The sequence below is a fragment of the Nocardioides islandensis genome (assembly GCF_015352455.1).
Lineage (GTDB): Bacteria > Actinomycetota > Actinomycetes > Propionibacteriales > Nocardioidaceae > Nocardioides > Nocardioides islandensis.
In genome coordinates this window covers 170,138-217,382 of record NZ_JADKPN010000008.1, presented here as the reverse complement: position 1 = coordinate 217,382, position 47,245 = coordinate 170,138, and the positions used below count along the sequence as shown (strand labels likewise).

The 47,245-nt window shown below is 72.3% G+C and carries 42 protein-coding genes (1 of these 42 only partly in view); 22 read left to right on the top strand and 20 right to left on the bottom strand.

Annotation, left to right across the window (positions count from 1 at the left end; all coding sequences use genetic code 11):
- Nucleotides 1–92: 92 nt before the first annotated feature.
- The 3 genes from ISU07_RS14600 to ISU07_RS14590 all read right to left on the bottom strand — a co-directional run bounded on the left by ISU07_RS14600 (nt 93) and on the right by ISU07_RS14590 (nt 2,545).
- Nucleotides 93–1,076 carry an aldo/keto reductase gene (locus tag ISU07_RS14600; RefSeq protein ID WP_194707525.1) on the bottom strand — a complete coding sequence of 328 codons (984 nt, stop codon included), beginning with the start codon at nt 1,074–1,076 and terminating at the stop codon, nt 93–95.
- A 66-nt stretch (nt 1,077–1,142) separates the two neighbouring features.
- The gene (locus ISU07_RS14595) at nt 1,143–1,955 is read right to left on the bottom strand and encodes a purine-nucleoside phosphorylase (protein ID WP_194707524.1); all 813 of its coding nucleotides are present in this window, start codon (nt 1,953–1,955) and stop codon (nt 1,143–1,145) included.
- Between the two features lie 137 nt (nt 1,956–2,092).
- Entirely contained in the window at nt 2,093–2,545 is a 453-nt protein-coding gene (locus ISU07_RS14590) for a gamma-glutamylcyclotransferase (RefSeq protein ID WP_194707523.1), read from the bottom strand.
- Between the two features lie 59 nt (nt 2,546–2,604).
- Here ISU07_RS14590 and lpdA point away from each other — a divergent pair, with 59 nt between their 5' ends.
- The 7 genes from lpdA (at nt 2,605) to ISU07_RS14555 (ending at nt 10,215) form a co-directional block, all read left to right on the top strand.
- Entirely contained in the window at nt 2,605–4,002 is a 1,398-nt protein-coding gene (gene lpdA / locus ISU07_RS14585) for a dihydrolipoyl dehydrogenase (RefSeq protein ID WP_194707522.1), read from the top strand.
- A 16-nt stretch (nt 4,003–4,018) separates the two neighbouring features.
- Nucleotides 4,019–5,419, top strand: coding sequence for an NAD(P)H-quinone dehydrogenase (locus ISU07_RS14580; protein ID WP_323742625.1), 1,401 nt, complete (start codon nt 4,019–4,021; stop codon nt 5,417–5,419).
- A 21-nt stretch (nt 5,420–5,440) separates the two neighbouring features.
- The gene (locus tag ISU07_RS14575) at nt 5,441–6,757 is read left to right on the top strand and encodes a calcium-binding protein (RefSeq protein WP_194707521.1); all 1,317 of its coding nucleotides are present in this window, start codon (nt 5,441–5,443) and stop codon (nt 6,755–6,757) included.
- 42 nt (nt 6,758–6,799) lie between these two features.
- A complete protein-coding gene (locus ISU07_RS14570) occupies nt 6,800–8,023 on the top strand; it encodes a SpoIID/LytB domain-containing protein (protein ID WP_194707520.1) in 1,224 nt (407 codons plus the stop codon).
- Between the two features lie 129 nt (nt 8,024–8,152).
- Nucleotides 8,153–9,130, top strand: coding sequence for an EamA family transporter (locus tag ISU07_RS14565; RefSeq protein ID WP_323742624.1), 978 nt, complete (start codon nt 8,153–8,155; stop codon nt 9,128–9,130).
- A gap of 9 nt (nt 9,131–9,139) precedes the next feature.
- Nucleotides 9,140–9,910 (top strand): DinB family protein, encoded by a 771-nt coding sequence (locus ISU07_RS14560; RefSeq protein WP_194707519.1) that lies wholly within the window; start codon nt 9,140–9,142, stop codon nt 9,908–9,910.
- A gap of 17 nt (nt 9,911–9,927) precedes the next feature.
- Complete coding sequence (locus tag ISU07_RS14555; protein ID WP_194707518.1) at nt 9,928–10,215, top strand: DUF1905 domain-containing protein; 288 nt, start codon at nt 9,928–9,930, stop codon at nt 10,213–10,215.
- 6 nt (nt 10,216–10,221) lie between these two features.
- On the opposite strand, the gene ISU07_RS14550 is transcribed toward ISU07_RS14555, so the two are convergent.
- Nucleotides 10,222–11,070: an SCO6745 family protein gene (locus tag ISU07_RS14550; protein ID WP_194707517.1), complete on the bottom strand. Its 849-nt coding sequence runs from the start codon at nt 11,068–11,070 to the stop codon at nt 10,222–10,224.
- Nucleotides 11,071–11,317: 247 nt separating this feature from the next.
- Nucleotides 11,318–11,896 (bottom strand): winged helix-turn-helix domain-containing protein, encoded by a 579-nt coding sequence (locus ISU07_RS14545; protein ID WP_194707516.1) that lies wholly within the window; start codon nt 11,894–11,896, stop codon nt 11,318–11,320.
- A gap of 65 nt (nt 11,897–11,961) precedes the next feature.
- Between ISU07_RS14545 and ISU07_RS14540 the strand changes: the two genes are divergently transcribed.
- Together ISU07_RS14540 and ISU07_RS14535 are read left to right on the top strand one after the other, a co-directional pair.
- Complete coding sequence (locus ISU07_RS14540; protein ID WP_194707515.1) at nt 11,962–12,540, top strand: dienelactone hydrolase family protein; 579 nt, start codon at nt 11,962–11,964, stop codon at nt 12,538–12,540.
- 15 nt (nt 12,541–12,555) lie between these two features.
- The gene (locus ISU07_RS14535) at nt 12,556–13,635 is read left to right on the top strand and encodes a PQQ-dependent sugar dehydrogenase (protein ID WP_194707514.1); all 1,080 of its coding nucleotides are present in this window, start codon (nt 12,556–12,558) and stop codon (nt 13,633–13,635) included.
- On the opposite strand, the gene ISU07_RS14530 is transcribed toward ISU07_RS14535, so the two are convergent.
- Nucleotides 13,612–14,229, bottom strand: a complete 618-nt coding sequence (locus tag ISU07_RS14530) for a hypothetical protein (protein WP_228521909.1) — start codon at nt 14,227–14,229, stop codon at nt 13,612–13,614. The genes ISU07_RS14535 and ISU07_RS14530 overlap by 24 nt on opposite strands.
- Before the next feature lie 78 nt (nt 14,230–14,307).
- On the opposite strand from ISU07_RS14530, the gene ISU07_RS24840 reads away from it, so the two are divergent.
- Nucleotides 14,308–17,262 carry a helix-turn-helix transcriptional regulator gene (locus ISU07_RS24840; RefSeq protein WP_194707513.1) on the top strand — a complete coding sequence of 985 codons (2,955 nt, stop codon included), beginning with the start codon at nt 14,308–14,310 and terminating at the stop codon, nt 17,260–17,262.
- A gap of 12 nt (nt 17,263–17,274) precedes the next feature.
- On the opposite strand, the gene ISU07_RS14520 is transcribed toward ISU07_RS24840, so the two are convergent.
- Nucleotides 17,275–20,652 carry a pyruvate carboxylase gene (locus tag ISU07_RS14520; RefSeq protein ID WP_194707512.1) on the bottom strand — a complete coding sequence of 1,126 codons (3,378 nt, stop codon included), beginning with the start codon at nt 20,650–20,652 and terminating at the stop codon, nt 17,275–17,277.
- A 126-nt stretch (nt 20,653–20,778) separates the two neighbouring features.
- Here ISU07_RS14520 and ISU07_RS14515 point away from each other — a divergent pair, with 126 nt between their 5' ends.
- Nucleotides 20,779–21,528: a GNAT family N-acetyltransferase gene (locus ISU07_RS14515; protein ID WP_194707511.1), complete on the top strand. Its 750-nt coding sequence runs from the start codon at nt 20,779–20,781 to the stop codon at nt 21,526–21,528.
- Here ISU07_RS14515 and ISU07_RS14510 read toward each other — a convergent pair.
- Both ISU07_RS14510 and ISU07_RS14505 read right to left on the bottom strand, forming a co-directional pair.
- Nucleotides 21,460–23,046, bottom strand: coding sequence for a PH domain-containing protein (locus ISU07_RS14510; protein WP_194707510.1), 1,587 nt, complete (start codon nt 23,044–23,046; stop codon nt 21,460–21,462). The two genes, ISU07_RS14515 and ISU07_RS14510, sit on opposite strands and share 69 nt — an antisense overlap.
- Nucleotides 23,043–23,534, bottom strand: a complete 492-nt coding sequence (locus ISU07_RS14505; RefSeq protein WP_194707509.1) for a PH domain-containing protein — start codon at nt 23,532–23,534, stop codon at nt 23,043–23,045. Before ISU07_RS14505 ends, ISU07_RS14510 begins: the two co-directional genes overlap by 4 nt.
- A 62-nt stretch (nt 23,535–23,596) precedes the next feature.
- Here ISU07_RS14505 and ISU07_RS14500 point away from each other — a divergent pair, with 62 nt between their 5' ends.
- The gene (locus ISU07_RS14500; protein WP_194707508.1) at nt 23,597–25,948 is read left to right on the top strand and encodes a calcium-binding protein; all 2,352 of its coding nucleotides are present in this window, start codon (nt 23,597–23,599) and stop codon (nt 25,946–25,948) included.
- Between the two features lie 159 nt (nt 25,949–26,107).
- Nucleotides 26,108–28,618 (top strand): calcium-binding protein, encoded by a 2,511-nt coding sequence (locus tag ISU07_RS14495; RefSeq protein ID WP_323742623.1) that lies wholly within the window; start codon nt 26,108–26,110, stop codon nt 28,616–28,618.
- Here the strand turns inward: ISU07_RS14495 and ISU07_RS14490 are convergent.
- The 3 genes from ISU07_RS14490 to ISU07_RS14480 form a co-directional block, all read right to left on the bottom strand.
- Complete coding sequence (locus ISU07_RS14490) at nt 28,615–30,402, bottom strand: acetyl/propionyl/methylcrotonyl-CoA carboxylase subunit alpha (protein WP_194707506.1); 1,788 nt, start codon at nt 30,400–30,402, stop codon at nt 28,615–28,617. The two genes, ISU07_RS14495 and ISU07_RS14490, sit on opposite strands and share 4 nt — an antisense overlap.
- Nucleotides 30,403–30,469: 67 nt before the next feature.
- Nucleotides 30,470–31,504 (bottom strand): S-adenosylmethionine:tRNA ribosyltransferase-isomerase, encoded by a 1,035-nt coding sequence (locus ISU07_RS14485; RefSeq protein WP_194707505.1) that lies wholly within the window; start codon nt 31,502–31,504, stop codon nt 30,470–30,472.
- A complete protein-coding gene (locus tag ISU07_RS14480; protein ID WP_194707504.1) occupies nt 31,501–32,205 on the bottom strand; it encodes an SDR family NAD(P)-dependent oxidoreductase in 705 nt (234 codons plus the stop codon). The genes ISU07_RS14485 and ISU07_RS14480 overlap by 4 nt, the downstream gene beginning before the upstream one ends.
- Before the next feature lie 461 nt (nt 32,206–32,666).
- Between ISU07_RS14480 and ISU07_RS14475 the strand changes: the two genes are divergently transcribed.
- Nucleotides 32,667–33,878: a DUF222 domain-containing protein gene (locus ISU07_RS14475; RefSeq protein WP_194707503.1), complete on the top strand. Its 1,212-nt coding sequence runs from the start codon at nt 32,667–32,669 to the stop codon at nt 33,876–33,878.
- 26 nt (nt 33,879–33,904) lie between these two features.
- Nucleotides 33,905–34,372 (top strand): hypothetical protein, encoded by a 468-nt coding sequence (locus ISU07_RS14470; RefSeq protein ID WP_194707502.1) that lies wholly within the window; start codon nt 33,905–33,907, stop codon nt 34,370–34,372.
- Between the two features lie 6 nt (nt 34,373–34,378).
- Here the strand turns inward: ISU07_RS14470 and ISU07_RS14465 are convergent, their stop codons facing one another.
- On the bottom strand, nt 34,379–35,155 hold the full coding sequence (locus ISU07_RS14465) for an inositol monophosphatase family protein (protein WP_194707501.1): 777 nt from the start codon (nt 35,153–35,155) through the stop codon (nt 34,379–34,381).
- Between the two features lie 21 nt (nt 35,156–35,176).
- Nucleotides 35,177–35,542: a YchJ family protein gene (locus ISU07_RS14460; RefSeq protein ID WP_323742622.1), complete on the bottom strand. Its 366-nt coding sequence runs from the start codon at nt 35,540–35,542 to the stop codon at nt 35,177–35,179.
- 74 nt (nt 35,543–35,616) lie between these two features.
- On the opposite strand from ISU07_RS14460, the gene ISU07_RS14455 reads away from it, so the two are divergent.
- Both ISU07_RS14455 and ISU07_RS14450 read left to right on the top strand, forming a co-directional pair.
- Nucleotides 35,617–37,005, top strand: a complete 1,389-nt coding sequence (locus ISU07_RS14455) for a magnesium chelatase (protein WP_194707500.1) — start codon at nt 35,617–35,619, stop codon at nt 37,003–37,005.
- A complete protein-coding gene (locus ISU07_RS14450) occupies nt 36,983–39,022 on the top strand; it encodes a vWA domain-containing protein (RefSeq protein WP_194707499.1) in 2,040 nt (679 codons plus the stop codon). The genes ISU07_RS14455 and ISU07_RS14450 overlap by 23 nt, the downstream gene beginning before the upstream one ends.
- 4 nt (nt 39,023–39,026) lie before the next feature.
- Here ISU07_RS14450 and ISU07_RS14445 read toward each other — a convergent pair whose 3' ends face one another.
- A complete protein-coding gene (locus ISU07_RS14445) occupies nt 39,027–40,358 on the bottom strand; it encodes an ABC1 kinase family protein (RefSeq protein ID WP_194707498.1) in 1,332 nt (443 codons plus the stop codon).
- Nucleotides 40,359–40,407: 49 nt separating this feature from the next.
- Nucleotides 40,408–41,265, bottom strand: a complete 858-nt coding sequence (locus ISU07_RS14440) for a cobalamin-binding protein (RefSeq protein ID WP_194707497.1) — start codon at nt 41,263–41,265, stop codon at nt 40,408–40,410.
- A gap of 147 nt (nt 41,266–41,412) precedes the next feature.
- On the opposite strand from ISU07_RS14440, the gene ISU07_RS14435 reads away from it, so the two are divergent.
- From ISU07_RS14435 to ISU07_RS14420, 4 genes are read left to right on the top strand one after another with little or no spacing between them, the layout of a single operon-like run.
- Entirely contained in the window at nt 41,413–42,192 is a 780-nt protein-coding gene (locus ISU07_RS14435; RefSeq protein ID WP_323742621.1) for a sulfite exporter TauE/SafE family protein, read from the top strand.
- A 13-nt stretch (nt 42,193–42,205) separates the two neighbouring features.
- On the top strand, nt 42,206–42,739 hold the full coding sequence (locus ISU07_RS14430) for a DinB family protein (RefSeq protein ID WP_194707496.1): 534 nt from the start codon (nt 42,206–42,208) through the stop codon (nt 42,737–42,739).
- Entirely contained in the window at nt 42,736–43,263 is a 528-nt protein-coding gene (locus ISU07_RS14425) for a DinB family protein (protein ID WP_323742620.1), read from the top strand. Before ISU07_RS14430 ends, ISU07_RS14425 begins: the two co-directional genes overlap by 4 nt.
- On the top strand, nt 43,264–44,427 hold the full coding sequence (locus tag ISU07_RS14420; RefSeq protein WP_323742619.1) for an MFS transporter: 1,164 nt from the start codon (nt 43,264–43,266) through the stop codon (nt 44,425–44,427).
- Here the strand turns inward: ISU07_RS14420 and ISU07_RS14415 are convergent.
- From ISU07_RS14415 to msrA, 4 genes are all read right to left on the bottom strand, one after another.
- Nucleotides 44,424–45,074 carry a VOC family protein gene (locus tag ISU07_RS14415; RefSeq protein ID WP_194707495.1) on the bottom strand — a complete coding sequence of 217 codons (651 nt, stop codon included), beginning with the start codon at nt 45,072–45,074 and terminating at the stop codon, nt 44,424–44,426. The two genes, ISU07_RS14420 and ISU07_RS14415, sit on opposite strands and share 4 nt — an antisense overlap.
- Before the next feature lie 25 nt (nt 45,075–45,099).
- A complete protein-coding gene (locus tag ISU07_RS14410) occupies nt 45,100–45,456 on the bottom strand; it encodes a YciI family protein (protein ID WP_194707494.1) in 357 nt (118 codons plus the stop codon).
- Between the two features lie 135 nt (nt 45,457–45,591).
- Nucleotides 45,592–45,942 (bottom strand): cupin domain-containing protein, encoded by a 351-nt coding sequence (locus ISU07_RS14405; RefSeq protein WP_194707493.1) that lies wholly within the window; start codon nt 45,940–45,942, stop codon nt 45,592–45,594.
- 24 nt (nt 45,943–45,966) lie between these two features.
- Complete coding sequence (msrA, locus tag ISU07_RS14400; RefSeq protein WP_194707492.1) at nt 45,967–46,623, bottom strand: peptide-methionine (S)-S-oxide reductase MsrA; 657 nt, start codon at nt 46,621–46,623, stop codon at nt 45,967–45,969.
- A gap of 96 nt (nt 46,624–46,719) precedes the next feature.
- On the opposite strand from msrA, the gene ISU07_RS14395 reads away from it, so the two are divergent.
- A protein-coding gene (locus ISU07_RS14395) for a cystathionine gamma-synthase (protein ID WP_194707491.1) crosses the window boundary here: on the top strand, nt 46,720–47,245 show its 5' portion. Its footprint extends 638 nt past the window's final position; only the first 526 of its 1,164 coding nucleotides appear in the window; it begins with the start codon at nt 46,720–46,722; the stop codon falls past the right edge of the window.

Here is a 47,245-nt window from a genome sequence, read left to right as displayed (position 1 = left end):
AGCCACCACCGCGCGTGACGAAGCACGAGGCGCCCGCCCCGAATATCGGGACGGGCGCCTCACCCTGCCCCTTGACAGGACTGGCCTACATATCAGCGGTCGATCGGCGCCATGTCGGCGTACCGGTCACCCTGCACCGCGCCGGCGGGCACGGCCTTCTCGAGCGCGTCCAGGTCCTCCTGCGTCAGCTCGACGTCGGCCGCGCCGACGTTCTCCTCGAGGTACGCGATGCGCTTGGTGCCGGGGATCGGCGCGACGTCGTCGCCCTGGGCGAGCACCCAGGCGAGCGCCAGCTGGCCGGGCGCGACGCCCTTGGCCTGCGCGAGCTCCTCGACCTTCGCGGCCAGCGCGAGGTTGGCCTCGAACGCGTCGCCCTGGAAGCGCGGGAACCGCTGGAGCCGGCCGTCGCCGTCCTGCGAGCCGAAGTCGGTCTTGCCGGTGAGGATGCCGCGGCCCAGTGGCGAGTAGGGCACCAGGCCGATGCCGAGCTCGCGGATCGTCGGCAGGATCTCGTCCTCGATGTCGCGGGTGAACAGGCTGTACTCGGACTGCAGCGCGGTGATCGGGTGCACGGCGTGCGCCTTGCGGATGTTGGCCGCGCTGGCCTCGGACAGGCCGAGGTGCCGCACCTTGCCGGCCTGGACGAGCTCGGCCATCGCGCCGACGGTCTCCTCGATCGGCACGGTCTTGTCGACGCGGTGCTGGTAGTAGAGGTCCACGTGGTCCACGCCCAGCCGCTGGAGCGAGGCGTCGATGGCCTCGCGGACGTACGCCGGTCGGCCGTCGACGTACGGCTTGCCGTCGGCGTCCCGGACGTTGCCGAACTTGGTGGCCAGCACGACGTCGTCGCGCCGGCCGGCCAGGGCCCGGCCGACCAGCTGCTCGTTGGTGTGCGGACCGTAGATGTCGGCGGTGTCGAAGAACGTGACGCCCAGGTCGATCGCGCGGTGGATGGTGGCGATGCCGTCGGCGTCGTCGGAGACGCCGTACGCGCCGGCCATGCTCATGCAGCCGAGGCCGAGCTCGGAGACGGTGAGCGAGGAGGCGCTCCCGAGAGTTCGTTGCTTCAAGGTCATGCCTCGAGCCAAGACCGGAGATCGGCTCCGGCCAAATGGCGTCTCACATACGGAGACAGTCTCCGGTCAGATCCGCGGCACGATCCTCGTCAGCAGCTCGCCCATCCGGGCGGCCGCGGCCTTGCCCGCCTCGAGGACCTCCTCGTGGTTGAGCGGCTCGCCCGACATGCCGGCGGCGAGGTTGGTGACCAGGCTGATGCCCAGGACCTCCATGCCCGCCTCGCGGGCCGCGATCGCCTCGAGCGTGGTGCTCATGCCGGCGAGGTGGCCGCCGATCGCGCGGACCATGCCGATCTCGGCCGGGGTCTCGTAGTGGGGGCCGGGGAACTGCACGTACACGCCCTCGTCGAGGCTCGGGTCCACCTCGCGGCACATCGCGCGGAGTCGGCTCGAGTACAGGTCGGTCAGGTCGACGAAGTGCGCCCCCTCGATCGGGGAACGGCCGGTGAGGTTGATGTGGTCGGAGATCAGCACCGGCGTGCCCGGCTTCCACGTCTCCTTGAGCCCGCCGCACCCGTTGGTGAGCACGATCGCGCGGCAGCCCGCCTTGGCCGCCGTACGGACGCCGTGCACGACCGCCGCGACGCCCTTGCCCTCGTAGTAGTGCGTGCGGCTGAGGAACACCAGCAGCTGCTTGTCCCCGGACCGGACGCTGCGGATCTTGCCGCTGTGCCCGGTGACGGCGGCCGCGGAGAACCCGGGCAGGTCGGTGGTGGCGATCTCGGCCGTGGCCTCGCCCAGCGCGTCGACGGCCGGCAGCCAGCCGGAGCCCAGCACCAGGGCGACGTCGTGCTTCTCGATCCCGGTCTTCTCGGCCAGCGCGGCCGCGGCCTGCTCCGCCAGTGCGTACGGCGAGGACGTGTCGTCGGCGTGCGTCATGGGCGGCACCCTAATGGTCGCTCTCGCTGGTCGAGGAGGTCGCGCAGCGACCGTCACGAGACCGGGCGAGCGGTAGGTCGGTACGTCACGGGGTCTCGTGACGGGCCTTCGGCCCTCCTCGACCGGCGTACGTGGCGCTACAGGCCGGTCGACCGGCAAGGGCGACGGCGGAGGGCGGCCACGTAGTCGGCGGGGGCGTCCGCGGCCTCCGCGGCATCGGCGAGGACGCCGAGGTACGACGCGCTGGGCAGGCCGCCCTCGTAGGCGTCGAGGACGTAGGTCCACACCAGCAGCTCACCGCTCATCGTGGAGACCCGGACCTTGGTCTTGCGGTAGAGCCCGGTCTCGGCCGACTCCCAGCCGTCCAGGCTCGACTCGTCCTCGCGGGTGACGTCGTAGACCGCCACGAAGACCTGGTCGATCGGGTCCTCCACGATCGTCGACAGCGCGCCGTCCCAACCGAGGTCCTCCCCACCGAACGTGAGCCGCCAGCCGGTCAGCCAGCCGGTCGTCTGGAGAGGGGAGTGCGGGCAACGCAGGCCCATCCGTGCGGGGTCGAGGTTCGACCCGTAGGCGGCGTACAGCGTCACGAGCCGCAAGCCTAAAGGCTGGAATCGGCCTTCCCTCGCAGCGGCAATAGGGTGGGCGCGTGACTCACTTCAACGTGTTGGTGCTGGGTGCCGGCCCGGGCGGGTACGTCGCGGCGATCCGGGCGGCCCAGCTCGGCCAGTCCGTGGCGGTCGTCGAGGACAAGTACTGGGGCGGGGTCTGCCTCAACGTCGGCTGCATCCCGTCCAAGGCCCTGCTGAGGAACGCCGAGCTCGCCCACGTCCTCACGAGCGAGAAGGACAAGTTCGGCATCGAGGGCGACGCCACCATGAAGTTCGGCCCCACGCACGCGCGCTCCCGCCAGGTGAGCGCCGGCATCGTCAAGGGCGTCCACTTCCTGATGAAGAAGAACAAGATCACCGAGATCGACGGCTGGGGCACGCTCACCGGCCGCAACGACATCGAGGTCAAGGACCACGAGGGCGGCACGACGTCCTACACGTTCGACAACCTGATCATCGCCACCGGGGCGACCGTGCGGATGCTGCCGGGCATGCAGGTCAGCCAGAACGTCGTGACCTACGAGGAGCAGATCCTCGACGAGAACCTGCCCGGCTCCGTCATCATCGGTGGCTCGGGCGCGATCGGCGTGGAGTTCGCCTACGTGATGAAGAACTTCGGCGTCGACGTGACGATCGTGGAGTTCCTCGACCGGATGGTCCCCACCGAGGACGAGGCGGTCTCCAAGGAGCTGCTCAAGCACTACAAGAAGCTGGGCGTGAAGGTCCTGCTCTCGACCAAGGTCGAGAACGTCGAGGACACCGGCTCCGGCGTCCGCGTCACGGTCAGCCCCGCCGCCGGCGGCGACTCGCAGGTGCTGGAGGCGGACAAGATGCTCGCGGCGTTCGGGTTCGCCCCGCGCCTGGAGGGCTACGGCCTCGAGGCGACCGGCGTGCAGACGACCGAGCGTGGCGCCATCGCGATCGACGAGTACATGCGCACCAACGTGCCGAACGTCTACGCCATCGGCGACGTGACCGGGAAGTTCATGCTCGCCCACGTCGCCGAGGCGATGGGCATCGTGGCCGCCGAGACGATCGCCGGCGCCGAGACCATGCCGATCAACTTCGACATGGTCCCGAGGGCGACGTACTGCCAGCCGCAGATCGGGTCCTTCGGCTACAGCGAGGCGCAGGCGAAGGAGAAGGGGTACGACGTCAAGACGGCCACCTTCCCGTTCAGCGCCAGCGGCAAGGCGCAGGGTCTGGGCGAGGCCGTCGGCTTCGTGAAGGTGGTCGCGGACGCGCAGTACAACGAGATCCTCGGCGCCCACATGATCGGCCCGGACGTGACCGAGCTGCTGCCGGTGCTGACGCTGGCGCAGCAGTGGGACCTGACGGCCGACGAGGTGTCGCGCAACATCTTCGCGCACCCGACGCTGACCGAGGCCGTCAAGGAAGCCATCCACGGCATCGCCGGCCACATGATCAACCTCTGAGCGGGAGAGCCGTCACGTGGAGCGGGCGCCGCACCGGGTCGTGATCGTCGGGGGCGGTCCCGGCGGCTACGAGGCCGCGCTGGTGGCCTCCCAGCTCGGCGCCAAGGTGACCGTCGTCGACTCCGACGGACTGGGCGGCTCGGCCGTGCTGACCGACTGCGTGCCGAGCAAGACGCTGATCGCGACCGCCGAGCTGATGACGGACATGGCCGACGCCGCCGAGCTCGGCGTGCGGGTGACCGACCACGAGGGCGATGTCGCGACGACGTTCGCCGTCGACCTGCCGCGCGTGAACAAGCGCGTCAAGCAGCTGGCCGCCGACCAGTCCGGCGACATCGGCCGCCGCCTGGAGAAGGAGGGCGTGGACGTCGTCGTCGGGCGCGGCTCGCTGGCCGGGGTCGACCGCGTCGCCGTGGACGGTCCCGGTGGGGAGAGCATGCTCCGCGCCGACGCCATCCTCGTCGCGACGGGAGCCGCACCGCGCACGCTGCCGACCGCGGAGCCCGACGGCGAGCGGATCCTCACGTGGGAGCAGGTCTACGACCTCGACGACGTGCCCACGCACCTCGTCGTCGTGGGCTCCGGCGTGACCGGGGCCGAGTTCGCCTCGGCGTACCTCTCGCTCGGCATCGAGGTCACCCTCGTCTCCTCCCGCGACCGCGTGCTGCCCGGCGAGGACGCCGACGCGGCGAAGGTGCTCGAGGACGTGCTCACCCGGCGCGGGATGAACGTGCTGTCGAGGTCGCGGATGGCCTCGGTCGAGCGGCACGGGGACACCGTGACGGTGACGCTCACCGACGGCCGGACGGTCGAGGGCTCGCACTGCATCCTCGCGCTCGGCTCCGTGCCGCTGACCCAGGACATGGGACTCGAGGAAGCAGGTGTCCTGCTCGACGCCAACGGGTTCGTCGATGTCGACCGCGTCTCCCGGACCTCGGCCCGAGGCGTGTACGCCGCGGGCGACTGCACCGGCGTCCTCATGCTCGCCTCCGTCGCGGCCATGCAGGGCCGGATCGCGATGTGGCACTACCTCGGCGACGCCGTGGCACCGCTCGACCTCGCGACCGTCTCGTCCAACGTCTTCACCGCTCCCGAGATCGCGACCGTCGGCGTCTCCCAACGGGCCGTGGACGCGGGGGAGATGCAGGCCGAGCAGGTGATGCTGCCGCTGGCCACCAACGCCCGCGCCAAGATGCAGGGAGTCCGCGACGGCTTCGTCAAGCTCTTCTGCCGGCCCGGCACCGGCATCGTCGTCGGCGGCGTCATCGTGGCGCCGCGCGCCAGCGAGCTGATCCACCCGCTGAGCCTCGCCGTCGCCGAGCGGCTCACCGCCGACCAGCTCGCCCACGCGTTCACGGTGTACCCGTCGATGAGCGGTTCGGTCGCCGAGGCGGCGCGCCGGTTGCACCACGTCTGACGGCGGTCCAGGTTGGTCCCCATGAGGACCACTCCTGTCGCCACGATGGCGCTCCTGGCCGCCGCCGTCGTGATCCCGGCCGCGCCGGCCTCGACCGTGGGCGCGGCCGCGGCGGCGCCGACCTGCAAGGGCCGCGCGGTGACGATCCTCGGCACGGACGGCAACGACCACCTGCGCGGGACCGACAAGAAGGACGTGATCCTGGCGCTGGGCGGCGACGACCGCGTCGACGGACGTGGCGGCAAGGACGTGATCTGCGGTGGCGCCGGCCGCGACCTCATCCAGGGCGGACCGGGGGACGACAAGCTCTTCGGCGGGGCCGACGGTCGGTCGGAGCAACGGTCCGACGCCGGCGTACGGCTGATGGTCGGCGACTCGATCCAGGGCGGGCCGGGTGACGACCTGATCGACCTCGGGTACGACGACCGCCAGCAGACCTTCGGGTCCCTGGAGCGCGACCGGCTGTCCTACAAGGACTCGAAGTTCCGCGTCGTCGTCACCCTCGGCACGCCGAAGGGTCGCGGCCACGCGCAGGGCGACGGGAAGGACCTGCTCGTCAGGCACCCGTTCCTCGCCCTCATCGGCTCCGACCACGCCGACGTCCTCACCGGGTCGCCCGCCGGCGACGAGATCTTCGCCCGGGCCGGATCGGACCACGTCGACGGAGGTGGCGGGCGCGACCTCATCGTGGACGGCCCGGGAGGTGCCCGGGTGGGCGACGACGTGCTCGTCGGCGGGATCGGGCGCGACACGATCACGTCGTACGGCGGCCACGACACGCTCGAGGGCGACGCCTCGGCCGACGAGCTCACCGTCATCCGGCCGCCGGACGGCGCGGTGACCGTCGAGGGCGGGCCGGGCGCGGACCTGGTCACCGTCTACGCGATGCGCCGCGAGGCCTGCGTGTCGGTGACCGGCGGCAGCGGGAAGGACCTGTTGGTGCCGTACGTCGCCCCGATCGCCAAGCACGCGCACGTCGACGTGGACCTGAAGGAGGGCGGGTTCGGCGTGCGGTTCCGCGAGGAGACCTGCGGCTTCATCGCGGCGGTCGAGGAGCTGTCGATGGCCGGCTTCCCGGACGAGACCGGGCCCCGGTGGCGGGTGGTCGGGACCGCCGCCGACGAGACGGTCCTGCTGTCCGGTGGGGGGAGCGTCTTCGCCTCCATGGCCGGCGGCAACGACCGCGTCACCGGTTCGCTCGGCAATGACAACCTCAAGGGCGGCGCGGGCGACGACCGCCTGTTCGGCGGCGCCGGCAAGGACGTCGCCAACGGCGGCCCGGGCACCGACACCTGCCGCAAGGTCGAGTTCAAGAAGGCGTGCGAGCTGCCGGCCTGAGGTTCCTCGAACTTTCCCCAGCCCTGGCTACTCTCAACCGACATGCCCCGGACTCGGACGTCGCTGCCCGCCCTGCCCCTGGTCGCCATGACCGCGGCCGCCCTGACCCTGGCGGCCCTGCCCGCGGAGGCGGCCGCGCCGGTCGCGCGGAAGAGCGAGGTCTGGACGATCACGCCGACCTCCACCATCGCGGTCGACGGCCACGGCTACGGGCACGGGCGCGGGATGTCGCAGTACGGCTCGGAGGGTGCTGCGCGTCAGGGGCTCACGTCCGCGCAGATCATGGACTTCTACTACCCCGGTACGACGACCGGGCAGCTCGGCGGCCAGGTGCGGGTGTGGATCACCGCCGACAACGACAGCAACACGATCGTCGTCGCCCGACCCGGCCTGAAGGTCCGGGACCTGGCGACCAGGACCAAGACGCCGCTGCCCGACAAGGGTGCGACCAAGTGGCGCCTCGCCGCCGGCTCGGGCACCAAGACCCTGGTGTCGTTCTTCAAGGGCCGCTGGGTGACGTGGAAGACCCTGAAGGGCGACGCCGAGCTCTCCGCGGGCGGCCAGCCCATCACCCTGGTACTGCCGCACGGCAAGGTCGCCTACCGCGGCGCGCTGGCGTCGCGGGCCCCGAAGCCCGGGAAGCCCAAGCGGCGCACGGTCAACCGGCTCCCGCTCGACAGCTACCTCAAGGGCGTGGTGCCGCGGGAGACCTTCACGTCCTGGCACCCCGCCGCGCTGGAGTCCCAGGCGATCGCGGCGCGCACGTACGCGGCCTACGAGATGCAGAACCCCCTCTCCTCGATCTACCAGATCTGCGACACCACCTCGTGCCAGGTCTACGGCGGCTTCACGGCCGAGTACGCGTCGACCAACGCCGCCGTCGACGCGACGGCGGGGCAGGTACGCCGGGACGCCGAGGGCACTCCGGCGTTCACCCAGTTCTCCTCCAGCAACGGGGGCTGGAGCGCGGCGGGCTCGGTGCCCTACCTCGTCGCGCAGCAGGACCCGTACGACGGGTGGTCCGGCAACCCGAACACGACCTGGACCCTGCCCCTCACCGCGGGCAACGTCGAGAAGAACTACCCGGCGGTCGGCACGCTGACCTCCATCGCGGTCGACTCGCGCGACGGCAACGGCGAGTGGGGCGGCCGGGCCACGACGATGACCCTCACCGGCACGGGCGGCTCGGTACAGACGACCGGCGAGGACTTCCGGCTGCGCGTCGGGCTCAAGTCCTCGTGGTTCACCCTGCGCGTCACCGGCTGACTCGCAGGCTCCGCTGAGCACGTCGAAGCGTCCGGAAATCGCGGTTCGTTGTCCGGAAACCACTCGGGGAACGTCGGTGCGCGCACCTAGGCTGACGGTGTGCGACAGGAGCAAACCGATCAGACGCATGTGACACTGCCGACGGCCGTGGCGCCGGCGGCGTGGCTGGTCGCGGTCGCCCTGGGCATCGTCTACGTCGTCTGGGGCTCCACGTACCTCGCCATCCGGGTGATGGTGGAGGACCTCCCGCCGCTGGCGTCCGCGAGCTGGCGCTACCTCGTCGCCGGCCTGCTGCTCGGCGCGATCCTGGCTGCCCGGAGCGGGGTGCGGCGGCTGCGCGCGACGCCGCGCGAGCTGGTCGGGTGTGCGGTCCTCGGCCTGCTGCTGCCGGCCCTCGGCAACGGACTGGTGACGTTGGGGGAGCACATGGGCACGCCGTCGGGCGTGGCCGCGCTGCTGATCGCCGCCGTGCCGCTGTGGGTGATCGTCTACCGGCGGGTGGCGGGCGACCGGCCCACCCGACGTACGACGCTCGGCACCCTCCTGGGCTTCGGTGGGCTGGTGCTGCTCATCGCCTCGTCCGGCCTCGGCGGCGAGGTGAAGATCGGGGCCAGCCTCGTCGTCATGTCCGCGACGGTGTTCTGGTCGCTGGGCTCGTGGTCGACGCCGCGGCTGCCGCTGCCGAAGGACGCGTTCGTGCTGACGGTCTACGAGATGCTGTTCGGCTCGCTGTGGCTGCTGCTGCTGGCGGCGTTCCGGGGCGAGCACCTGCTCCCGGTGGCCGCGCCACTGGACGCCTGGCTGGCCTGGGCCTACCTGGTGACGTTCGGGTCGGTGGTGGCGTTCACGGCGTACGTGTGGGTGCTGGGCGTCGCGCCGATCTCGCTGGTCGCGACCTACGCCTACGTGAACCCGGTCGTGGCCGTGTTCCTGGGCTGGCTGATCCTCTCCGAGCCGGTCACGCTGCCGATCGTCATCGGCGGCGGCATCGTCGTCGGGGCGGTCGCGATCGTGGTGTCCGCCGAACGCCGGGCGAACCGGGTGTCCGCCGAGGAGGCGGGCGTGCAGGAGGCCATCAGGACGGGCGACGTCCGGATCACCTCCTAACCTGGCGGCATGATCGAGGGCTTCCAGGACCTGACCGGATCGACGTACGAGAAGACCGACCTCTCGGGGTCGAGCTTCAGGCTCGTGCTGTTCGACGGCTCGACCATCCGCGAGAGCGACATGAACGGCGTGCTGATGCGCGGGGTGGGGATCGACAACACGCGCATCGACGGCGAGATCGGATCGCTGGTCATCAACGGCGTCGAGGTCGGCCCGATCATCGAGGCCGAGCTGAACCGGCGTGATCCGGACCGGACGAAGTTCAAGCCCACGACGGCGGACGGGTTCCGCGACGCCTGGGAGATCAACGAGCGTCGCTGGGGCGCGACCGTCGACCGGGCTCGCCGCCTGCCGCCGGACCGGCTGCACGAGTCGGTCGAGGGCGAGTGGTCGTTCGTGCAGACCCTGCGGCACCTCGCGTTCGCCAGTGAGTCGTGGGTCGGGCGGGCCGTGCTGGGTGACCCGTCGCCCTGGCACCCGCTGTCGCTGCAGTGGGACACCTTCCGGGACCTCCAGATCCCGCAGGACCGGGACGCCCGGCCGTCGCTCGACGAGGCGCTGGCGATCCGGCAGGACGCCATGGCGCTCGTACGCCGCGTCGTCGACGACCTGACCGAGGCCGAGCTCGAGCGGGAGACCGACCCCTGCGTCGGGCCGGGCTGGCCGCTCGAGGGAGCCACCTTCTCGGTGCGGGACTGCCTGCTCACCGTGCTCAACGAGGAGTGGTACCACCGGGTGTACGCCGAGCGGGACCTGGCGGTCCTCGAGGCGCAAGACTGACCCAGGGGGTCGAGCCAGTGGAGCTGACGTTCACGAACGTGGTGATCGAGTGGCGCGGGCCCGCGCCCTACTACTACCTCCCGCTCACCGAGGAGGCCGCCGAGGACGTGCACGACGTCCGCCGGCTGGCGACGTACGGCTGGGGCGTCATCCCGGTCTCGGCCGTGATCGACGAGGTCGCGTTCGAGACGTCGCTGTTCCCCAAGGACGGCGGGTACCTGCTGCCGCTCAAGGACGCCGTCCGCAAGCCCGCCGGCATCACCGTCGGCGACGAGGTCACGGCCGAGCTCACCATTCGGTTCTGAGCGCGCTCAGGCCTCCTCCGAGTTCGACCCCGTCTCCTCGAGGCGTTGCGTGATGGGCTCGAGGGACGCGACCAGCTCGTCGAGCTCGGGCGGCTCGAGGCCGTCGTACGGCGCCTCGGCGAGCGCGTCGGTCAGCGCCTCGATCCGGTCCTTCGTCGCTCGCCCGGCGTCGGTGAAGCGGCCGTCGGCGTCGAGGAGGCCGCGGTCGCGCAGGCCGTCCATGACCTCGGCCAGGTAGGCCTGGGGGAGGTGGTGGATCCGGCCGAACGACTCCGCGGGGTGGATGCCCATGTCGAGGGCGCTCAGGACGTGCGACTCGGTGCCACTCACCTGCTCGGACACCAGCGCCACGATGTGGCCGTCCCCACGGTGCTCGCGCAGCATGTTGGCGGCGTGCCAGAGACGGGTCACGGGCTCCTCGGGCATCGGGAGCGTGCGGAGGCCGGCGTACATCACGCGGCCGTTGGTCGGGGCGCTGGTGGAGGCCTTCGCGAGGAGATCCGCGGCGCGCGCGAGGCCGGGTGTCCCGGTGAGGTGGCCGAGGATCTTCCGCAGCGCCGCGACGCAGCCCTGCTGCCGGGCGGCGTGCGCCGCCTCGGGCGTCGTGGTCTCCCAGACCCTCGGGATGTGACGGGCCGCCTCGCCGGGGCCGAAGTTGTAGAAGGCGGCGTGCACCACCTCGGCGGGGACGCGGCCGAGCGGCGCCGAGCGGCCGGCGAAGTACCCGTCCCAGTAGTTGTCGCGCAGACCCAGGGCGGTCATCGCGTCGTTGGGCTCCGGCGAGAAGAAGTTGACCAGCGAGATCGGCTCGGTGAGCTCGAACATGCGTCGGGCGACCGGCTTCGGGTGCGGCATGCGTGTCATCGTGTCATCCGCCTGAGCTGCGCCCCGGGTACGTGCGAGTTGCGCCCCGGGTACGTGCGAGTTGCGCCCCGGGTACGTGCGAGTTGCGCCCCGGGTACGTGCGAGTTGCGCCCCGGGTACGTGCGAGTTGCGCCTCGGAAGCCCGCCGTTGTGCCGGGAGCGCAACTCGGCGGTGCCGGGGGCGCAACTCGGCGGTGCCGGGGGCGCAACTCGGCGGTGCCGGGGGCGCAACTCGGCCCTAGGACTCCTTCTCGGGGAGCGTGGGGGCGTCGGTGGGGTAGAGGCCCGCGACGAAGCCGTAGACCTGGTCGCCGGCGCGGGGGATCTGGGCGAAGCGGCGGGCGACCTCCTGGACCTCGGCCCAGAAGGCGCGGACGTCGTCGCGGGCGATGCGGGCGTGGACGAGGGTGCAGCGCAGGTCGTCGATCTCCTTGGCGCGGCGGGACTCGCCGTACGCCGTGGCGAGACCGTCGATGTTGGCGATCAGCGCGATGTCCTCGTCGGAGGCCAGCGCGCCGATGTAGATCGTGCGCGCGACCCGTCCGTAGTAGCGCTCCTCGATCGCCCGCACCCGCTGGGTCCGCACCACCTTGAACAGGCCGGCGTCGACGAGCAGGTTCACGTGGTACGCGACGGTGCTCTTGGGCCGCCCGACCGCCTGCGCCAGCTCGGTCACCGTCGCGGCCCGCTCCAGGACCAGCTCGAGCAACGACCCGCGCAGGTCGTCGGCCAGGGCGCGCAGCTGCGCCGGCTCCGTGACCACGACCATGTCGTCGAGGTCGTAGTCCGGGATCTGGGGCGCAGGGTTGACCGACATTGTTAGAACATTCTAGATTGTTGGATCATTCGAGGACAGTCGTTCGATGAGAAGGAGTCTAGGCAATGACCGACGTCGTGCTCTTCCACCACGTGCAGGGACTGACCGACGGGGTGACGGCGTTCGCCGACGACCTGCGGACCGGCGGGCACACCGTGCACACGCCGGACCTCTTCGACGGCCACACGTTCGAGTCGATCGAGGACGGGTTCGGCTACGTCAAGGGCCTCGAGGACGGCGTCGTCGACCAGCGCGTGGCCGCCGCGGTCGAGGGGCTGCCGGAGGGCCTGGTGTACGCCGGGATCTCCTACGGCGTGCCGCCGGCCCTGCAGCTGGCCGTCACCCGTCCCGGCGCCAAGGGTCTGGTGATGATCGAGTCCGCGCTGCCCATCGAGGGCGAGTGGGCGGTCGGCCCGTACCCCGACGGCGTGCCGCTGCAGATCCACGGCGGCGAGGGCGACGAGTACTTCCAGGAGGACCGCCCCTTCGCCGACCAGGCCGTCGAGCTCCTCGGCGAGCGCGCGGAGCTCTTCGTCTACCCCGTGCAGCAGCACCTGTTCACCGACCGCAGCCTGCCGTCGTACGACGCCGACTCGGCCGCCCTCGTCACCCAGCGCATCCTGGCGTTCCTCGACCGCGTGTAGGCCACACTTTCCCGTGTGAGGGTGCTCTCGCGGGTGGTCGCCACCGTCGGCCTGGCGGCGCTCGTCGTCGTCGGGGTGCTGTGGTGGTCCGGTCGCGCCGACCACGCGAACGGCGACGCCGAGGTGCTCGTCACCGGGCTCGAGGTGCCGTGGGGGCTGGCGTTCCTGCCCGACGGCGACGCGCTGGTCGGCGAGCGCACGACCGGGCGGCTCTACCAGGTGCCCGCCGAGGGCGGCGACGCCGAGCTGGTGGCGACCGTGCCGGACGTCGCCGACGACGGCGAGGGTGGGCTGCTCGGGATCGCGCTGGACCCGCTCTTCATCCACTCCGGCCACGCGTTCGTCTACGCCTACCTCACGACCGCGTCCGACAACCGGGTCGTGAGGTTCCACCTCGACCCGAGCGGCACCGGCATCTACGACCTGCAGGTGATCCTCGAGGGGCTGGCGAAGGCGAGCATCCACGACGGCGGCGGGCTCGCGTTCGGCCCGGACGGGCAGCTGTACGTCGGGGTGGGGGACGCCGGTGTCCCCGACCGGGCCCAGGACCCGGCCAGCCTGAACGGCAAGATCCTGCGGATGACGACGACCGGCCAACCGCCGCTCTCGCCGGCCAACCCCGACCCGCACTCGCTCGTCTGGTCGATGGGACACCGCAACGTGCAGGGGCTCGCCTGGGACTCGTCGGGGGCCATGTACGCCCCCGAGTTCGGGCAGAACACCTGGGACGAGGTCAACCTCATCGAACCCGGCAAGAACTACGGCTGGCCGGTCGTCGAGGGCATGGGCGACGACCCGGCGTACACGAACCCCGTCGTCACCTGGACGACCGACGAGGCCAGCCCCTCGGGGATCGCGATCGTGGGCGACGTCGCCTACGTCGGGGCCCTGCGGGGTCAGCGCCTCTGGCGGGTCCCGCTCGACGGCGGTGACCCCGAGCCGCTGCTCCAGGACCAGTACGGCCGGCTGCGCAACGTCCAGGCCGCCCCGGACGGCTCCCTCTGGATCACCACCAGCAACCGCGACGGCCGCGGCCGCGCGGACGGCGGCGACGACCGGATCCTGCGGCTCTCAGGGTCCGACGGCCCGCCGTAGGGCGGTGTACGACTCGACCAGGGCACGCCGCTCCTGCGCGAGCAGCGGGTCCAGCCGGTCGCAGCCGTTCGCCACCCAGGCGTCGCTGATGTCCATCGCCTCGACCCGCGCGGCCGCGGCCGGGCGCACGTCTTCCGGGTCCGCGTCGTACACGTAGGCGTAGAGGTCGACGAGCGACTGCTCCAGCTCGGAGCCCGGCACGCCTGGGTCGTGCTGGTGCGCGCGGTGCAGCCGCCACCACTCGACCTCCAGCCTCGCCGCCGTCGCCGGGTCGATGTGCAGGTCCCGGCTGTCGCGGGCGACCAGCAGGTAGAACCGCCGCATGAGGTCGCGGCAGGCGTCCGGGTCGTTGTCCGGGTACGGCGCCCACTTCTGGTTCGCGCGCAGCACCAGGTACGCGCCGTACAGCGTCCTGCGCCGACCCATCCCGAACCCCGCACCGACCATGCCCACGGCCGCCGTCAGGAAGGTCCGCCACTCGTGGCGGTAGTACGCCGCCCACGCGTCGGTCTCGAGGTTGCCGACCTTCACGGGGTCGAAGTCGCGCGGGCCGGGCATCGTCGCCTCCAGGACGTCGTGCGAAGTGGTCGCCAAGGCGACCAGATCGTATGACGTCAGCCGGGGGGCCGGAACCGAAGAGACAGCGCCGGCCCGGCACCGCACACTGGTCCGGTGAAGCCGGCGGCGCTGAGCGGGCGCGACTCCGAGCTCCGGACCCTGCTCGACATCGTCCGGCGTGGGGTCGGCGGCACCCCGCAGGCGGTCGTCGTGCGTGGTGAGTCCGGGGTGGGCAAGACGACCCTGGTGCGCGCGGTGGTCGACGAGGTCCGCGCCGACGGCGCCCAGCTCTTGTGGGGCCAGGGCCTGCGCTTCGGTGCCGTCGAGGCGGCCTACCACCCGCTCGTCCTCGCGCTGGAGGGGTGGCTCCGGTCGGCCGGCGAGGCGGAGCGGACCCGGCTCCTCGACGAGATCCCGGCCGCGGCCAGGGTGCTGCCCTCGTTGGGCGCGCCACCGCCGGAGTCCCCGGCGCCGTTGATGACCGTCGTCGACGCGCTCATCGGGAGGATCGTGGCTCGCAGCCCGACGCTGCTGGTGGTCGACGACGTGCAGTGGGCCGACCCGTCGACCTGGGATGCATTGACCTACCTGGTGGCCGGGTTCGGTGAGCAGTCGCTCGCTCTCCTCGCGACCCAGCGCGAGGACGGCGTGCGTGACGAGCGGTTCCAGCACTGGCTCGACGGCCTCCGACGTCTCCCGGGGACCCACGCGCTCGACGTCGGTCGGCTGGACCGCGAGGGGACCGAGCGGCAGCTCACGGCCCTGATGGAGGGTGAGCCGCCTCCCGGCCTGCTCGAGGAGGTGTTCGCACGCTCTCAGGGCAACCCGTACTTCACCGAGCTGCTGGTCCGGCAGGCGGCGACGGGCGGGGTGGACGGCGCCGACGCCCTGCCGGACGAGCTGCGCCGCGCTCTCCTGGACAGCTGGCAGGCACTCGATCCGGGCACCCGCGCGATGACCCGTGTGCTCGCCGTGGCGGGACGCCCGACGCCGGTCGCGACGCTGTCAGCGGTGGCCGCAGACCTCGGTCTGCCGGCGACCGAGGGGCTGCGGGAGGCGGTCGACGCCCGCGTGACGGTGCTCGAGGGAGACCTCCTCTGGTTCCGGCACCCGCTGCTGGCCGAGGTCCTGGTGGAGACCTACCTCCCGGGAGAGGCCGGACCGGTGCACGCGGCGTGGGCCGGACTCCTCGCCGGGACGACGGGGGAGGGGGTGGACGAGCTGCGTCGCCTCGGGGACCTGGCGACGCACCAGGAGCTGGCCGGCGCACACCCGGAGGCCTTCGCCACGCTGCTCCGGGCGGCCGACGTCGCGCTGGAACTTCGGGTGCGGCACGAGGCGGCCGACTTCCTCAGCCGGGCCGTCGCCCTGTGGGAGACGGGGTCACCCGACCGCGACGACCTCGACGCCGAGGTGCGGCTGCTGGAGCGAGCCGGTCGGGTGTGCGAGCGCGCGGGGCGCAAGCAGGACGCGTGGCGCCTCATCGGCCGGGCTCGTGAGCGCCTGGACGAGACTCTTGAGCCGTTGTGGGCGGCGAAGCTCCGGATGACCCACGAGGACCTCTCGTGGGAGCTCGGCCTGATCGAGTCGATCGGCCAGGACATCACCGACGACGTGGTGCGTCTCACCCTCGCCGACCCCGACAGCAGTGAGCACGTCGATGCGTTGACGTGGACGGCCGAGAACCTCTACTGGTCGGGGCGGCCCGAGGAGGCCGCCGTGGCCGCCGGTGTTGCCGTGGAGGCCGCGGAGCGGGTCGGGTCGGGTGCCGCCCTGGCACTCGCGTACGCCACCAGGGCGATGATGACCCTCGGGGCGGATCTCGTGCAGGCGGCTCGCGATGCGGAGACGGCACGAGCGCACGCCGAGGCTTCCGGAGACCCCGACCTCATGGAGCTCGTGTTCCTGGCCGGGTGGTGGGTCCACCAGACGTCCGGGGACCTGGACGTGCTCGTGGGCTATGTCCAGGAGTGGCTGGACCTGGACCGCAGCGTCGGCGGTGCGGGCTGGGAGTGGCCGCGTCAGGTCCTCTCCCAGCTACTGCTGGACAGGGGCGATCTCGTCGGCCTGGACGCGCAGGTGCGGTCCGCCCTGGCGCGAGCGGACTCGGCGTACTTCGAGGTCACGGCGCGGCTGGCGGCCGCCGTGCTGGCCGTGCGGCGCGGAGCCCTCGACGCCGCGGAGCAGCACCGGGTCCGGGCCTACGAGGTGATGCCGTTCCTGGAGGACCGGCGCGGCGTGGACGCCGGACCGCTGCTGACCGAGATCCTGGTCGCGCTGGGCCGTCCCGACGAGGCCCTGGCCCTGGTGGAGCGCACTCTTCCGATCAACACCGGTGATCCCGCCACCATGGACGCGATGCTCATCGGGGCCGCCCGGGCCGTCGCTGAGCTGGTGCAACGGGCGACGGACGACCGCGACCCGGATGCCGTCCGGAGTCACCGACAGTCCCTGGACCGGCTCCTGGAGACGCGGGCGGGGTTGCCAGGCACTCCCTTCGAACCCGTCGAGGACCGCGACCGGGTGGCACGGGCGCGAGGGGCCCTGTTCCTGGCCGAGGTCGGCCGGGTCCACGACGAGGACGACCGGGTCGACCGCTGGCGGGAGGCGGTCCGGGCGGCCGAGACCGCAGGCATGCGGTGGGAGCAGCACCGCGCGGCCGTGCGGCTGGCCGCGGCCCTGGTGGAGTCCGGCACCGGCCGGGACGAGGCGGCGCGGATGATGAGATCGGCCCACGCGTACGCCGCGGAGCAACGTGCGGCCCCGCTGGCGGTCGCGGTCGAGGAGCTCGCCGGGCTCGCACGGATCTCGCTGGCCGCGCCGGTGGAGGCACCGGCCGTGTCGCGCGCCTTCGCCGGCCTCACGGCGCGAGAGGTGGAGGTGCTCGGTCACCTGGTCGCGGACCGGACCTACGCCGAGATCGCCGCCGAGCTGTTCATCAGCGAGAAGACGGTGAGCGTGCACGTCTCGAACCTGCTGCGCAAGACCCAGACGTCCTCGCGGCGCGAGGTCGCGGCGCTCGCCCGCCGCGTCGGCTGGTCAGACGGTCCGGTGCACAGCGGCCAGTGACGCGGGACGGGCTCAGCCCAGCACGAGCACCAGGTCGCCGCCGTCGACGGTCTGGGTGCCGGAGAACGCCAGCCGCTCGACCGTGCCGGCGCGTGGCGCGGTGATGGCGGCCTCCATCTTCATCGCCTCGATGGTGGCCAGCGTCTGACCGGCCTCGACCTCCTCGCCCTTCTCGACCACGACCGTGACGGCACCCTGGAACGGCGCGGCGACGTGGCCGGGGTCGGAGGTGTCGGCCTTCTCGGCGGCGGCCACCTCGGCCGACACCCCGCGGTCGCGGATGTTGACCGGCCGCAGCTGGCCGTTGATGAGGGCCATCACGGTCCGGTACCCGCGCTCGTCCGGCTCCGAGATGGCCTGCAGGCCGAGGATGATCGTCACGCCCTCGTCCAGCTCGACCTGGTGCTCGATGCCCTGCCGCAGCCCGTAGAGGTAGTCGATCGAGGAAAGCACCGAGACGTCGCCGTACGTCGCGCGCACCTCCTGGAAGTCCTTGGTCGGCCCGGGGAACAGCAGCTGGTTCAGCGTGGCCCGGCGGTCCTTGTCCAGGCCGTGCAGCTGCTCGTCGGTGAGGGAGCCCGAGGGCGCCTCCCACGGCCGGCCCTCGATCGCCTTGCTGCGGAAAGGCTCGGGCCAGCCGCCGGGCGGGTCGCCGAGCTCGCCGTGCAGGAAGCCGATGACCGACGCGGGGATGTCGAACTTCTGCGGGTTCTCCGCGAACTCCGCGGGGTCGGCGCCGACCGCCACCAGGTGCAGCGCGAGGTCGCCGACCACCTTGCTCGACGGCGTCACCTTGACGATGTGACCGAGGATGCGGTCGGCCGCGGCGTACATGTCCTCGATCTGCTCGAACTTCTCGCCGAGGCCCAGGGCGATCGCCTGCTGGCGCAGGTTGGAGAGCTGCCCGCCGGGGATCTCGTGGGTGTAGACGCGGCCCGTCGGGGCGGGCAGGCCGGACTCGAACGGCGCGTACACCCGGCGGACGGCCTCCCAGTACGGCTCGAGCGCGCAGACGGCCTCCAGCGACAGACCGGTCTCACGCGGGGAGTGGTCGGTCGCGGACACCAGCGCCGACAGCGGCGGCTGCGACGTCGTACCCGCCATCGATGCGGTGGCCGCGTCGACCGCGTCCACCCCGGCGTCGATCGCCGCGAGCAGGGTCGCCAGCTGGCCGCCCGGGGTGTCGTGGGTGTGCAGGTGCACCGGCAGGTCGAACTCCTTGCGGAGCGCGGTCACCAGGGTCCGGGCGGCCGGCGCGCGCAGCAGTCCGGCCATGTCCTTGATCGCCAGCACGTGGGCGCCGGAGTCGACGATCCGCGACGCCAGGCCGAGGTAGTAGTCGAGCGTGTAGAGCTTCTCGTCCGGGCTGGAGAGGTCGCCGGTGTAGCAGAGTGCGACCTCCGCGACCGTCGTGCCGGTCGACAGCACCGCCTCGATCGCCGGCCGCATCTGCTCGACGTCGTTGAGGGCGTCGAAGATCCGGAACACGTCGATGCCGGTGGCGGCGGCCTCCTCGACGAAGGCGTCGGTGACGGCCGTGGGGTACGGCGTGTACCCGACGGTGTTGCGCCCGCGCAGCAGCATCTGCAGGCAGAGGTTCGGAGCCGCCTGGCGGAGCTTGGCCAGCCGCTCCCACGGGTCCTCGGAGAGGAAGCGCAGTGCCACGTCGTACGTCGCCCCGCCCCACGCCTCCAGCGACCAGAGCTGCGGGGTCGTGCGGGCGACGTGACCGGCGACCTCGAGCAGGTCGCGGGTGCGCACGCGGGTGGCGAGCAGGGACTGGTGCGCGTCGCGGAACGTGGTGTCGGTGACGGCGACCCTGTCCTGGTCGCGCAGGGCCTGCGCGAAGGCCTGCGGGCCGAGCGCGAGCAGCTGCTGCCGCGTGCCGTCCGGCGCGGGCACGGCGAGGTCGACGTCCGGCAGCTTGCTGACCGGGTCGATGCTCACCGGCGCGGGACCGTGCGGCTGGTTCACCGTGACGTCCGCGAGGTACGTGAGGAGCTTGGTGCCGCGGTCGCCCGACGAGCGCGCGGTGAGCAGCTCGGGGTGGGTCTCGATGAACGACGTCGTCACCCGGCCGGCGTAGAAGTCGGGCTCGTCGAGCAGCGCCTGGAGGAAGGCGATGTTGGTGGAGACGCCACGGATCCGGAACTCCGCCAGGGCACGCCGCGCGCGCTCGACGGCCTTGTCGAACGTGCGGGCGCGACACGTCAGCTTGGCGAGCATCGAGTCGAAGTGCGGGCTGATCTCCGCGCCCGTGTACGTCGTACCGCCGTCGAGCCGGATGCCCGCACCGCCGGGGGACCGGTACGTCGTGATCCGGCCGGTGTCCGGGCGGAAGTTGTTGGCCGGGTCCTCGGTGGTGATCCGGCACTGGAGGGCGGCACCGCGGATCTGCACGGTCTCCTGGCTGAGGCCGAGGTCCTCGAGCGTCTCGCCCGACGCGATCCGCATCTGCGACTGCACCAGGTCCACGTCGGTGATCTCCTCGGTCACCGTGTGCTCGACCTGGATGCGCGGGTTCATCTCGATGAAGACGTAGTTGCCGTCCGGGTCGACGAGGAACTCGACCGTGCCGGCGTTCTTGTAGCCGATGTGCCGGGCGAACTTGACCGCGTCCGCGCAGATGCGCTCGCGCAGCTCCGGGTCGAAGTTCGGCGCCGGCGCGATCTCGACGACCTTCTGGTGACGGCGCTGCACCGAGCAGTCGCGCTCGAAGAGGTGCATCACGTTCCCCGCACCGTCGGCGAGGATCTGCACCTCGATGTGTCGGGGATCCACGACGGCCTGCTCGACGAACACCGTGGGGTCGCCGAACGCGCCCTCGGCCTCGCGCATGCAGGTCTCGACCGCCTCGCGCAGCTGCTCCGGCGCGTCGACGCGCCGCATGCCGCGGCCGCCGCCGCCGGCGACGGCCTTGACGAAGAGCGGGTACGGCAGCGCGGACGCCGCCTCCACGACGACGTCGGCGTCGTCGCTGGGGTCGACCGAGGCAAGCGTGGGTACGCCGGCCTCCTTCGCCGCCGCGATCGCGCGGGCCTTGTTGCCGGTCAGCGACAGCACGTCCGCGGTCGGCCCGACGAAGGTGATGCCGGCGTTCGCGCAGGCCTCGGCCAGCCGCGGGTTCTCGCTGAGGAAGCCGTATCCTGGGTATACCGCGTCGGCTCCCGCACGGACGGCGACGGCGACGATCGCGTCCGGGTCGAGGTACGCGCGGACGGGATGGCCGCGCTGGCCGATCTCGTACGCCTCGTCCGCCTTCAGGCGGTGCTCGGACCACCTGTCCTCGTTCGGGAACACCGCGACGGTGCGCGCTCCGAGCTCGTAGGCAGCCCGGAACGCCCGGATGGCGATCTCGCCCCGGTTGGCCACGAGCACCTTCGAGAACATGGCCCGCAGGCTACTTGCGGGGCGCTACCACGGCGGCTCGTTGTCCGGTCGGTGGTTGGGTCGTCGTGTCCCAACCGTTATCGGTATACGGGCGCACCGGCCGGGTCGTGAGGGATCATCTCTCCGATGACGCCCTGGCAGCTGTACGAGCGCGGCGCGGCGACGCTCGTCGCGTCGTGGGCGGAGTACGCCCGCGGAGCGGTGGGCGCGTCCGTCGTACGGGTGCCGGGTGCGGTCGTCGCGGTGTTCACCGAGGAGCCGGAGAGCCTGGTCTACAACAACGCCCTGGCCGACATGGGGCTCGATGCCGAGGCTCGTGCTGCGATGGTCGCGGCGGTCGAGGAGGAGTACGTCGAGTCGGGCGTCGAGCGGTACGCCCTGTGGGTGCACGAGGGCGACAACGCGATGCGCGCCGAGCTCGACGACCGCAAGTACGTCGTGACCGAGTCGACCCGTGCGATGGGCATGGCCCTGCGGGACCTGGACGTCCCGCGTCCGGAGCTCGAGCTGAGGACCGCGGGGTGGTCGGACTACGTCGCCATGCTCGGGCTGGGCGCCGACTTCCAGCAGTACGCCGACCCCGACGCGTTCGTCGTCCAGGTGGCCCTGCTGGACGGCCGGGCCGCCGCGGTCGGCATGGCCTACGACCACCAGGGCGACTGCGGCATCTACAACATCACGACCCTGGAGGACGCGCGGCGCCGCGGCCTCGGCTTCTCGCTGACCGCGTTGATGCTGCACGAGGCGCGCGAGCGCGGCTGCATCACCGCGTCGCTGCAGTCCACCCCCATGGCGGAGGGGCTGTACTCACGCGTCGGGTTCCGCGACCTCGGGCGGTACCTCGAGCACACGCCCCGCTGGGCCCTCGTCCCCTAGGACCAGGAACTGCTCGACCAGCCCCGGCACCGCGTCGCGGGCGAGGGCGGTGCCGACGGGGGCGGGTACGTCGAGGACGGTCACCGACTGCCGCCCGCCCGCCATCGTCGCGACCAGCGTGGTCAGGCCGACCCGCCGCTGGAACCAGGTGTCGCTGAACGTCCAGCCGATCACGGCCGGCGTCTCGAGCGCGACCCGGCGGCGCACCAGGCTGCCGGCGCGTGACACGAGGTGGCCGCCGACCAGGGCGTGGCCGAGCGTGCGCGAGCGGTCGACGGCGAGCCCGTAGCCGGCCGCCAGCGCGAGCGGGCCGAGCAGCACGGTCTCCCACGGCACGTCCGCCGTGAACGCCAGGGTCGTGGCCGCCACGGTGACCAGGGCGGGTACGACGAGGGCACGGGTGTAGCGGCGACGGGTGGCGGCCGGCCCGTGCGCGACCAGCGGGGCGGTGACCGGCTCGGGGGTGCCGAGCACCTGCACGGCCACGCCGGCGACGAGGTCCCGAGGTGCGGGAGGTACGAGCGTGCCGGAGCCGCGCTCGTCGCGGTCCAGGCCGGTGACGATCGCCGACAGCCGAGCGCCGGACGCCAGCCGCAGGCCCAGCGGCTCGCCGAGGCTGACACCGCGCAGCCGGGTCGCGTCCATGCTCGTCTCGCGGGTGGTCAGCAGCCCGCGGCGCAGGTGCCAGGCATGGTCGGCGCGCGTGTAGACGAGCGTGAAGCCGTAGTTGGTGACCAGGTAGCCGAGGACCGCCAGCACCGATGCGACCAGCGCCAGCCCGAGGAGCGCGACCGGCACGAGGAGCAGGAGCGAGAGACGGGCCGCCCGCTCGGCTGTCGTGTCGATGGGCAGCTGGTCCCAGAGCCCGAGCCCGTTGAGCACCTGGCTGCCGCCGCCGAGGACCGCGGCCGCGATGACCAGGCCGGAGCTGGTGAAGGGCGCGAAGCGCAGCCAGCCCGGATCGAACCGCACCACCGGGCGGGTGTTGTCGGCCTCGGTGGCCCGTTCGCGCGCCTCCGGGGTCCCGTGCAGGAGGTCGGAGCGCAGCGCGGCGGCCGCGCGGGTGCGCACGCCGTCGAGGTCGAGCTCGTCCTCGCCCTTCTTCGAGGCGGTGCCGGTGCCGATCCGCACGGTCGTCAGACCGAGGACGCGGTGGATCGGCGAGGCGGTGATGTCGACCGTGCGCACGCGGTCGATCGGCGTGGACAGCACGTGCTTGTTGAGCAGGCCCCGGCGCAGCTCCACCCGTCCACCGGCGATCCGGAAGCTGGTCGTGACGTACCGCGCGACGCCCAGCGCCACCGGGATCGCGATGCCGATGACGTTCCACCACCAGTCGTGGCCTCCAGAGGCGCTGCCCGCCACGAGGATGCCGATGAGCGGCACGAGGAAGCGGCCCACCTCGCGGATCGGGTGCACCAGCAGCATCAGCGGGTCCAGGCGCTGCCACTCGGCGTGGTCGACCAGCCGATCGGGCAGCCGGTCGGCGTACGGGTTGACCGCCTGCTCGTCCGTCACGTCGCGTCGCCGGGGATCGTGTCGGCCTTGATGGTGAGCTCGTCGACCACCGCCCGGGCCCGGTCGCGGTCGAGCCCGGCGATCTCCAGCGCGCCGGCGGCCGACGCGGTGGTGACGGTGACCGACGCCAGCCCGAACAGCCGGGCGATCGCGCCCTCGACGTAGTCGACGGTCTGGATGCGCGACATCGGCGCGATGCGGCGCTCGCGGCGCCACCAGCCGGTCTGGGTGTAGACCGCCGTGTCGGTGACCTCCCAGCGGTGCACGAGGTAGCGCCACTGCGGGATCACGAACGCCGCTGCGAGCGTGACCGCGCCGAGCAGGACCGGCATCCACCACTGCAGGTCGTACCAGTCGAAGACCAGCGAGGTGACCAGCAGTGCGGCCATCAGGACCGCCGCCCGGACCAGGCCGCCCACCATCCACATCAGCCGCGCGCGCGGGCTGACCAGCTCGCTCGGGTCGCGCAGACGGGGGGCCGGCTCCATGCCGCCGAGCCTACGGGCGGTCATCGACCGAACCGATGTCCCGGGCCCAGCGTCGTACGGTCGTGACCGTCCCTGCGCGCCTCCTCGCCGCCGGCGCGCTCGGAACGGCGCTGCTGGCCCCGCTGTCCGCCGGGGCCGCACCAGTGTCGCCCGGCTGCGACGGCCAGCGCGCCACGATCGTCGGGACCCGCGGCGACGACCACCTGGTCGGCACGTCCGGACCCGACGTGATCGTCGGACTCGGTGGGGACGACCGGATCGAGGCGGGCGCCGGCCGCGACGTGGTCTGTGGGCTCGCGGGTGCCGACGTCATCGACGGCGGACCCGGCAACGACCGGATCTTCGGCGGCATCGACTCGTGGTGGTTCGACCGGGGCGGGCCGAACCGGGTGGGCGACCGGGTGCTGCCCGGTCCCGGCAAGGACTACGTCGACCTGGGCGCGGACCGACGACCCGGTGACGAGACGCTGGAGCGCGACACCCTGGTCTACCGCGACCTCGACCACGGGATCGTCGCGCACTTCTGGCCGCACGAGGGATCGGTCGAGGCGGACGGCACCGACACGGTCCGCGTGCACGGGCAGATGGGCGTGGTCGGCACGCGTTTCGACGACACTCTCATCGGCTCTCCCAGGGCGGACACCCTGCGAGGGCTGGGCGGCCAGGACTACTTGTACGGCTACGGCGGCGACGACCTGCTGCTTCCCGGTGGCGGCGTCGACGAGGTGTACGGCGACTCCGGGAACGACGACATCGGCTCGTCGGGCGGTGCGGACGCGCTGAGAGGCGGACCCGGCGACGACTTCGTGGACACGCAGGGGAACCCGGACGTGGCGATCGTGACTCTGGGAGCCGGCGCCGACCAGCTCAACACCACGGTGCGACCCCGCGGCGGTTTCGACGCCGACGCCGGCACCGGTCACGACACCATCGTGCTCGGCTACGCCCGGCACGACGACCTGCCGCCCGCCGACCTCGACCTGGGCAGCGGGGTCGTCACCCTGGGTACGTCGGCGACGGGGCGGCTGGCGTCGTTCGAGTGGTGGGTCATGCTCGACGACCAGCCGCTGACCATCCACGGCACCGACAAGGCCGAGCGCATCGAGGCCGGCGGGCAGGGTCCCGTCCGCGCATGGATGGCGGGCGGCGACGACGCCGTCTACGCGTCCGGCTCCGACGACTTCATCGACTCCGGACCGGGTGACGACCTGGTCTGGGCCTACCAGGGGACCGACACCTGCCTGGAGACCGAGCACGCCCGCGGCTGCGAGGTCCGGCAGCTGCCCGGCCGTGTCCGGGCCCGGGAGCCGGCGGTGATGTGTCACGGCCGGCCGTCGACCATCGTCGGCACGCCGCACCGTGACCTGCTGGTCGGAACGGACGGTCCGGACGTCATCGTCGGCCTCGGCGGTGACGACCGGATCGAGGGCGGAGCCGGCGACGACGTGATCTGCGCCGGCCTCGACGGCATGAAGCCGCGCACCTCGAACGGCGGCTGGGTCTACTACCTGGCCGTCGGCGACACCGTCCTCGGGGGAGCCGGGGACGACCTGATCGACCTCGGGTACGACGAGCGCCAGGTGACCAACAACGGCTTCGCGCCCGACGTGCTGGTCCTGGGCGGGGCGCACGGTGCGACGCTCCGGCTTGCCGAGGCGGGGGGATGGAGCGTCGCCGACGGTGCCGGGCACGACCGGATCGTGGGTCAGCCGAGGCTCGACGTCCGCGGATCGCAGGGACCGGACCGGATCTGGGGCACGTCGTACGACGACCACATCGACGGCCGGGGTGGGGACGACGTCGTCCGTGGACTCGGAGGAGAGGACGTGCTGCTCGACTCCGGGGCGGGCGACGACCGCGACCGGCTCCTCGGCGGGCGCAGTCGCGACACGCTGAACGCTGCATCGGGGCCGGACGTGCTCGAGGGCGGACCGGGCAACGACGACCTCATCGCCTCCGACGACGCAGTGAGCCTGGACGGCGGGGTCGGGGACGACCAGCTCGTCTACGGCGGTGCCGGTGTCGGCTGCGCGGACCTGACGGGTGGCCAGGGATCGGACTTCCTCTCGCTCATCCCGTCAGCCGGCAACATCCGCGGCCGCATCGAGGTCGACCTGGACGGCGGGGCCGTCGGTCCGTGCGGCGCGGTGACCGGCGTCGAGATCCTCAGCCTGACCGACCAGACGTCAGAACCGGAGCGAGGACCGCACTGGGTGGTACGCGGCACCCCGCGGGCCGACCAGGTGACGCTGTTCGAGGGAAGTCGTCTGACCGCACACCTGCGCGGCGGCGACGACACGCTCGTCGGCGGTCAGGGCGACGACGTCCTCGACGGCGGTCCCGGGGACGACACGGCGGACGGTGGCTCGGGCGAGGACCGATGTCCGCGCGTGGAGCACCGGACGAGCTGCTAGCGGTGGGACCGTTGCGTCGGCGTCGAGGCCGGTCACCCGTCACGGCTGGTGCCGGTCAGTCCTCGAGACGACCGTGGGGTGGATCGGAGGGCAGATCCTCGTGAGCGGTCGGGACCTTGGGCCCTGGGACACCGACCTTGACCCTGCTGGGCTCTGCGTATGCCTGTGGGTATGTCTCTGCGTCGCACATGGAGCTGGGCCGGTGTGCTGGCCCTGGCGCTGCTCGCCCTGGGTCCGGTCTCACCGGTCGTGTCCGACCCCCCTCATGCGCTGCTGAACCCCTCGTCTCCGCACTGTCTGGGAGGCGCCGCAACCCTCATCGGCACTGACGCCAGGGACGTCCTGGTGGGCACACCTGGCGACGACGTGATCGTCGGCCTGGGTGGTTCGGATGTCGTCAAGGGCCGCGGCGGTGACGACCGTGTCTGCGGAGGGCCCGGCGACGACACGCTGCTGGGGGGTGGTGGCACGGATGTGCTGGACGGCGGCAACGGCGACGATGCCCTGCACGGGGGGCGGGACGGCTGGTGGGCGAGAGGACCCGGTGACCGTGCCCTCCTGGGCGACGTCCTGGAGCCGGGGCCGGGCAACGACCTCGTCGACGGCGGACAGGACGCCCGCCAGCGGTGGAAGCCGACGGCGACGTTCGACCCGGAGCAGCCGTCCTACCCCGACAGCGTCGACCTCTCGTCGTCACCCGAGGCGGTCGAGGTCCGGCTGGCCGGTGCCGGCGGACGCGGCCGAGCGCGGGGACAGGGCGCGGACACGATCGTCGGTCAGCCGGTTCTGGCGGTGGTGGGCACGGCGTACGACGACCGTATCGTCGGCGGCCCGGCCTCCGATGTGCTGAGCGGAGGCGGCGGTGCCGACGTCCTGGACGGCCGGGCTGGACGCGACGTCCTCGACGACGTCGACCCCCAGGACCCCGAAGAGGAGCGATGGGCGCCGTCGACGGAGGTGGACCGGCTCCGCGGTGGCCCTGGCGCCGACGTGGTGATGTCGACGTGGGGGTCGGACCGAGTCCGGGCCGGGGGAGGCGCCGACCTCGTGGACATGAACGTCGGCGCGTGCGGTCGGCTGGACGGTGGAACCGGCGCGGACCGCTTGGGCATGCGTGCGAACCAGCGCGGGGTGGCCGAGCTCGACATCGCGGCCGGGACGATCAGTGGCGGACTCGACGGGGCGCCGTGCACCGTCATCTCGGCGTTCGAGAAGTACCTGCCCACTGGATACACCACGTTCGTGGTGCGCGGGACCGACTCGGTGGACCGGATCGGTGTCGGGCCACCTTCGCCCAGGTGGATCTGGTCCGCCACGGACGGGCACACCCGCCTGGTGGCCTCGCTGCGAGGCGGCAACGACGTGGTCGTCGGGTCGGGAGGAGACGACCTGATCGACGCCGGACCGGGTGCGGACCGGGTGCGGGCCGGTGGCGGGACGGACGTGTGCCTCGGCGCCGAAGACGCGGCCGGTTGCGAGCAGGACTCGCTGCCCGGCGGTACCCCGACGTGCGATGGCCGGACGGCGACGATCCTCGCCGAAGTGGCGGGTGGCCGGGTGGTGGGCACGCCGCAGGACGACGTCATCGTCGGGTCATCGGTGAACGACCGCATCGACGGGCTGGGAGGAGACGACACGATCTGCGCCGGCGATGGTGCCGACGTCCTGCGCGGCGGAAGCGGCCAGGACCGTCTGTTCGGCGGCCCCGACGGGGTGCTGCGCTATGACAACGACCCCAGCAGGACCGTGCTGAGCGCCATCGGGGACGCGGTGCTCCCCGGCCCTGGTGACGACCTGGTGGACCTCGGGCTCGACCCCCGGCAGCACCAGGGCGACCCGGGCAACTACGACCAGCTCGAGTACCTGCCCGACGTCCTCGACTACAGCGACTCCCCCGTCGGTGTGGTCGCCGACCTCACCACCACGTCGGACGTCGTGGCGGTGCACGTCGGCCCCGAGTCCGACTCGGCGGTGTTCCCTCCGGGCACGATGCTGCGAGCCAGCCTCCACGCCGACGTGATCACCGGGAGCCCGGGTGACGACGTGGTGGCCGGGCTGGGTGGCGGCGACGTGGTGACGGGGGGCGCGGGGAACGACTCACTGGACGGTGAGGTGTCGTGCGGTTGGTACGACGCCTGCGCTGCCGCGGATCTGGTCCCTGACGACCTGGATGGCGGGGACGGCGTGGATCGCCTCATGACGCGATGGCGAGCCGGCTCGAGTGTGCGAGGGGGAGCCGGCGACGACTGGCTGACCGTGCTGATGGACGCTCCGGGTGACTCTCACCTCGACGGAGGGGACGGTCACGACACCGTCGACCTCGAGGCCGCCCTACCGGGCCGCACCTGGCACGGCACGGTCGACCTCGGCGTCGGCACCTTCACCTACGACCGCCGCCCTTCCGGAGTCCTCGGGCACGTCGCCTCCTTCGAGGAGCTCCGACTCGACCGGGACGACACCTGGACGGTCTTCGGCAGCAGTGGTGCTGACGCCATCTGGGGCGCAGGCGAGGTCTGGAGCCGAGGCGGCGACGACTTCGTGTCGGGGACGTTCGGAGATGACTTCATCGACACCGGTGACGGGCACGACGAGGTCTGGGCGTACGACGGGCAGGACACCTGCCTGCACGCCGAGGTGACCTCGTCGTGCGAGGTCAAGAAGGCCGACTAGTCCTTCAGCTCGCAGATCACGGCACCGTTGGTGACCGTCGCGCCGACCTCGGCGTTGAGGCCCGTCACGGTGCCGGCCTTGTGGGCCTTCAAGGGCTGCTCCATCTTCATCGCCTCGAGGACGACCACGACGTCGCCCTCGGCGACGGCCTGACCCTCCTCGACCGCGACCTTGACGATGGTGCCCTGCATGGGGCTGGTGACGGCATCGCCGCTGGCGGCCGCTCCGGCCTTCTTCCCCGCGGCTCGCTTGGGCTTCTTCGCGCCGGCGGCGGGGCCGGCCGCGAGGCCGCCCAGACCGCCCGGCAGCACGACCTCGAGTCGCTTGCCGCCGACCTCGACGGTGACCCGCTGGCGCTCGGCCGGCTCGTCGACCTCGGCGCTCTCGCCGCCGTACGGCTCGATCGTGTTGTCGAAGTCCGTCTCGATCCACGTCGTGTAGACCTCGAACGAGCCCTCGCCGCTGGGGTTCGAGGCCCCGACGTACGCCGGGTCGTCGACCACCGCGCGGTGGAACGGGATGACCGTGGGCATGCCGTCGACCACGAACTCGGCCAGGGCACGGCGCGAGCGCTCCAGCGCCTGGGTGCGGTCGCGGCCGGACACGATGAGCTTGGCGACCAGCGAGTCGAAGGCGCCGGGCACCGTCTCACCCTGGTCGTAGCCGCCGTCGAGGCGGATGCCGGGGCCCGACGGCGCGTGCCAGTGGGTCAGCGTGCCTGGAGCCGGCATGAAGCCGCGGCCGCCGTCCTCGGCGTTGATGCGGAACTCGATCGAGTGACCGCGTACCTCGGGGTCGTCGTACCCGAGCTCCTCGCCGGCGGCGATCCGGAACATCTCGCGGACGAGGTCGATCCCGGTGACCTCCTCGGACACGCAGTGCTCCACCTGCAGCCGGGTGTTGACCTCGAGGAAGGAGATGGTGCCGTCCTTGGCGACGAGGAACTCGCAGGTGCCGGCGCCGACGTACCCCGCTTCGCGCAGGATCGCCTTGCTGGACTCGTAGAGCCGGGCGACCTGGTCGTCGGTGAGGAACGGCGCGGGTGCCTCCTCGACCAGCTTCTGGTGACGGCGCTGGAGGGAGCAGTCGCGGGTGGAGACGACCACGACGTTGCCGTGCTGGTCGGCCAGGCACTGGGTCTCGACGTGCCGCGGCCGGTCCAGGAACTTCTCGACCAGGCACTCGCCGCGCCCGAACGCGCCGACGGCTTCGCGGACCGCCGACTCGTAGAGCTCGGGGATCTCCTCCAGCGTGCGGGCGACCTTCAGGCCGCGGCCGCCGCCGCCGAACACCGCCTTGATGGCGACGGGCAGGCCGTTGGCCTTGGCGAACTCGACGACCTCGTCGGCGTCCTTCACCGGTTCCTTGGTGCCCGGCGCCAGCGGGGCGTTGGCCTTCTGTGCGATCTGCTTGGCCTTGGCCTTGTCGCCCAGGGCGTCGATGGCGTCCGGCGACGGCCCGATCCAGGTCAGGCCGGCGTCGATCACGGCCTGCGCGAAGCCGGCGTTCTCGGCCAGGAACCCGTACCCCGGGTGCACCGAGTCGGCGCCGGACTTCTCCGCGACGGCGATGATCTTCGCGATGTCGAGGTAGGAGTCGGCCGGCGTCGCGCCACCGAGACTGTGCGCCTCGTCGGCCAACCGCACGAAGAGGGCGTCGCGGTCGGGGTCGGCGTACACCGCCACGCTCCCGATCCCGGCGTCCTTGCAGGCGCGGATGACGCGGACGGCGATCTCGCCGCGGTTGGCGATCAGGACCTTGCGAAGAGGCTTGATCTCAGGCACCGGGGCACCATATCGCCCGGCATCCGTCGGTCGAGGAGGGCCGAAGGCCCGTCACGAGACTCCGAACCTAGGGCAGGAGCAGCGCCGAGTCCCCGAACTCGTGCCAGAGGTAACCCTCCGCAGTCGCCGCGTCGTACGCCGCCCGGGTGAGCTCCTTCCCCGCGACGGACTCCACGAGCATGAGGTGGGAGGCCTCGGGGTCGTGCCAGCCGGTGACGAGCCCGTCGACCACGCGGGCAGGGTCGTCGGGGGAGATGACGCGGTCGGTCCAGCCGGCCCGCTTCCTGACGTGGCCGCTGCGGTCGACGGCCGACTCGAGGGCGCGGGTGACGGTCGTGCCGACCGCCACCACGCGACCACCGCGCGCCTTGGTGGCGTTGACCGCCTCGGCGGTCGCCTGCGGGACGGCGTACCGCTCGGCCTGCGGCGCTTCGCCGGCCTCCTGGCTCGAGAGGCCGGTGTGCAAGGTGATCGGGGTGATGGCGATGCCTCGGCTGACCAGGCGCGTGACGATGTCGGTGGTGAACGGACGGCCCGCGGACGGCATCTCGGCGCTGCCGGGGTCGATGCCGAAGACGGTCTGGTAGTCCGTGAGCGGGTAGCGGCGGTCGAGGTACCCGTAGGCGATCGGCCGCCCGGTCCGCGCCATCGTGGCGGGCAGGTCGCCGCTGGCCGTCGCGCGCCAGAGGCGGTTGCCCTCGCCGGTCGGTGAGCTCCTCCTGTGGCCGTGCGGTGCCTGGAGGGTGAGCGTGGCGCCGTCGAGGTACAGGGTCTCGCCGGGTACGGCGTCGAGCACCGCCCTGCTCGCGTCGGGGCTGGTCCGCAGCTCGACCACCCAGGCGCCGTCGTCCAGGCGGGTGGCGACGTGCACGACCACCGCGCCCCGCGCCGTACTGGTCGCGTCGGCCTCCCCGGCGATGGTCGCGCTGGTGTTCACCACGAGCAGGTCGCCGGGCTCGAGCTCGTCGGGGAGGTCGCGGAACGTGCGATGTCGGAGGTCACCGGGCGTCCGTGCGACGAGGAGCCGGACGCCGTCCCGGGGCACGCCGCGGTGCTCGGGCGGCGCGGCGGCGAACGCTCTGCTCACGGTGGGGGTGCTCATGCGGGCACTCCCGTCAGGGTCGGGATGTCGGCGGCGCGGTAGCGGCCGCTGCGTGGTCGCCGGTCGACCAGGGCGAGCAGGTGGGGTACGACGCTCTCCGGGCTCGGCAGGTGGCTCAGGTCCTCGCCGGGCTCGGCGTCGCGGTGCATCTGGGTGTTCATGTCGCCGGGGTCGACGACGTACGCCGTCACGCCGGTCTCCTCCCCGAACGTGAGCGTCAGGTGGTCGAGCGCCGCCTTGGACGCGCCGTAGCCGCCCCAGCCCCCGTAGTGCTGGACCGCCGCGTCCGAGGAGAGGCTGAGCAGGATGCCGTCGTTGCGCTGGAGGTCGTGGACGAGGGCTCGCGTGAGGGCGTGGGGGGCACCCGCGTTGGTCTCCCAGATCGCGGCCAGGCTCTCGGTCTCCAGGTCCTTCAGCGCGGGCATGGGCGTCGGTCCGAGCGTGCTGGCGTTGTGCACCAGCAGGTCGAGGCCCTGGCCGCCCACCGCCTTCACCAGCTCGGCGCGGTGGCCGGGGTCGGCGATGTCGCCCGGGATCGCCGCGACGGCATCGAGGTCCCGGGTCGCCTCGGCCAACCTGGCGGCGTCGCGCGCGTCGGTGACGACGGTCCAGCCACGGTCGTGCAGCGCGTGCACCAGAGCGCGCCCCAGTCCCGCGGACCCGCCGGTGATCAGGGCCAGAGGTCGGTCAGTACGTGTCATGTCATCGAGGGTGCAACCTCAAGTCCACTTGAGATCAAGCCCGTGGGCCGAGGAGTGTCGCTCCGCTGGTCGAGGAGAGCGTCGCTCCGCTGGTCGAGGAGGGACGAAGTCCAACGCTGGTCGAGGAGGGACGAAGTCCAACGCTGGTCGAGGAGGGACGAAGTCCAACGCTGGTCGAGGAGGGACGAAGTCCCGTCACGAGACCCCGCGACCCCGGCTTCGGCCTGCGGGCCGCCGGCTGGTTGCGGTCGAAGAAGAACGAACAGGGGTGGCTGGTCGCCGGAGGTGGTTGCGGTGGCCAGCTGAAGACCGTGCCCGCCGGCAGGTCCGTGGGTGGTCGACCGCTGTGGTCGCCGCCCGGAACAGCCTCCCCAAAATCGTTGGCCAGATTCCCGGAATCCCTTGTGGACAAAGGGTTTCTGGCGAGTTGGAGTGTCGGTGGTCGATGCTTGGATTGACACATGTCCAGCACGTACGCCGCCCCGCTCGATGCGGTCGAGCGCGCGCTGGACGACCTCGCCACGATCGCTCCGGACTACCGCAGCACCGGGGAGAAGAAGGACGCCCTGGTCCGGTTGTCGCGGATCGTGGCCCGGGTCGAGGCCGAACGGATCCGGATCCTCGCGACCGCGGAGGACATCGCGGTCGAGACCGGGGCCCGGTCCACTGCGCACTGGCTCGCGGCCGAGACCCGCGACGGGATCGGGCAGGTCCGGGTCCGCGAGAAGCTCGCCCGCATCGGTGGTGGGGCGATCACGGCCGCGATGGGTGAGGGTGCGGTCAACGTGGCCCAGGCCCGGGAGATCGTCGACGCCCTGGAGCGGCTGCCGAAGAACCTGGACCCCGAGCTCCGGGACAAGGGCGAGGCCTACCTGATCGGAGAGGCCGCCCACTTCGGACCCCCGGAGCTGCGACGGCTCGGGGCCAGGCTGCTGGAGGTCATTGCCCCCGAGGACGCCGATGACGCGGAGTACCAGCGGCTCCTGGCCGAGGACCGCCGCGCCCGCGCCGTCACCCGGGTCACCTTCCGCGACCGCGGCGACGGTTCGGGAGACCTCCACGCCCGGATGCCCATGCCCGTGCTGAACCGGCTACGGACCTACCTGGAGTCCTACACCTCACCCCGCCGCGGACCCCTCGGGGATGACGTCGAGCAGCTGCCCGCACCGCGGCGTCGCGGGGAGGCGTTCTGTGCGCTGCTGGAGAACCTCCCCGCCAACCGGCTCCCGAAGCACGGCGGGACCGCCACCAGCGTGATGGTGATGATCGACCTCGAGACCCTCCGGGCCGGCGCCGGGTTCGCGGAGACCTCCACCGGGGACCGGCTCACCGCCGAACAGACCCGACGCCTGGCCTGCCAGGCCGGCATCATCCCCGTCGTCCTCGGCGGGAAGGGCGAGATCCTCGACCTCGGCCGCAGCAAACGCCTCTTCACCGGCCCACAGCGCAAGGCCATGGCCCTCCGCGACCGCCAGTGCACCGCCGACGGCTGCACCATCCCCGCCGCCTGGACCGAGGCCCACCACTTCCGACAACCCTGGACCAAAGGCGGCAGAACCGACCTCGCCGACGGCAAGCTCCTCTGCCCCTTCCACCACCACCGCGCCCACGACCCCGCCTGGCAGACCCACCACCATCCCAACGGATCCACCACCTTCCACCGCAGGACGTGAGCCGCGCTGAGGGTCATACTCGAGTCGTGGAGCCGACGCGGGAGGTCGACAGCGCGCGGGGCGGTCTCATCCGCCGCGAGGCTCCGCCGCGCATGGGCGACCTGCGCTGGAACGGCGAGGAGTGGCGGCGCTGGAACGGCCGGCGCTGGATCCGGGCGTTGGCGTCCGTGCAACCGGAGCGGCTGAAGAACCCGGCCAGGTACAGCGACGAGGACGCCGTCAGCGACGAGCGCCAGCAACGCGCGCTGGCCTTCGCGGTCGAGGACCAGGTCGCGACTTACGGTGCGCACGTCGTGTTCCAGGGCCCGAGCGGCGCGATCATCGGCTACCGCCGCCGCGTGTCCCACGGACTGCACGCGATCCTGACGATCCTGACCTCGGGCCTGTGGGCGATCGTCTGGCTCGCCGCCGCGGCCGGACGCCGGGAGGACCGCGTGCGCCTCGAGCCGGACCGCTTCGGCAACATCTGGGTCACGAAGGTCGCCGGGGCCTGAACGACGTCAGGAGAGGTCCGGGATCAGGCCCTGGACCAAGTCGTACGTGGCCCTGTCGGCGGCGCTGACCAGCCCGCCCCTGACCCGTACCTGCGGCTGGTAGGCCTGCCCGTCGAAGGTGCCGAGGAACCCGCCGGCCTCGGCGAGCAGCAACGAGCCCGGGGCGTGGTCCCACGGCTTGGTGCCCGCGTAGATCCCGTAGTCCGCCTCGCCCTCGACGATCTTGGGGTAGTCGATCCCGCAACAGACCCACGTCAGCTCCAGCGCACGCAGGGCCCCCAGCGCGCGGCCGATCCAGCGCCGTTTCGAGGTGACCCCGCGCAGCTGCTCGCCGACAGGCGGCCGGATGAGCCGCTTGCCGTTGCGGAACGCCCCCGCGCCCCGCTCGGCGACGTACGCCGTCTCGTGCTGCGGCTGCCAGATCCACGCCCGCCCGACCTCGCCGCCACGGACCTCGGAGGCCATCACGGCGTGGTCCTTGGACCCCTTGACGAAGTTCTTGGTCCCGTCGACCGGGTCGACGGTGAACGCGTGGTCGGCGGCGTCGAACCGGTCCCTGAGCGACTGGTCGACGGCGTACGCCTCCTCGCCGAGGACGACGACGCCCGGGTACGCCGCCTGGAGGGCCGCGGTGATGAGGACCTCCGCCTCACGGTCGGCCACCGTGACGAGGTCGCCGGGGTTCTTCTCGGCGATCTCGTGGGAGCTGAGGCTGCGGAACCTGGGGTTGATGACCTCCTCGGCCACCTCCCGCAGGAGGGTCAGCACCTCGTCGGTCTCCATCACCCCCACCCTAGGGGCGGCTCATCGGGACACCGCCTCGACGTACACCCAGCGGCCGCCGCGCCGCTCGAACAGGCTCACCTCGTGGTGCACGCCGGGTCCGTCGGCGGTGCGGAAGTGCGCGGTGAACTCCACCACGTCGTCCTCGGCCCGGTGCACCTCGAGGCCGGTCCAGGTCAGCTCCGGCCGGGGCGACACGGTGTCGGGACGGGTGCGCGGGTGCCAGGTGCGGAAGACGTGGTCGAGCTCGCCGAGCGCGTACGCCGAGTAGCGCGACCGCATCAGCTCCTCCGGCGTCTCGGCCTGGCGCGCGCCGACGTGCAGCGGACCGCAGCACGCGTCGTACGCCGTGCCGGAGCCGCACGGACAGGGCTCGGGCAGGCTCACGACGGGCACGCTAGCCGCAGGAGTGGAACGGACACCCCCTCCGGTTCTTGGCGGGCGGGTCTAGCGTGTTCAGGGTGACCCAGGCACCATCCGCCACCACCGTCGGTGAGCTCCGCGCGAGCGGGCACGTCCAGCAGAGCCTGCGCGAGGAGATCCGCGCGAACCTGCTGACCATGCTGCGCGAGGGCGAGGACCCGTGGCCGGGACTGCACGGCTTCGACGACACGGTGATCCCCCAGCTCGAGCGCGCGCTGCTGGCGGGCCACGACATGGTGCTGCTCGGGGAGCGCGGCCAGGGCAAGACACGCCTGCTGCGCACGCTCGTCGGCCTGCTCGACGAGTGGACGCCGGTGATCGCGGGCAGCGAGCTCGGCGAGCACCCGTACGACCCGATCACCCCGGAGTCGCGGCGCCGCGCGCTCGAGATGGGCGACCGGCTGCCGGTCGACTGGCGGCACCGCTACGAGCGGTACGCCGAGAAGCTGGCGACGCCCGACACGAGCGTCGGTGACCTCATCGGGGACGTGGACCCGATGAAGGTCGCGGAGGGCCGTCGGCTCGGCGACCCCGAGACCATCCACTTCGGGCTCGTGCCTCGCAGCCACCGCGGGATCGTGGCGATCAACGAGCTGCCCGACCTCGCCGAGCGGATCCAGGTCGCGCTGCTCAACGTGATGGAGGAGCGCGACATCCAGATCCGCGGGTACGTCCTGCGCCTGCCCCTCGACGTCTTCCTCGTCGCCAGCGCGAACCCCGAGGACTACACCAACCGCGGCCGGATCATCACCCCGCTCAAGGACCGCTTCGGCGCGGAGATCCGCACGCACTACCCGGTCGCGCTCGAGGACGAGATCGCGGTGATCCGCCAGGAGGCGCACCTGCTGGCCGACGTGCCTGACCACCTCGTCGAGATCATGGCCCGCTTCACCCGGCAGCTGCGCGACTCGAGCTCGGTCGACCAGCGCAGCGGCGTGAGTGCGCGCTTCTCGATCGCGGCCGCCGAGACGGTCGCCGCGGCCGCGCTGCACCGCGCCACGCTCCAGGGCGAGGACGAGCCGGTCGCCCGGCTGGTCGACCTCGAGGCCGCCGTCGACACGTTGCGCGGCAAGGTCGAGTTCGAGACCGGCGAGGAGGGCCGCGAGGACGAGATCCTCACCCACCTCCTCCGCTCCGCGACCGCCGAGACCGTGCGCCAGCACTTCCGCGGCCTCGACTTCAGCCTCCTGGTGGACCGCATCGAGGCCGGCCAGATGGTGACGACCGGCGAGCAGGTCACCGCGCGCGACTTCCTCACCGGCCTCCCCGTGCTGGGCGAGTCGGAGCTGTACGACGAGGTGTGCGACCGCCTGGGCGCCACCAACGACGGCCAGCGGGCCGGCGCCATCGAGCTCGCGCTCGAGGGCCTGTACCTGGCCCGCAAGATCAGCAAGGAGACCGGCGGTGGCGAGACGGTCTACGGGTAGGCACCGGTACACGCCGTACGGCGGCGGCGACCCGCTCGCTCCTCCCGTCGACCTGGCCGAGGCGCTGGACTCGATCGGCGAGGACGTGATGGCGGGGTACAGCCCCGAGCGCGCGATGCGGGAGTTCCTGCGGCGCGGCGGCCGGGACCGCGAGGGCCTCGACGACCTGGCGCGCCGGGTCGCGGAGAAGCGCCGCGAGCTGCTGTCCCAGCACAACATGGACGGCACGCTGCAGGAGATCCGCGAGCTGCTGGATCACGCGGTCATGAGCGAGCGCGGGCAGCTGGCCCGCGACGTCGAGATGGACGACGCCGACCGGGCGTTCCGCGAGATGCAGCTCGACAACCTGCCGCAGTCGACGGCGGCAGCGGTCAGCGAGCTCAGCGACTACGACTGGCAGAGCCGCGAGGCCCGCGAGGACTACGAGCGGATCAAGGACCTGCTGGGCCGGGAGATGCTCGACCAGCGGTTCGCCGGCATGAAGCAGGCCCTCGAGAACGCCACCGACGAGGACCGTGAAGCCATCAACGAGATGCTCACCGACCTCAACGAGCTGCTCGACAAGCACGGCCGCGGCGAGGACTCCCAGGAGGACTTCGACGAGTTCATGGCCAAGCACGGGGACTTCTTCCCGGAGAACCCCCAGAACGTCGACGAGCTCATCGACGCCCTCGCCCAACGGGCGGCCGCCGCCCAGCGGATGCTCAACTCCATGTCGCGCGAGCAGCGACAGGAGCTGATGGCGCTCTCGCAGCAGGCGTTCGGCTCACCCGCGCTCATGGAGCAGCTCGTCCAGCTCGACGCGAACCTCCAGGCGCTGCGGCCGGGCGAGGACTGGTCGGGCTCCGAGCGCTTCGACGGCGAGCAGGGCCTCGGCCTCGGCGACGGCACCGGCGTGCTCCAGGACATCGCCGACCTCGACGAGCTCGCCGACCAGCTGTCGCAGACCTACGACGGCGCCCGGATGGACGACCTGGACCTCGACAAGCTCGCCCGTCAGCTCGGTCCCGAGGCCGCCGTCGACGCGCGCACCCTCCAGCGGCTCGAGCAGGCGCTCCGCGACAGCGGGTACCTCAAGCGCAGCAGCGACGGCCAGCTCAAGCTCTCGCCAAAGGCCATGCGCCAGCTCGGACGGGCACTCCTGCGCGACGTGGCCAGCCGCATGTCCGGCCGCCAGGGCCAGAGAGACCTGCGGCAGTCGGGAGCCGCCGGCGAGCGCTCCGGGGCCACGCGTGCCTGGGAGTTCGGCGACACCGAGCCGTGGGACGTCACGCGCACCGTCACCAACGCCGTGCAGCGCGTCGTCGCCGACGGCGGCGACCCGCGGACCGGCGTACGCCTCCACATCGACGACGTCGAGGTGACCGAGACCGAGGCGCGCACGCAGGCCGCGGTCGCACTGCTCGTCGACACGTCGTTCTCGATGGCCATGGACGGCCGGTGGGTGCCGATGAAGCGCACCGCGCTCGCCCTGCACACGCTGATCCGGTCGCGGTTCCGCGGCGACGACCTGCAGCTGATCACGTTCGGGCGCTACGCCCAGAGCATGGACATCGACCAGCTCACCGCGCTCGACGCCCGGTGGGACAAGGGCACGAACCTGCACCACGGCCTGCTGCTGGCCAACCGGCACTTCCGCAAGCACCCCAACGCCCAGCCGGTGCTGCTGATCGTGACCGACGGCGAGCCGACCTCACACCTCGAGCCGGGGGGCGAGGTGTACTTCGAGTACCCGCCCCACCCGCTGACCGTCGCCTACGCCGTCCGCGAGCTCGACAACGCCGGGCGCCTGGGCGCGCAGACGACGTTCTTCCGGCTCGGCGACGACCCGGGCCTGGCCCGGTTCATCGACTCCATGGCCCGCCGGGTCGACGGCCGCGTCGTGTCGCCGGAGCTCGACGACCTCGGCGCCGCCGTGGTCGGCTCGTACCTCGGCTCGCGCAGCCCGGCCGGCCTGTCCGGCTACGGCCACTACGGCGACTGGTTCGGCGGGCGCGGGTTCTGGGTCGGCAGCTGACCGATCAGGGCGCGAACCCCGGCAGCGACTCCTCGAGGATGGCCTTGAACGGCGCCTCCGCCTCGAGCTGGCTCAGCAGGCCGATGCCGCCGAGCCAGGTGCGATGGATCAGCAGGTACGCCGGCGGCAGGTTGATCTTCGTCGTCACGGTGTACGACGGGGAGCGCGGGTTGTTGACCCGGTCGAACTGCTCGCGCATCCACTCGCGCGAGAACCGGAACCGCTCGACGCGGGTCGGCTCCACGAACGGTGCCAGGTAGTCGAAGACGTCCTGCGGGTCGACCCGGATGTTCTCCTTGACGAACCCCTCGCGGCGCAGGCCCTCCAGCAGCGCGTCGGGGTCCTGGTCGGCGACCAGGCGCATGAGCCGGCCGAGGGCCGCGGGCAGCGAGCGCTCCGGGAGGCGGGCCACGGCGCCGTAGTCGAGCACGCCGAGGCGGCCGGGCAAGCCGTCGTCGGTCGGCAGGATCCGGAAGTTCCCGGGGTGCGGGTCCGCGTGCAGCATCCCGGTGCGGGCCGGGCCCGCGAACAGGAAGCGGACGAGCAGCTCGCCGTAGTGGTCACGCTCCTCCTGGGAACCCGAGCGGATCACCGACGCCAGCGACGAGGGTGACTCCATCCACTCGCTCACGAGCACCCGCTCGCCGAAGGCCACCACCTCCGGGACCACGATCTCGGGGTCCCCGCGGAAGGCGTCGGCGAACGCGGCCTGCGCCTCGGCCTCGAGCCGGTAGTCCAGCTCGTCGGCGGCGCGGGCCTGGACCTCCTCGACCAGCGGCTTGATGTCGATGCCCGGGAAGACGGGTGCGACGCCCTTGGCGACCCGGGCGATCTGCTTCAGGTCGCCGAGCAGTGCCTGGGCGGCGCCGGGGTACTGCACCTTGATGGCGACCTCGCGACCGTCGTGCCACCGGCCGCGGTGCACCTGGCCGATCGACGCGGCGGCCGCAGCCTTCTCGTCCATCTCGACCAGCAGGTCGCGCCAGTCGGGGCCCAGGGCGTCCTCGATCTCCTCGTAGGCCATCGCCGCCGGCATCGCCGGCGCGGAGTCCTGGAGCGCGGTCAGGTGCTCCCGGTACGGCGCGACCAGCTCGTCGGGCAGCGCGGCCTCCAGCACCGACAGGGCCTGGCCGAACTTCATCGCGCCGCCCTTGAGCTCCCCGAGCGTGCGGAAGAGCTGCTCGGCCGTGCGCTGCTGCACCTCGGTCAGCACCGCCTCGGCCGGCTTGCCGCCGAGCCGCTTGCCGAACCCCAGCGCCGTGCGGCCGGCGTACCCGAGCGGGAGCGCCGCCAGTCGCGCCGTGCGCACGGCGGCCTTGCGCGGGAGCTCGGTCACGGGGTCATCACGGGCCCATTGTCCCCGACGTACCTGAGACCGTCTCCGGTCAGGCCGGACGAACGGCGTGCAGGAGCCTCGCCAGCTCCTCGACACCGTCGACCAGGCGGGTCCCCGGACGGGCCCACGAGGCGTTCGCGTCCACGGCGTGCACCGGTACGCCGGCCGGCAGCACGCCGCTCGCGACCAGCTGGTCGGCCAGGGCCTGGCTGCCGTCGCGGTCGTAGCCGCAGGGTGCCACCACGATGTGCTCCGGCTCGGCGGCGTGCACGTCCTCCCACGTCACCCGGCGGGACTTCTCGCCGGGTGTCGCCAGCAGGGGTACGCCGCCGGCGAGCTCGATCATCTCCGGGATCCAGTGCCCGGGCGCGAACGGCGGGTCGGTCCACTCCAGGAACATGACGCGCGGCTTGCGCCGGGAGACCGACCAGCCCCACAGCGCGGCCAGCTGCCGGCGCTGGTACCTCACCAGGTCGGCCGCCTCCTCCTCGTGCCCGGTCGCCTTGCCGAGGGTCTCGATCGAGGCGAAGACGTCGTCCAGCGTGTGCGGGTCGACGGTCAGCACCTCGGCGGTGCAGCCCAGGTGCGCGAGCGCGTCGTCCACCACGGACACGTCGACCGCGCACACCGCGCACAGGTCCTGGGTGACCACGAGGTCGGCGTCCAGCCCGGCCAGCGCGCCCTCGTCGAGGTGGTACAGGTCCTCACCGCGCTGCATGGCGCCGACGACGTACGCGTCGATCTCGCCCGGGGTGAGCCCCTCCGGCATCGCGCTGGTCGAGACGATCCGGCGCGTCCGCGCCTCCTCGGGGTAGTCGCACTCGAACGTCACCCCGACCACGTCGTCGCCGGCGCCGATGGCGAACAGGATCTCCGTGGTGGAGGGGAGGAGGGACACGATCCGCACGGAGCCATTCTGCCCACCGCTGGTCGAGGAGGTTGCGCAGCAACCGTCACGAGACCCCGCACCGGAGAGCGACGGCGTGCAGGGTCTCGTGACAGGCGCCAGGGCGCCTTCCTCGACCAGCGGGTGGTGTTGGCGAAGATGGCGCACGTGGACGACCCGACGTACGGCGTGCTGGCGCTGCTCGCGCTGGCGGCGCTGGCCGCGGGGTTCGTCGACGCGGTGGTCGGGGGCGGCGGGCTGATCCAGCTGCCGGCGCTGCTGATCGGGCTGCCCGGGGCGTCGCCCGTGCAGGTCCTGGCCACCAACAAGCTGGCCGGCATCTGCGGTACCTCGGTCAGCAGCCTCACCTACTACCGGCGGATCCGCCCTGACCCACGGACGTTCCTGCCGCTGATGGTGTTCGCGTTCCTCGGGTCGGCGCTCGGCGCCGTCGCGGCCAGCCACATCCCCCGGTCGGCGTTCGACCCGATCGTGCTGGTGGCGCTGGTCGTGGTCGGGGCGTACGTCGTGCTCAAGCCCGACCTGGGTGAGGTGACCGAGCTCCGGTTCGCCGGCCGTCACCACACCGCGGCTGCCGTCGGCGTCGGCGTGGTCGTCGGGTTCTACGACGGCGCGCTCGGGCCGGGCACCGGCAGCTTCTTCGTGTTCAGCCTGGTCGGGCTGCTCGGCTACTCGTTCCTCGAGGCGTCCGCCAAGGCCCGGATCGCGAACTGGGCCACGAACCTCGCCGCGCTGGTCGTCTTCGTGCCCCAGGGCGAGGTGCTCTGGCGGACCGGGCTGGTGATGGGCGCGTGCAACCTGGTCGGCGGGTACGTCGGCGCGCGGACCGCGGTCGCCAAGGGCGCGCCGTTCGTCCGGATCTTCTTCATCGTGGTGGTGTCGGGGTTCGTCGTGCGTATTGGGGGAGACGTGCTCGGGATCTGGTGACTACCGTCGCGCCATGGCTGTGGACCGCTCGGACCCCCCGCTCGCGGCGTCGGAAGCCGAGACGCTGCGGGCCTACCTCGACTACCACCGCGACACCCTGCTCATGAAGACCGACGGGCTGACCCAGGAGCAGCTGTCCCGGACCCACCCTCCGTCGGAGCTCACCCTCGGCGGTCTGCTCAAGCACGCCGCGCTCAACGACGACTGGTGGTTCTGCCGGGTCTTCGGGGGCCGCGACACCGAGCCCGACTGGGTGCCGGCCGGCGCGTTCGACGAGGACGACGACTGGGAGCTCCACTCCGCGAAGGACGACCGCCCCGAGGAGCTGCGCCGCATCTTCGACTCCGCGCGGGCCGCGGCCGACGCCGCGATCGACCGCGGGCTGGCCGCGGGCGGACTCGACGCCACGTCGTCGATGCCGAGCCGCCGCGAGGGCACGCCGTTCAGCCTGCGCTGGGTGGTCCTGCACATGATCGAGGAGTACGCCCGGCACAACGGGCACGCGGACCTGCTGCGCGAGGCGGTCGACGGGCAGGTGGGGGAGTGAGCCGGTTCCCGAGGACCGACCCGCCGCCCGCGAGCGACGAGGCGGGGATGCTGCGGGCCTTCGTCGACTTCTACCGGGCGACGATCCTGCGGCAGGTCGAGGGCCTCACCGACGAGCAGCGTGCGGCGACCCTGGGCCCGTCGACGCTGACGCTCGCCGGGATCCTCAAGCACCTCACGCTGGTCGAGCACGGGTGGTTCCGGATGGCCCTGCACGACCTGCCGGACGCCCCGTGGGTCGGGGACGGCTACGAGAGCGACCCGGACTGGGACTTCAACTCGGCCGTCCATGACCCGTGGGAGCTGTTGGTGTCGCGCTTCGAGGAGGCGGTGGCCGAGAGCGACGCCATCCTGGACGCCGCACTGGCAACGCCGGAGGGGCTCGACCTGGTGGCCGAGCAGGAGTGGCACGGCATGCACGTGACCCTGCGCTGGATCCTGGTCCACCTCGTCGAGGAGTACGCCCGGCACGCCGGCCACGCGGACCTGATCAGGGAGTCGATCGACGGCGCCACGGACCTCTAGGTGGACCTGAGGCACGTACCCCGCCTCGTCTGGGTCCTGGCCGGCGGCAGGTTCCTCAGCTCGACGAGCAGCTACACGATGCTGTTCCTCACGCTGTACCTGACCGGCCCGCGCCACCTCTCCGTCACGACCGCCGGGCTCGTCGTCGGCGGGACCGGCGTCGGGCTGCTGCTCGGCAGCTTCACCGGCGGCTACTGGGGCGACCGGTTCGGCCACCGGCCGGTCCTGCTGCTCGCCTCGACCGTCGGCGGCCTCGGCACCGTGGCGATCCCGTGGGCGCCGACCTGGACGTTCGCGGTCGGGATGCCGGTGCTCTGGTACCTCGGCGCGACCCAGGGTGTCTCGACCGGAGCGCTCGCCGCCCTGGCCGTGGACCGCGGGGACCGGCGTACGTCGATCGCCATCAGCCGCGCCGCGTCCAACGCCGGCTTCGTCATCGGGCCGCCGCTGGGCGCGCTGATCATCCTCCAGAGCTGGACGGCCCTGTTCGTCGTCGAGGGGCTGATGATCCTGGCCGTCCGGTACCTCGTCGCGCCGTTCCTCCCGCGCGAGAACGCCTACCGGGTCGCACACGCGGCCGGCGCCGAGCCGGTCGGCATGCTGCGCGCGCTGCGGGCCGACCGGGCGCTGATGCGGCTGCTCCCGGCGATCGTCGTGGTGGACCTCGTCTACCGGCAGCTCTACACGACCGTGCCGCTGCACCTGCGCGACTCCGGCCAGCCGGTGGCGCTGTACGCCGCCCTCAACGCCGTCGGTTCCGGGCTGATCCTCTTGCTGGAGGTGCCCGTCGCCCTGCGGCTGCGGCGGCTGTCGTCGTACTCGATCATCGCCACCGGCTACGCGCTGGTCGGCATCGGCTTCGCGCTCTTCGGGCTGCCGGTGTCCGTCGCCAGCGCGGTGCTGGCGATGGTGGTGCTGACGTCCGGGGAGATCCTCTACAAGACCACCGCGACCGCGCACGTGCTGGACGCGGCGCCGGACCACCTCGTCGGGCAGTACCAGGGGCTGTACACCGGCGCGGCCACCTCCGGCACCCTGCTCGCCGGCCCGGTGGGGACGGCCGTGTACGCCGCGGCGCCGGCGTTGCTCTGGCCGCTCTGCGGCCTGGCCGGCCTGCTGGCCGCCGCCACCGTGCTGGCGTCCCGGCGGCTCGCGCGCGCCTAGCCGGCGATGCCGGCGTCGGGCCAGGCGACCAGGCAGACCTTGTTGCCGGCGCGGTCGGCCATGATCCAGCTGGCCTCGAGATCCTCGACCGACACGATGCGTCCGCCCGCCGCCAGCGCGGCCGCCAGCCGCGCCTCGACCTGGTCGCGGGGCACCGAGACGTCGAGGTGCATCGCGTGCCGCAGCGGCTTGGCCGGGTCGAGCTCCTGCAGCCAGACGGTCGAGCCGTGGCCGAGGGGGTCGATGCCGTTGTCCTCGGCCAGTGGGTCGTAGCCCAGCACCGCCCGCCAGAAGCCCAGGTCGATCTCGTCGGGTCGCGCCGAGACCGTGATCTGCACGCTCTGGACGGCGGCGCGGTCGGACGTCGCCCCGAGCTCGCGGGCCACCTCCGAGATCCGCCGGGCGAGCTCGATGTGGTGGGCCTCGCCCTGGAACACGCCACGCGTCAGCCGCACGGTCAGCCGCCGGTCGCCGGCGGTGAGCAGGACGCCCGACCCATCGAGCCCGGGCACCTCGGCCACCGCGGCGGCCAGCCGCGCCGCACCGGGCAGCGAGTCGGCGACGTAGGCCGCCACCGCCCCGCTGTGCGTCACCGCCCAGTCGTCCAGCCCCGCCGCCACGAACTCACGCCAGCCCTCTTCGCTCATCCCGGCATCGTGGCACCCGCCACCGTCATGCCCCGGTGCGACGCCTGAAGAGGTGGACCTCCTGGGGCCAGCCGCACGCGACCGCGACCTTCCCCGCCCAGTGCCGAGCGGCCTCCTCGTCGGCGACGTCGACGACGCAGATGCCGCCGAGGTGCTCCTTGGTCTCGGCGAAGGGGCCGTCGGTGAACACCGGCGCGCCGCTCGACGCGTCGACGCTGAACACCGGCGCCTCGGTGTCCAGGCCGCCGGTGAAGACGAGGACGCCGGCCTCCTGCATCTCCTGCCGCAGCTCCCGCACCCGCAGGCCGGCCTCGACGAAGTCGGGCTCGGTGAGGTGCGGCGAGATCCACTCGTCGTCGAACTTGATGAGGTACTCCGTCATGTCGGCTCCTTCGCGGGCAGGCTCGAGCGGCCCGCCTCCATCATCTCCACGAACGCGGTGGGGACGATCCGACAGGTGCCGAGCCATCAGCTGGCTCGACCACTGGCCTGACTGCTGGCCCGGCTGCTGGCCCGGCTACTGGCTCGGCTGTCGGGGCCCGAGGGCCGCCTCGGCGTCGGCGGCGGTCGCACCGTCCTTCAGCTCGACGAAGATGACGTGCGTCGGGGTGTCGCCGACGTTCTCGCCGTGGTGCTCCTGAGCGGGCAGCCAACCGACCGTGCCGGCCGCCAGCTCGACCTCGCGGGCGCTGTTCCCCGAGACCAGACGCCGGCGGAACGACGAGAGCGTGTACATGACACTGTCCGGGTGGTGGTGCGGCGTGGTCCGCTGGCCCGGGTGGTCGCTGTACTCCAGCACGCGGACCCGGTCGTTCTCGAAGACCACCTTGTAGTGGTCGGGGTTGGTCGCGACCGGGTCCAGTGACATGGAGCCAGCATGCCGCCGCGGGCCTCAGGCCGGGAAGGGCACCCCGGTCGTCGCGTGGCAGCGGTACCCGTGCGGGTTCTTGAAGAGGTACTGCTGGTGGTGGTCCTCGGCGTAGTAGTACGTCGCCGGGTCGGCGTCGTCGACCAGCTCGATCTCGGTGGTGATCTCGTCGAAACCGCGGCGGGCGAGCTCCTCGCCGTACTCCTTGGTGAGGTCGCGCGCCGTCTGCTCCTGCTCGGGCGTCGTGGCGTAGATCGCGGAGCGGTACTGGGTGCCGACGTCGTTGCCCTGGCGCATGCCCTGGGTCGGGTCGTGCACCTCGAAGAACCGCTTGACCAGGTCGGCGTACGCGACGACCTTCGGGTCGAACACGACGCGGACGGCCTCGGTGTGGCCGGTGCGACCGCTGCAGACCTCCTCGTACGTCGGGTTCCGGGTCTGCCCGCCGGCGTACCCGACCGACGTCGACCAGACCCCCGGGATCTGCCAGTAGAGCTCCTCGGCACCCCAGAAGCAGCCCAGGCCGAAGATCGCGACCTCGTGACCAGCGGGGATGTCCCGGGTCTCGACGGGCGCGTCCAGCACGAGGTGGCGGGAGGCGAGGTGGAACGGGCGCTCGGGGCGGCCGGCCAGCGCCTCGCCGGGGGCGGGGAGCGTGGTCTTGGTGCGGCGGAAGTTCATGGATCCTCCTTCGGGTTCACCTACTGAACCACCCGGCACCGCCGTTCGTTCCGCCCGGGCGGATGACAGAACTCTTACGGCGATAGCGTCGTCCGGGTGACCCATCAAGAGCATCGGACGAAGGGCGGCTTCGAGACCCGGGCCATCCACGCCGGCTACGAGCCCGACGCGGCGACCGGGTCGGTGATCCCGCCGATCTACGCGACCAGCACCTACAAGCAGGACGGCGTGGGCGGGCTGCGCGGCGGCTACGAGTACAGCCGCTCCGGCAACCCCACGCGCTCCGCCCTGGAGGGCAACATCGCGGCGCTGGAGGAGGGCGAGCGCGGGTTCGCGTTCGCCAGCGGCCTGGCCGCCGAGGACACGGTCATCCGGGCGCTGTGCCGTCCGGGCGACCACGCGCTGCTTCCCGACGACGCGTACGGCGGCACCTTCCGACTGTTCGACAAGGTCGCGACCGAGTGGGGGCTGCACCACGACCCGGCGCCGGCCTCCGACCTGGACGCGGTACGGGCGGCGATCCGCCCCGGCGAGACCAGGCTCGTCTGGGTCGAGACGCCGACCAACCCGCTGCTGAACATCGGCGACATCGAGGCGCTGGCCACCATCGCCCACGAGGCCG

Coding starts and splice junctions, on each gene's coding strand:
- ISU07_RS14600 (WP_194707525.1), bottom strand. CDS start 1,076: ATGACCTTGAAGCAACGAACTCTCGGGAGCGCCTCCTCGCTCACCGTC.
- ISU07_RS14595 (WP_194707524.1), bottom strand. CDS start 1,955: ATGACGCACGCCGACGACACGTCCTCGCCGTACGCACTGGCGGAGCAG.
- ISU07_RS14575 (WP_194707521.1), top strand. CDS start 5,441: ATGAGGACCACTCCTGTCGCCACGATGGCGCTCCTGGCCGCCGCCGTC.
- ISU07_RS14570 (WP_194707520.1), top strand. CDS start 6,800: ATGCCCCGGACTCGGACGTCGCTGCCCGCCCTGCCCCTGGTCGCCATG.
- ISU07_RS14560 (WP_194707519.1), top strand. CDS start 9,140: ATGATCGAGGGCTTCCAGGACCTGACCGGATCGACGTACGAGAAGACC.
- ISU07_RS14550 (WP_194707517.1), bottom strand. CDS start 11,070: ATGCCGCACCCGAAGCCGGTCGCCCGACGCATGTTCGAGCTCACCGAG.
- ISU07_RS14545 (WP_194707516.1), bottom strand. CDS start 11,896: ATGTCGGTCAACCCTGCGCCCCAGATCCCGGACTACGACCTCGACGAC.
- ISU07_RS14540 (WP_194707515.1), top strand. CDS start 11,962: ATGACCGACGTCGTGCTCTTCCACCACGTGCAGGGACTGACCGACGGG.
- ISU07_RS14520 (WP_194707512.1), bottom strand. CDS start 20,652: ATGTTCTCGAAGGTGCTCGTGGCCAACCGGGGCGAGATCGCCATCCGG.
- ISU07_RS14515 (WP_194707511.1), top strand. CDS start 20,779: ATGACGCCCTGGCAGCTGTACGAGCGCGGCGCGGCGACGCTCGTCGCG.
- ISU07_RS14505 (WP_194707509.1), bottom strand. CDS start 23,534: ATGGAGCCGGCCCCCCGTCTGCGCGACCCGAGCGAGCTGGTCAGCCCG.
- ISU07_RS14495 (WP_323742623.1), top strand. CDS start 26,108: ATGCCTGTGGGTATGTCTCTGCGTCGCACATGGAGCTGGGCCGGTGTG.
- ISU07_RS14485 (WP_194707505.1), bottom strand. CDS start 31,504: ATGAGCACCCCCACCGTGAGCAGAGCGTTCGCCGCCGCGCCGCCCGAG.
- ISU07_RS14480 (WP_194707504.1), bottom strand. CDS start 32,205: ATGACACGTACTGACCGACCTCTGGCCCTGATCACCGGCGGGTCCGCG.
- ISU07_RS14475 (WP_194707503.1), top strand. CDS start 32,667: ATGTCCAGCACGTACGCCGCCCCGCTCGATGCGGTCGAGCGCGCGCTG.
- ISU07_RS14465 (WP_194707501.1), bottom strand. CDS start 35,155: ATGGAGACCGACGAGGTGCTGACCCTCCTGCGGGAGGTGGCCGAGGAG.
- ISU07_RS14430 (WP_194707496.1), top strand. CDS start 42,206: ATGGCTGTGGACCGCTCGGACCCCCCGCTCGCGGCGTCGGAAGCCGAG.
- ISU07_RS14415 (WP_194707495.1), bottom strand. CDS start 45,074: ATGAGCGAAGAGGGCTGGCGTGAGTTCGTGGCGGCGGGGCTGGACGAC.
- ISU07_RS14410 (WP_194707494.1), bottom strand. CDS start 45,456: ATGACGGAGTACCTCATCAAGTTCGACGACGAGTGGATCTCGCCGCAC.
- ISU07_RS14405 (WP_194707493.1), bottom strand. CDS start 45,942: ATGTCACTGGACCCGGTCGCGACCAACCCCGACCACTACAAGGTGGTC.
- msrA (WP_194707492.1), bottom strand. CDS start 46,623: ATGAACTTCCGCCGCACCAAGACCACGCTCCCCGCCCCCGGCGAGGCG.